Consider the following 56,791-nt stretch of genomic DNA (forward strand, 5'->3'; position numbering starts at 1 on the left):
TTTCACCAGAACTCAAGGACGAAGCAACCTGCCGCTAGCAGCGTCGCCGCCCTCGTTGTGGCGCTATATAGGCCCCCAACTCTCAAACTGTCAACGCCTAGATCAATAAAAATCCAGTTTTCTTTTCCACAGGGATAAAGACTGAAATTTACTCCTTATTCACCAATCTGAACAGGTGATTCTGACGCGGAAGCCCATCCCATTCGCTCAGCGACATCATCCGCAAGCGCCCGCATCCGTTGGCCGATCTCTTTAATCACTTCGGGACGAGCCTCTGCCGCCATCATGGAAAGAGCAATCCCCGCGCTTGGGCGGTTCGGCTGTTCGTAGATCGCCGCGCCGATACAGAACATGCCTTCGCGCAACTGGCCGTCATCAAGGGAATAGCCCTTCTCTTTTACACCAGCCATCTCGACTTCGAGTGCTTTCAGCGAAGCGACGCTCGCCGGTGTGGCGAGATCCGGCCAATGTTCCGGAAGATGATGCGCCCGCTCCTCGTCCGGCATTGCCGCGAGCATCGCCTTGCCAGTCGCTGTAAAGACGGCCGGCACGCGCATGCCGATGCGGAATGTAATCCCGAGTGGCGCAGTCGAATTGCGGCAGGACAGATAGATGACATCCGGGCCATCCAGATGTGAAAGCGTCAGCGTATAGGCGCCAAGCCCCTCTGCCTGCGCGACCGCCTCATGAAACACCTCTACAATATCGCTGCTCGCCAGAAAGACATTGGCCCAGCGCACCGACTGCGGCCCCATGGAAAAGCTGCCGTCATTATTGAACTTGAGAAGCTTCAGATGAACCAGTGTCTGGCAAAGCCCATGCACGCTGCTTTTTGGCAGCCCGGCCTGACGAGCAATATCGGATAGTTTCAGTGCCCCGCCCATACCGTCTCCGGCCTTGGCGATAATATCCAGTATCTGTGCCGCGCGCATCACCGCTGGAACCAGTTTGAGGGAACCTGCCTCGTCGGTCATCGTTTCATTCCTATGCTGAACCGCGAACTGCCCGACAGATCATCGGCTGAGTGATTGACTTTGGTCGTCACGATCTGTTTAATTCGATATATCGAGGAGTGTTCAATATATTGAACGACCAATCAATGCAAGACTGGGACGGAACATCAGACATGATCACCTTGAAAGACCCTTCGCTGCTTCAATCAAAATGCCTGGTCGACGGTCGCTGGATCGATGCGGTTGACGGCAAGACCATCAATGTGACCAACCCGGCTGACGGTTCAGTGGTCGGCACGGTCCCGTCGCTGTCGGTGGACACGATCAAGGACGCCATCGACGCTTCCGCCAAGGCGTTCCCCGTCTGGGCGGCAAAGACCGCCAAGGAACGTGCTGGCATTCTGCGCAAGTGGTTTGACCTCATTGTCGCCAATGCCGATGATATCGCGCTGATCATGACGTCGGAACAGGGCAAGCCTCTGGCCGAAGCGCGGGGTGAAGTGCTCTATGCCGCGTCTTTCATTGAATGGTTCGCGGAAGAAGCCAAGCGCGTCTATGGCGACACCATCCCCGCCCCGCAAGTTGGACAGCGCCTGACCGTCATCCGCCAGCCTGTCGGCGTCACCGCCGCAATCACGCCCTGGAACTTCCCTGCAGCCATGATCACCCGCAAGGCTGCACCGGCACTGGCTGCTGGCTGCACGATGATCGTGCGCCCCGCCGATCTGACCCCGCTGACGGCTCTGGCGCTTGGCGTTCTGGCCGAAAAGGCTGGCATCCCTGCTGGTGTGTTGCAGATCGTGACCGGCAAGGCACGCGATATCGGTGCTGAACTCACCAGCAATGATATTGTGCGCAAGCTCTCCTTCACCGGCTCCACGGAAGTGGGCCGTCTGCTGATGGCGCAGTGCGCACCGACGATCAAAAGAGTATCGCTGGAACTCGGCGGCAATGCGCCTTTCATCGTCTTCGATGACGCCGATCTTGACGCTGCCGTGGAAGGCGCGATGATTTCCAAATATCGCAATGCCGGTCAGACCTGCGTCTGCGCTAACCGCATTTATGTTCAACGCGGTATTTACGACAAGTTCGCAGAGAAACTCGCTGAAAAGGTCAAGGCGCTGAAGGTCGGCAACGGCACTGAACCGGGCGTCGCCATTGGTCCGATGATCGAGGAAAAGGCGATCACCAAGGTCAAGGCGCATATCGAAGACGCCGTTTCGAAGGGAGCAAAGCTCATCACCGGCGGCAAGGAACTGGGCGGCCTGTTCTTCGAACCGGGCATTCTAACCGGCGTGACCTCGGATATGGCCGTCGCGCAGGAAGAAACATTCGGCCCGCTGGCGCCGCTCTTCGCCTTCGATACGGAAGAAGAAGTGCTGGCCATGGCCAATGACACAATCTTCGGTCTCGCCGCTTACTTCTATACAGAGAACTTCAGCCGTGCGATCCGCGTCGGCGAAGGCCTCGAATATGGCATGGTCGGCCACAATACCGGCCTGATCTCCAACGAAGTCGCTCCTTTCGGCGGCGTCAAGCAATCGGGTCTCGGCCGCGAAGGTTCCAAATACGGCATCGAGGAATATCTCGAAACCAAATATATCTGCAGCGCCTACAAGCGCTGATTGTTACAATGTAATGAATGAGACGGCGCAGATTGTTCGCGCCGTCTTTTTTATTTATAGACGGTGCAATCGCAACGACGGCTATCCGCCGCACATTATCCGGACAATCCATGCTGCGCCGCCTTTACGACTGGACGATCTCACTTGCCGCAAGAAAATCAGCCGAATGGTGGCTGGCCATCATCGCTTTCGTGGAAAGTTCGGTTTTCCTTGTTCCGGCAGACGTTCTGTTTCTGCCAATGGCGCTGGCCCGTCCGGAACGCGCCTGGCGCTATGCCTTTATTGCAACCGTTTCATCGGTGCTCGGCGGCATAGCGGGCTGGTATCTCGGCTATCATGCCTATGAACAGATCGCCAAGCCGGTGCTGGAAATGTATGGCAAGCTCGACACGTTCGAGCAGCTGCGCGGCACGACCAGCGCCGACGCCATTTTGCTGATGCTCATCACATCGGGCCTTGCCCATCTGCCGCCGATCAAGGTGGTGACAATCCTGTCAGGTGCGGCGGGCGTCAATATCTGGCTGTTCATCGCATCGGCAATCGTTGCACGCGGCGCGCGCTTCTATTTCCTGGCTTGGCTGCTGCGCCGCTATGGTGAGCCGATCCGCCATTTCATCGAGAAGCGTCTCGGCCTGATCGCCAGTGCCGTAGCGGTCGTGCTCATCGCCCTGTTTTTTGCTGTGAAATATCTTCACGCCTGAGCCGGCTGCCTCACGCCGGTCAAAATAAATTGCTTGGAAACAAGCCTCTATCTTAGTTTAGCTGCATATAAAGAGCTGCGTCAGGAAATTTCAGATGGCATTTGCACTCAATAATCCGGTCGGCAAGGTTCAGGCTTGGACCGCTGGCATCATGACCGTCGGTCTGGCCGCAACCGTCGGCACCGCCCTTGGCTTCGAGCACCTAGCGGGCTTCATGCCATGCAAGCTCTGTCTTGAAGAGCGTACGCCTTATTATATCGGCGTCCCGGTTCTGGCAGCAGCCTGGCTTTCTTACGGATTGAAATGGCCGCCGATCCTGACGCGCGGCCTGATCCTGATTGGCGCGCTTTTGATGACCTATGGTCTGGCGCTGGCTGCCTATCACACGGGCGTCGAGCTGAAATACTGGCCCGGCCCGACGGATTGCAGCGCGGCGACCATGAAGGTCACGCTGGATGCCGGTAATCTCTTGGGTGATCTCAATACGCATCCGCCTGCATGCGACAGCGCACCCGGCTTTTTCCTCGGTCTGTCCTTTGCCGGATGGAATGTTGTCGCAAGCCTGTTCTTTGCAGCCATCGGCTACTACGGCGCTTTTGCGAAGAGTGGGAAGTAAGGGAAGATTCTGAGGGGGCTTAGGTCTTCTTTTTTCGCATAATGTTGTCGCAAGATTGCTACGCGGTTTTGCGCAACATGCGTCAAGGCTCCAGTTCGACATCCCAATACAGAAAATCGAGCCAGCTGTCGTGCAGATGGTTGGGCGGGAAAAGACGACCGTTATTGTGCAGATCCTGCACGGTCGGCATGACCGGCTTTTGACGCGGCCACATATGCGCAGCCGCAGGCATAAGACCGCCCTTGCGCAAATTGCATGGTGAGCATGCGGCGACCACATTTTCCCACGTCGTCTCGCCGCCATGGCAACGCGGGGTGACGTGATCGAAGGTCAGGTCATGCGGCGAACCGCAATACTGGCACTCGAAAAGATCACGCAAAAAGAGATTGAAGCGCGTAAACGCCGGATAGCGCGGCGGCTTCACATAATCCTTCAGGCAGATCACACTCGGAACACGCATGGAGAAAGACGGCGAGGAAACGATCTGATCGTATTCCGCGACGATATTCACGCGTTCGAGAAAGACCGCCTTGATCGCATCCTGCCATGACCAGAGCGACAAAGGATAATAACTGAGCGGACGATAATCCGCATTGAGGACCAGAGCGGGCAAGCCACTCGTCGAGACTGTCCGGGGTGAGACTGCAATGGTCAAGGACGCACCTCCTTCAGAGCAACTCCGAGAAAGGGCGAAACGACGACTTTCCAAGCGGAATTGCGCTCTTCATCGGAGCGCCGCGCGTCCATTGTGGGCGCAACAACGACGCTCCAAGACCGCGAAGGCGGAACTGCAATCAGCAGAAAATCAAGCTTCTGCGAATCGAAATACCGTCATCAGCTGATGCAGATAATGTAAGCCCGACGTGACAGGATTGTGAAGCGGAAACGCATTTACGCCGCCGGAAACACGCAACATTTACAGAAGCATCTACAAAAGTGGGGCCGCCTCGCGCCCCTTGATCGCCGCGTAATAAGCCCAGAACAATCGCGCCGCCACGCCACGCCAGGGTGCCCAATCTTCCGCCAGTAGCCGCAACGCTTTAGCGTCCGGGCGCGTTTCATGCGCGAAGGCATGGCCAACGGCTGCTTGCAGCGCCACATCGCCCGCCGGAAACACATCCGGATGACCAGCTGCAAACAGCAGATAGACTTCCGCCGTCCACGGCCCGATGCCCTTTATCGCCGTGAGAGCAGCAATGGCTTCCTCCGCAGGCAGGTCACAAAGCCCGTGCAGATCAAGCCCATCCTCCACCAGCGCCTGCGAGACAGCCAGAAGCGTCCTTTGCTTGGGCCGCGACAGGCCGGCAAACCGCCATGCCTCCTCACCGCCATCGATATAGGCTTGCGGCGTCAGCGGATCGATCGCCTGTTTCAACCGCGCCCAGATGGCCGCAGCGCTTGCGGTCGAAACCTGCTGCGCCACGATAATGGAAGCCAGACTTTCAAAGCCGGGCTGTGAGCGGCGCAGCGGCACCGCATGGGCGCGACTGCGTATATCGGCCAGCCGTACATCGGCAAGCACCAGCGCTTCGAGGCCAGCCTCTATATCGTCCAATGTATCGATGCGCTGCATGCTGTGGCCTTTCATTTCAATCACCGACAAAGTACCAATGTGCCTCAATGACAATCAATAAGAACCGGCAATTGCCACAATCATGACCAGACCCGTCTTTCGCTTCGCACCAAGCCCCAATGGCCAATTGCACCTCGGCCATGCCTATTCAGCCCTTCTCAATGCACGCATGTCCAATGAAAACAACGGTCGTTTTCTGCTCCGTATGGAAGACATCGACACCGCGCGCTGCACGCCGGAGCTTGAACAGGGCATTTACGACGATCTGCACTGGCTTGGCCTTTCATGGGAAAAGCCCGTGCGCCGCCAGTCGGAACATTTTGGCGAATATCGCAATGCGCTGACAAAACTGGCCGACAAGGGCCTCGTCTATCCGGCCTTTCTCAGCCGTGGCGAAGTGCGCGAGCGAATCGGTGAAGCCCATGCCAAAGGCAAGGACTGGCCATCCGATCCCGACGGGACGCCGCTTTATCCAAGCGGCGAGCGCAACCTCTCCGAAAAGGAGCAGCTGGAACGGATCGTGTCGGGCGTTGCCTATGCCTGGCGTCTCGACATGGAAAAGGCTCTGGCCGCTGCGGGCGGACCACTGTTCTGGACAGAAAACGGCGCTGGGCCCGATGGCGAAACCGGGCGCATTGCCGCCGACCCCGCCAAATGGGGTGACGTGATCATCGCGCGCAAGGACACGCCGACCAGCTATCATCTTTCCGTGGTGGTGGACGATGCCCTGCAAGGCGTTACCCATGTCGTGCGCGGCAGCGATCTCTTCCACGCGACCGCCGTGCATCGTCTCCTGCAAAAGCTCCTGGACCTGCCGGAACCGCTTTATCACCACCACCATCTGGTGTTGGGCGAAGACGGGCTGAAACTGTCGAAAAGCCGCAAGGATACCGCTCTTTCAGCACTGCGCGAACAGGGTTCCACCCCTGACGATATTCGCGACATGTTGAAACTGGAGCGGTGATTTTCGCCCCAGCGTCACAAATGATGTGCCCGCGCACCGATTGACGAAAGCGCGCCAAAGCGGTTCAAAGGCAACAGGATAGCTGGCGCTAAAAGCGCTGGCGATAGTTGTGTTTATTCTGAAGGAGGCCAAGCCATGAGCAATTACGTCGAAATCGAAGGTTTGCGTGTTGCCCCTGAACTCGTTGAGTTTCTGGCCAAGGAGGCCGCGCCCGGCACTGGCGTAGATCCGGACGCGTTCTGGAAAGGCTTTGCCGCCATCGTTCGCGATCTTGCCCCGAAGAACCGCGCGCTTCTGAAAAAGCGTGACGACATGCAGGCGAAGATCGACAGCTGGTACAAGGAAAACCGCGACAAGGGCTATAGCCAGGCGGATTACCAGCAGTTCCTCAAGGATATCGGTTACCTTCTGCCGGAAGGCGGCGAGTTCACCGTTTCGACCGCCAATGTCGATCCGGAAATCACCCATATTGCCGGTCCGCAGCTCGTCGTGCCGGTCATGAACGCACGCTATGCGCTCAACGCCGCCAATGCGCGTTGGGGTTCGCTTTATGATGCGCTTTACGGCACCGATGCGATTTCCGATGCCGATGGCGCGGAAAAGGGCAAGGGCTACAATCCGAAGCGCGGTGAGAAGGTCATCGCCTGGGCAAAGAACTTCCTCGATGAAAGCGCGCCGCTTGCCTCCGGCAAATGGGCGGAAGTCGCTGGCCTTTCCATCAAGGATGGCAAGCTCGACATCAAGCGCACCGATGGATCCGCCACAGCTCTCAAAGACCCAAGCCAGTTCAAGGGCTATAATGGCGACGCCGCCAACCCGACCAATGTTCTGCTGGCCAAGAACAACATGCATGTCGACATCGTCGTCAATGCCGATCATCCGATTGGCAAGACCGATCCGGCGCATATTGCCGACATGGTTCTGGAATCGGCCATCAGCACGATTCAGGATTGCGAAGATTCGATTGCCGCCGTCGATGCCGAAGACAAGGTTGCGGTCTATCGCAACTGGCTCGGCCTGATGAACGGCAAGCTGGAAGACACGTTCGAAAAGAACGGCAAGCAGATGACGCGCCGCCTCAATGGCGACCGCAGCTATCACGGTGCCGATGGCTCCGACCTGACGCTCAAGGGCCGCTCGCTGATGCTGGTTCGCAATGTCGGCCACCTGATGACCAATCCGGCCATTCTCGACACTGACGGCAATGAAGTGCCGGAAGGCATCATGGATGCGGCCTTCACCAGCCTGATCGCCCTGCACGATATCGGCCCCAATGGCCGTCACATGAATTCGCGCGAAGGCTCGGTCTATATCGTGAAGCCGAAGATGCACGGCCCGGAAGAAGTGGCTTTCGCCAATGAAATCTTCACCCGGACCGAAGAACTGCTCGGCATGCAGCCCAACACGCTCAAGATGGGCGTGATGGACGAGGAACGCCGCACGACCATCAATCTCAAGGAAGCCATTCGCGCCGCCAAGGATCGCGTTGTGTTCATCAATACCGGCTTCCTCGACCGCACCGGCGACGAGATCCACACCTCGATGGAAGCTGGCCCGATGATCCGCAAGGGCGACATGAAGCAGGCCGCTTGGATCGGGGCTTATGAGCAGTGGAATGTCGATATCGGTCTCGAATGCGGCCTTTCCGGCCACGCGCAGATCGGCAAGGGCATGTGGGCCATGCCTGACCTCATGGCCGCAATGCTGGAACAGAAGATTGCTCATCCGAAGGCAGGCGCGAACACCGCATGGGTACCCTCGCCGACCGCCGCCACGCTGCACGCCACCCACTATCACAGGATAGACGTTGCCGCCGTTCAGGCAAAGCTCAAGAGCCGTCCACGCGCCAAGCTCGACGATATTCTGTCGGTGCCGGTCGCCAGCCGTCCGAACTGGACGCCGGAAGATATCCAGAAGGAAATCGACAACAACGCACAGGGCATTCTGGGCTATGTCGTGCGCTGGGTTGATCAGGGCGTCGGCTGCTCGAAGGTGCCGGACATCAACAATGTCGGCCTGATGGAAGACCGTGCGACGCTGCGCATTTCCGCCCAGCACCTCGCCAACTGGCTCTATCATGGCGTTGTCACGGAAGCGCAGGTCATGGAAACCATGAAGCGCATGGCCGCTGTTGTCGACAAGCAGAATGAAGGCGATGCGCTCTATCGCCCGATGGCTGCCAACTTCGACAAGTCCATCGCCTTTCAGGCTGCCTGCGATCTCGTCTTTAAGGGCCGCGAACAGCCGAACGGTTATACCGAGCCGGTCCTGCATCGCCGCCGGCTGGAGCTGAAGGCGCTCAGATAATAGCGAATTTTTGTGAACCGACATGCCTTTCATATTCTATACTATGAAAGGCATGTCTTCCTAGGGGAAGATTTAATTAATACCACATATTATTAAGATTATAATTAAACCTATGATTATCATCAGATATATATTCCAAAACTAGCACAATTTTTGGTATTTTATTACCGGAATTACATCTTAGAATTGATATTATATTATTTAGTTTATTACTAGTCGAAATGTCTTCGCGTTCAATCAGAAAATAAAATTCTCCCCCCCCTGATACGCTATATATTGTTCAATTTTACCATCTAGTGTCAAAAACCCTTCATACTTAAGATCTTCAATCACAACAGCAGCAACAGATCCAGGAACTATATTTCCGCCATTATAAAAATTCACACTACCTTTTAAAGACATAGAGATCACCATTTTAAATGTATTAATTCACAGATAGAACGTATATCAAATTCTATTCTTTTAAACTGTTAAAATTATCAAGCTTTGACAAGTATATTGCCTTCCAGACTGCCTGCGTCCTCGTCTTCAAAGGCCACGAACAGCCGAACGGCTATACCGATCCGGTCCTGCATCGCCGTCATTTGGAGCTGAAGGCACAAGGATAAAAAAGCAAGTGCTCGCCCTCGCCCTTCGACACGGTGTTTTGCACCGGCTCGGGATGAGGGGAGAGGTCATTGCCAAAGCTTTGGGCTTTGATCATGCAAAGAGGTTGATTGCGGCGGGAGAAATCCCGCCGTTTTCGTATGCGAAATCGCTTGACTCCATTATAATAGATATTATTTCTAACATAATGGAAAATGCAATCGAACAACTCGACAATGCCATTGGTGAGAACCTGCGCCGTCTGCGTCTGGCACAAGGCATGACGCTGGATGCGCTGGGCGATGCTTCCGGTGTGAGTCGGGCCATGATCTCGCGGATCGAGCGTGGAGAGACAAGCCCGACGGCGCAGCTACTGGCGCGCATTTGCGCCGCCCTTGGCACGTCACTTTCAGCCTTTTTCGGCGATGCGGAAGCGCCGCCCTCGCCCTACCTTCCGCATGATCGCCAGCCCGTGTGGCGCGATCCGGACACCGGCTATGTGCGCCGGTCTGTTTCTCCACCCGGCACTGGCTCGAATGTCGACATGATCGAGGTCGAGTTTCCGGCGGGCGGCAAGGTCACTTTCGCACCGCAGACCGCCAATGCTGGCATCACGCAGCATATGTGGCTCTTTGCCGGTGAGATGGAAATGACCGTTGGCGACACGCATTACAGCCTCAAGCCCGGCGACTGCCTTTATATGCCGATCATGGCTGGCATCACCTTTCACAATCCGGGCACGACCCTTGCACGCTACGCCATCGTGCTCGAGCGCCGCGGCAGCCTCTGAAAGACCGACCAATGATTCACGTTCTCAATGCGGAAAAAGCGAAACGAGCCATCCCCGCGCTCGCGGAAATCCTGGCGGACTGCGTCATGGGTGGCGCATCGGTCGGGTTCATGGCCCCGTGCGAGCCGGAGGATTTCACGCCTTACTGGACCCGTATCGCCCGCGAAGCCGAGAGCGGCGATACGCTGCTCATCGCTGCTGAACATGACGGCGAGATCGTCGGCACGGTTCAGCTTGGTCTTGCGCAAATGCCCAATCAGCCGCACCGCGCCGACCTGAAAAAGCTGCTCGTCCACCGCAAGGCGCGCGGCCTTGGCCTTGCCCGCAAGCTGATGGAGGCGGCGGAAACACAGGCCCGCAGCCGAGGTAAAACACTGATCTGTCTCGACACAGCAACCGGCAGCCCCGCCGAAGCGATCTATACGCATCTCGACTGGCAGCCTGTCGGCATCATTCCGAATTACGCGCTTTTCCCCGATGGTAGCCCCTGCGCCACCACGCTCTTCTACAAAGGCATCTGAAATGACCCTCTCCATCCGCCATGCGACGGCAGCCGACCTCCCGACGCTCCTCACCATCTATAATGATGCGGTCGAAAACACGCTTGCCATCTGGAACGAAACGCTCGTCGATCTGGAGAACCGGCGTCTGTGGCTGGAAGGCCGCAATCGCGACGGGTTCCCGGTGCTGGTGGCCGAGCGCGATGGCCAGGTTGTCGGCTATGCCAGCTATGGCCCGTTCCGCCCCTTTGAAGGCTTCCGCCATTCGTCCGAACTGTCGGTCTATGTAGCAAGTGATGCGCGCGGCGGCGGCATTGGCCGCGCCTTGCTGGCCGAGCTGGTGGAAGAAGCGCGCCGCCGCAAGGTGCATGTGCTGGTGGCTGGCATCGAAGCGGGCAATGCGGCGTCCATCGCGCTGCACACATCGCAGGGCTTTGAGGATTGCGGCACCTTGAAACAAGTCGGACAGAAATTCGGGCGCTGGCTTGATCTGACCTTCATGCAAAAGATTCTCTGATCTATTCAATATAGAACAATAGAAAACGCAGCGGGTTATTGCCCTGCTGCGTTCTTTTTGTTTATACAAGCGCATTCGCAAGGACCCGGTGAAAGCCCGGGTGGCTCTTCTGGCCGCCTATCCGCCAGACAACGCAACAACATCCCCCATTTTTACAATCGGCCATGTTGAATCGGACGGCTTTCAACGCCCGTCCCCTATTTGCGGAAAATTCAATGACACGTCTTGCTGCCTACCGCCGCGAGTGGTTCTCCAATATTCGCGGCGATATACTCTCCGGTATCGTCGTAGCACTTGCCCTTATTCCGGAAGCCATCGGCTTTTCGGTCATAGCCGGGGTCGACCCAAAAATCGGCCTCTTTGCCTCCTTCGCCATTGCCTGTGTCTCCGCCTTTACCGGCGGTCGCCCCGGCATGATTTCAGCCGCCACGGCTGCAACTGCCGTGGTGATGGTCTCGCTCGTCAAGGAACACGGGCTGCAATATCTCTTTGCCGCAACGATCCTGATGGGATTCCTGCAAATCCTTGCAGGTTTCCTGAAACTCGGCCGCCTGATGCGCTTCGTATCACGCTCGGTCATCACCGGCTTCGTCAATGCCTTGGCGATCCTCATTTTCATGGCGCAGTTGCCGGAACTGATCCATGTGCCGGTCCAGACCTATTGGATGATCGCGGGCGGCCTAGCCATCATCTATCTGTTCCCGCGCCTGACCAGGGCGATCCCCTCGCCGCTGGTCGCCATTGCAGTTCTCACCGCACTGGCCTGGTGGAGCGGGATGGATCTTCGCACCGTGGGCGATCTTGGTGAATTGCCATCGGCATTGCCGGTCTTTGCCCTGCCGCAGGTGCCGCTGACGCTCGAAACCTTGCAGATTATTCTGCCCTATTCGATCACGCTCGCGGCGGTCGGACTGCTCGAATCGCTGATGACGGCCCAGATCGTCGACGACATGACGGACACGACCAGCAACAAAAGCCAGGAATGTATCGGTCAGGGCACGAGTAATATTGCCTCGGCGCTAATCGGCGGCATGGGCGGCTGCGCGATGATCGGTCAATCGGTGATCAATGTTTCGTCCGGTGGACGCGGCAGGCTTTCGACCTTTGTGGCGGGCGCCTTCCTGCTGTTTTTGATTCTGGTTCTCGACGATCTCGTGCGCATCATTCCGATGGCGGCACTGGTGGCCGTGATGATCATGGTATCCATCGGCACATTCTCGTGGCGGTCGATCCTCGATCTGCGCCGCAACCCGCCTTCCTCGTCCTTCGTCATGCTGGCAACGGTCGTCACCGTCGTTTCAACGCATGATCTGGCCAAAGGCGTGCTTGTCGGCGTTCTGCTTTCCGGCGTGTTCTTCGCGGGCAAGGTCGCCAAGATGTTCCGCGTCTCCGAGACCGAAAGCAGCGACGGCAGCGAACGCATCTATACTGTTCAGGGCCAGATTTTCTTCGCTTCGGCGCAGAATTTCATCGCCGCGTTTGATTTCTCCAAGCCTGCACAAAAGGTCACCATCGATGTCAGCCATGCGCATCTGTGGGACATCACTTCGGTTGGCGCGCTGGACAAGGTTGTCCTGAAATATCGCGCCAGCGGCACCGATGTGTCGGTGATCGGCTTTAATGATGCCAGCGCTGATATGGTGGATCGCTTCGCCGTGCATGACAAGGAACTGGGTGCCGCCAAGCTGGCGGCGCACTAACGCATAAAAGAAAGGGCCGCTTATGCGGCCCTTTTGTCAGCTCCTGTGTGGAACAGCGTCCCCAACCGGCAAATCATCAAGGCCGATGGCCCCTTCCACCTGATCACTGCGTGCCATGAGATAGAGGCCGAGACCGCTGGTCAGCACTGCGATGAACACCAGATACCAGGCATGCGCCATCGGGTTGACCGCCAGAAACGATGTGACAACCACCGGCGTCAGGCCGCCGAATACCGCATAGGAAATATTATAGGAGAACGACAGGCCCGAGAACCGAACCGGGGCCGGGAACGCGCGAACCATGACATAGGGCACCGCGCCAACCATGCCGACGGAAAGTCCCATGACCGCATAAAGCGCAAACAGAACCGGCAGAGACGTACCAGCAAAGCTGTAGAAAACGAAGGTGGCGACGCCGAAGAATACACCGGCCACCGCGAAGAAGCGTCCGCTGCCGATACGATCGACAATCGATCCGGCGGTCACCGTACCGAACATCAGAAAAAGCGTGCCGAAGCTGGTCGCGGCAAGCGACTGCAAAGGGCTGTAGCCATAGAGCTTCTGTAGGAAGGTTGCCGTCATCAGCGTGGTCACGACGATACCGGCTGACAGAATCCAGGTCAGAAGCACGGAAATGATGACGCCATGCATATGCTCGCGCAGAACGGTCTTCAGCGGCAGCTTGTCTTTCAGCAAATGGCTGTTCTTCATTTCGGTAAAGATCGGCGTTTCAGCCAACCAGCGCCGCAGATAAACCGCGAGCAGGCCAAAAATACCGCCGATGAAGAACGGAATGCGCCATGCATAGGCGGATAGTTCCTCAGGCGTGAAAATCCAGTTGATGGCCGTCGCGATCAGCGAACCGATCATGATGCCGAGTGTCAGGCCGGAACAGAGGAAGCCGCAGGCCATGCCGACCCGATTGGCAGGCACATGTTCCGCCACGAAGGTCCAGGCGCCGGGAACTTCGCCGCCAATGGCCGCACCCTGCAACATGCGGAAGACGATCAGCAGGATTGGCGCGCCGACACCCAGCGTCGCATAAGTCGGCAGGCAGGCCATGGCCAATGTCGAGATCGACATCAGAAACACCGAAAAGGCGAAAACCCGCTTGCGACCGAACTTGTCACCGAAATGCGCCAGCACGATGCCGCCGACCGGGCGCACCAGATAACCGGCTGCGAAAATGCCGAAAGTCTGGATCATGATCAGCCAGTCCGGCATGTCCGGCGGAAAGAACAAATGCCCGATCACACTGGCAAAGAACACGAAGATGATGAAATCATAAAACTCCAGCGCGCCGCCAAGAGCCGAAAGGCCGAGGGTGCGGAAATCCTGTCCGGTGAGCGGACGGGGGCTATTGCCTTGCGCGTGTGTGTTCATCGATGCCATCGATCCTGTTCTTTTCCGGCTTTTTCATCATGTCATTGCTTTGCGAAACCCCGTTTTGCCGGGGCCGAAATGTAATGCGCCAAACAGGCCCGCATCGCAAGGCTTGACTTTTAGCTGACTCATTATAACTTTAGAATAATTCTAAACTAATGGATTTGATTATGCTGAGTCGATTTTTCCGCAACGGTCGCCGCCCGTTCGATTCGCTTTCCGAACAGGAAATACTGGCGCTTGCCATCTCGTCTGAAGAGGACGATGCGCGCATCTATCTTGCTTACGCCGATGGGCTTCGTGAAGAATTCCCGCAATCGGCCAAGATTTTCGAGCAGATGGCGGAAGAAGAACACGGGCACCGCGATGCGCTGATCGAGCGGCACCGGGCGCGTTTTGGCGACCATATTCCGCTCATTCGCCGCGAACATGTCAGCGGCTATTACGACCGCAAACCTGATTGGCTGGTGCGACCACTGGGCATCGACAAGGTGCGCGACGCGGCGTCTGAAATGGAAGATCAGGCCTATCGCTTCTATGTCGAGGCGGCAAAGCACGTCACCGATGCGGGCACGCGCAAGCTTCTGGGCGATCTGGCGCTTCAGGAAAAGCAGCACGAAGTCAAAGCCGAATCGCTGGAACATGAACTGACACCCGAAACCGTGCAGGACGAGGAACGCGCGCTTGAGCGCAAGCAGTTCATCCTCACCTATGTCCAGCCCGGACTTGCGGGCCTGATGGACGGTTCTGTCTCCACCCTTGCGCCAATCTTCGCTGCCGCCTTCGCTACGCAGGACACCTGGCAGACGTTTCTCGTCGGCCTGTCAGCCTCGGTCGGCGCAGGTATTTCGATGGGTTTCACGGAAGCCATTCATGATGACGGCAAGCTGTCAGGTCGCGGATCGCCGATCAAGCGCGGCCTGTCCTGCGGTATCATGACGGCGCTCGGCGGCCTTGGCCACGCCTTGCCCTATCTGATCACGGATTTCTGGACGGCTACGTCTCTGGCGGTCGTTATCGTGTTCTTTGAACTCTGGGCCATCGCCTTCATCCAGAACCGTTTCATGGAAACACCATTCTTCCGCTCGGTCCTGCAAGTGGTGTTGGGCGGCGCGCTCGTTCTCGCCGCAGGTATTCTGATCGGCAACGCCTAGGCTGTTGCAACACCCTGAGGAGGCGACATCGCCCCCTCAAAACCGTCGATGGCGATGCGGCCCTGCCGGGAGACGGTGACAAAACTGTTTGCCGGTACGGCCATCCAGTTGCCGGCTTCGCCATCCAGCGGCTCCGACACGACACAAATGCCAGATGAAGCGCCAAGCGTCGCCGTGTAAAGCGTCGGCGCAAAGGCGTCGGTGGCATAGCGGATCGCATAGAGCTGATTGCCGTCTGAGAAAGCCGCAGTCAGCCGCAGAAATGGCGGTACATCGGCCTTACCCGCCTCGTCCACAATGGTGGAGACCATACGCTTCATGGCCTGAACCGGATCGCTGTCGAGGCCGAATTCCAGCATCAGCAGAAAGATCAGTTCGGAATCGGTTGCGCCGTGCTTCTGCGCATAAACATGATCGCTCAGATGCGCTTCCAGCCTGCGACGCAGCCGGTCGAAATTGCCGATCTGCCCGTTATGCATGAAGCTCCAGCGCCCGGAAACGAACGGGTGGCAGTTGGAGCGGCTGGTCAGCCCGCCTGTCGAGGCGCGCACATGCGCAAGAAAAAGGCGCGATCTTATCTGTCGCGCCAGGCTACCCAGATTCTGATCGGACCATGCGGGCAAAATATCCCGATAGAGGCCCGGCTCGGTGCGATGCCCGTACCAGGCGACGCCGAAACCGTCGCCATTGGTGCGTGTTTTGGCTTCATGTGCGTCGTGGCTCTGCGCCACGAGCGAATGACAGGGAGACGAAATAATGTCTTCCAGATAGGTCTCAGGTCCAAGATAGGCGGCCCAACGGCACATGTGCGATCCGATATAAACGTGTCGCCCGAAAGCGGAAACCGCGTGACTCAGCGACCTCTGTTATGCGTCCGCTCATAGAGCTGACGGACGATGGTGCTTGCAGTCTTTTCGAACAAAAATGGCAAAAATGCATGGATCAAAGCAGCAAAGGCTGCTCCGAACAGCTTGAATGAGAAACGTCCGGCAAAGGCCATATGCTCGAAATAGGTCTCATCGACAGATGCGGGATGGTCGGTGAAAATGCGGGTAATACGCGTGGTCATTGCAAATGCTCCCGTTTGATTGAGAAATTCTTTCTCTTTTGCCCTGCGCTGAAGCGCCCTTCTGGAAAATCATTTTAGCAAGAAAGCAGAAGATGAAATCTCAAATTATCCTTGAAATTAGTATAGAATTGGGACAATCATCCCACCATGATAGCTTCACTTGACGAAATTGATCGCAAAATATTGGGAGAACTGCAGATTGACGGCACGCTGTCTGTTGATTCTCTGTCGGAACGCGTGAACCTTTCGCGCAATGCCTGCTGGCGGCGGGTGAGGCGCATGGAGGAAGAGGGCATCATCAAGGCGCGTGTCGCGCTGGTGGATGCCGAGATGGTGGGCTGCGGCCTGTCCGTGTTCATTCTGGTGCGCACATCCAGCCATGATCCGCAATGGCTGTCGAAATTCCGCAATGCGACCGCGCGATTTCCGGAAATCGTCGGCGTCTATCGCATGACCGGCGATCTGGATTATGTGCTGAAAGCGCGTGTCGCCGATGTGAAGGCCTATGACCGGCTTTACCAGCAGCTGATCGCCAGCGTTCCGCTGTCGGATGTTTCTGCTTCCTTCGTGATGGAGGAGATCAAGGAAACCACCTCCGTTCCACTCGACATGCGCTAAAACCTTTGCTTCTCCCGACGGCATGCCTACATGCCCCAACGAGCGCATTCTCGTTGATGGCGCATTGGCGAAAGGAAATCTCGTGAAAAGATTTGATGGAAAGCGGGTGCTCATCACGGGCGGAACGAGCGGCATGGGGCTGGCTGGCGCCCGCCGTATCATTGCTGAAGGCGGCACGACCGTCATCACGGGACTGAATGACGAACGCCTTGCATCGGTCGCGCAGGAACTGGGCGACAAGGCGCAGATGTTGAAAAATGACGCTGCCGATCCGGCCTCGGCAGAGGCACTGGCTACGGCCATCCGCTCGAAGGGCGGATTGGACGGCCTGTGGCTGAATGCAGCCTTCGCAACAATCGGCGCACCGGAACAGATCACAGCAGCAGCCTTCGATGACATGATGGCCGCCAATGTGCGGGGGCCGGTCCTTCAGCTTGCCAGCCTGTCCGATCTTCTCAATCCCGGTTGCTCGGTGGTTCTAACCTCCTCCAGTTCCACATATGAAGGCGCTGCGGCGACGAGCCTCTATGCGGCCACCAAGGGCGCTATTATCGCCATGGCGCGATCCTGGGCTTCAGCGCTGGCCCCGCGCGGCATTCGGGTCAATGTTCTGGTGCCCGGTCCAATCGAAACCAATTTTCGGCATTTTTTGCCCGAGGAAGCCCGCACCGGTTTCGAGCGTTTCGTGTTGGATCAGGTGCCGCTCGGTCGCGCTGGCACCGCCGACGAGGCAGCCGCAGTGGCGCTGTTTCTGCTGTCCGACGATGCATCCTATGTGACGGGCAGCCAATATGCTGTGGATGGCGGCCTCATCATGCACTGACGGGGAGCACTCCATCCGCTAAAAACATGATCCTGTGCCGTACTATCATTGCAAAACGCCAAATAGGCGGTACACCTTTGATCTGTTTTCACGTATGAGCGTCGCCAATTTGAATCCCCGCAGGAAAGGCTCCCTCATGACCGCAGCATCCGCTCAAGCACCAACGCTCGGTATCATTCGCCTCGAACATGCGAATGGCCTTGATCTCCCAGCCTATGAGACCCCCGGTTCTGCAGGCATGGACCTGCGTGCAGCCGTCGCCGAAGACCGGCAGATCGTGCTGTTGCCCGGCCGCCGGACGCTGGTGCCGACCGGCCTGATCTTCGAGATCCCGGAAGGCTATGAAGTGCAGATTCGTCCGCGCTCCGGCCTCGCCTTCAAAAACGGCATCACCTGCCTCAACACGCCGGGAACCATCGATTCCGATTATCGCGGCGAAGTGAAGGTTCTGCTGGTCAATCTGGGTGACGATGATTTCCGCATCGAACGCGGCATGCGCATCGCACAGGCGGTCTTTGCACCGGTGGTGCAGCCGAAGATCGAGGAACGCGCCGAAGTGACCGAAACGGCGCGCGGCGCTGGCGGCTTCGGTTCGACCGGCACAGCCTGATCGAGCCAGAAAAGACGATAGAAAAAGCCGGGCTACATGTCCGGCTTTTTTTATCTGGATTTTTACTGTGTCAGCACTGCCTGTTGGCAAATCACACCGGTAACCTGCACGTCGGCTTGGCCCAACTTCACCCCGAGGAGGTCCAGAAGACCAAACAGCAGATTGTCGAGAAGTGCGGAAACCGGCGACAACAAGGTGCCCAGCAAACTAACGATGCCGGTTGCATCTACGTTCAACACCAGAACATTGAGTTCAGCATGCATGTTACTGATGAGCGCCGATGTGAGTGAGGATACCAGTTTTGATGAAGAAACCGTCTTTACTTTTTTGCTCGCTATATCGCTGGCGCTGAACGTCAGTATCCGTTGCTGATCATCACCGAGTGGAATTTCAGCGGACGCCGTGACCCCTGCAAGATAGACCTTCAGTCCCAACAAATTGAGACCAAGGATTTGCGCAATCTGCTTTTTGCTCACTGACGGTTTTTTACTAAAGTCGTTCATATCTATATTGAGATCACCAAGATAAATACCAGCTATGCCGGTTTTAACGCCTATCCCAACAGTCGCGTTTTGAGGGCCCGCAGGGCAGCTCACACTTTTCAGTTCCCCCTCAGCCGAGGCAATATCGATGTAGATCGGCAGTTCTATATTGGCGAGTGTATTCAACCCGAGGGCACCATCTCCAATCGCTACAACGAGCTTTATCCTTATCTGGGCCGTGCGCACGAGTGACCCCAAAGCACCGACCCTGAAAAACGGCGTTTTCTGAGCCGGTTCGCCTATGGCAATTTCAAGTGTCACTTTCACCAATCCCAGGAGATTGATAGGCGTGGAGATCGTTGCCTGGTGCTTTCCACCGAGCATCACACCTGCCGAAATCATCTGCAAAACATTGGCCGTGATGCTGTAATTACCAGCAGACCCGATGCTGGCATTTGCCAGCGAACCCAGCCCCAAAAGCTTGCCAACAGGCAATTTGGTGGCAAGTGCGGCTGCGTCTTTTCCCAAAAGATTAAGTGCCGCCTTGGCCGTCGCATTGTTGGTCACGACATCAGCCATCACCTTTGCCAGTACACCCACCGACACATTTGTATTCAACAGCTGATCGTAGGTCCCAGCCGTCAGGCCAACCTGCGGAGCAAGCTTGTCGAGAAAGCCAAGCAGATTGATATCGGTAGCGGCTAGCGCGTTATAATCCACCAGTTTGAGATTGAGAGACGTGCCCAGCAAACCGCCAAGAAGGCCGTTCAACGCGCTTTCACTAGTATTGAGGCTCGCCAGTCGCGAGCCGATGGAAAAGGCGGCCTCTGCGTGTGAAGCGGCCATACCGCTCGCACTCACCGCAGGGCGGTCCATCAGCGCCTGGCCGAAATAGAGATTGCCGGGTCTCGCCAGCGTCACCCGCACAGCGTCTGGACTTATTCCGCCCGCCACGAAGCGCGAGCCCACAGCCACCGATTTATCGGCGGTGTAGTTGCCGGTCTCCACCCAGACACGTGTGAGATTATCCGTCTTGCCCTTGACCACGGACGGATCGTAGGCGCCCGTCATGATGACAGGATTAAGCCCATTGGCCAGCAATTGCTTTTTGACGGCGTCGCTGGCGGTTCCAATCGCGCTTGCACCACTGATTGCGGCCAAATCGGCCATGTTCTGCAATTGCCGCCGCTCCAGATAGAGCGAACTTGAATCGATGGTGAGTGCAGCAATTGCCAGAAATATCGGCGTGACAAGGGCCGCCATAGTGGCCAGATTGCCGTTGCGCGCTTGAAAAAAACGTAAGGCCCCCGCCCACATGTCATGTTCCTCCGAGCCGGATCGTCGAAGCACGCGTGATCGTCTTGCCGGGTAGCGGCAATCCGGTCAGCAAATTCCAGATCGGCAGATTGGCCGCGTTATAGCTGATCGTGACTGTAAACTGGCTTGGATCCGACGATGCATTATCAATCGTGGCTTTCACCTGTGTCGGATTGATCAGCGTGTATTTGGCCGCGTTTTTCTGAATGTAAGTCGTGGCAAGCGTCTGCCGTTCCGTCGCGTCGATGCCCGCAAGCGCCGTGCGCGTCGCGTCCGCAGCAAGTTGCTGCACCGCATTTGCCGCCCCCAGATAGATGCCGAAGGCGATGACGCCCATCAGCAGCAACAGAAAAACCGGTGCCAATATCGCAAATTCTACTGCCGCAGTTCCAGATTTATTGCTGGAGAAAAGAACAGTCGATTTTAAACTTTCAGGAAGCCGTATTCTTCTCTTCAATAGGGGAAAGTTAATCGTTTTAAATGCGCTCCCGCAGTCCATATGCCCTCCCGTCCAAGAGCAGATAAACTAGATTGTATATACATTACGAATGAACGTGCTTCATGCACGCGCATTCAACTGTTAACCAGAAGAAATGCGTTCGATTTTATTACAATAATTACCCATGATATCACCGTCGACATCATATCAACATACAATAATTTAATAAAAGCTAAAGAGATAGAAGCAGCATCGCCTTATTCAACTCAAGGTAAATTATAACCAGCAGTTGCATAAGAAGATAATTAAATAATCAGAAATCCTTGTCTTCCCGCACCTGCCCACAACGCTTGCCCCTCCCCTTCGGCCAGCTCGAACACCACCAACAATGGCTGGTTGCATGACAAATATTTAAGGTGAAATCTTGAGTGCGAGAGTTTAGATACCCCGAAGCACCAACTTGTTGGGAGCAACGCCGGTGCATAGCGGTTATCGAGCGCGGCGGTTCCAGGGACAAATAAGTGACTTCCCGCGTGAGTGGGACTTCAGGAATTCAGGGGGTTATCGTTGCGCACATCTTCCGCTTCATCCGGTTCTGGCCAGAAGGCTGCATCGTCACAAAAACGCGCATCCGTGAGACGTCGCCGCTGGTGGCTTTGGCTGCCCGCTGCAGCAATTGCCGCAGGCGCTGGCTGGTATTTCTACGATGCACGGGCCGCTGTGAACGATAAGGGCAGCTATCTCGCTGAAACGGTGATGCGCGGCGATATCGAAAACGCGATCACTGCCGTAGGCACGCTCAGCGCCTTGCGCAGCATCAATGTCGGCGCGCAGGTCTCAGGCCAGCTCAAGGCCGTGAAGGTGGAAATCGGCGATCAGGTCAAGGAAGGTCAGTTCATCGCCGAAATCGACCCCTCTCCCTTTGAGAAGAAAGTCGAAATTGCCAGCGCACAGCTCGACAACCTCAGGGCCCAGCTTCTCAGCAAGGAAGCGCAGCTCACGCTGAAAAAGCTCAGTGCGGCACGGCAGAAATCCCTGCTTGCCACGCAAGGCGTGTCCCAATCGACGGTCGATCAGGCCGAAGCAGACCTTTCCATAGCCGATGCCGATGTGAAGGCGCTTGGCGCGCAGATTCGCCAGCAGCAGTCGCAATTGGCCAGCGACACGGTTGATCTCGGCTATACCAAGATCAACAGCCCCATGGAGGGCACGGTCGTCGACCAGTCCGCCAAGGAAGGCGAAACGCTGAACGCGTCGCAGACCGCCCCGACCGTCGTGACAGTCGCAGACCTCAAGGTCATGACGGTTGAAGCGCAGGTGTCCGAAGCCGATATTTCCAAGCTGACGCCCGGCATGGAGGTCTATTTCACCTTGCTCGGCCAGCCGGAAAAGCGATTCGCGGGCAAGCTGCGCCAGATCAAGCCGACACCGGCCACCGAAAACAATGTCGTGCTTTATTATGCACTGTTCGATGTGCCGAACCCGACCGGCGAACTCATGATCAATATGAGCGCGCAGGTCTATTTCGTGATCGATTCGGCCAAGGATGTGCTGCTCGTTCCGACCTCGGCGCTGAGCTTCAAGCGACGCGATCCATCCGGTAGCCCGGAAGGCCAGCAGGCCGAACGCCCGCAGGGGCAGCGCAACGGACCACGCAATGGCGACCGCCCGCGTGATGGACAGCATCGTGGAAAGCCGCAACTCATCGTCAAGGTCGTTGATGCAAGCGGCGCGCTCACCGAACGCACGGTTGAAATTGGCGTGCGCAACCGTGTGCAGGCCGAAGTGAAAAGCGGCTTGGAAGAAGGCGACAAGGTGGTCGTTACCAGCGCTTCCGGCGCCGCACCGGGTGGAAACGCCAACGCACGTGGCGGTCGTCGCCCCGGCGGCATGTCCTTCTTCTGATGGCTGCGCCCATACAAGACGCGCCCCTCATCCGGCTTGAAAGTATCAGCAAGACCTATCACAACGGCGACCTCGCCGTTGAGGTACTGCATGGTATCAGCCTCGACATTCATGCAGGCGAATTCGTCGCCATCATGGGTGCATCGGGCTCAGGCAAATCCACCCTCATGAATATTCTGGGCTGCCTCGATAGCCCGACCGGCGGGCAATACCGGCTCGACGGCGAGGATGTCTCGACACTCGATGCCGATGCGCTGGCCGCCTTGCGCCGCCGCACATTCGGCTTCGTTTTCCAGAGCTATAATCTGATCTCGACTTCAACCGCACAGGAAAATGTCGAGGTTCCGGCAATCTATGCCGGAATGCCCGCTGCCGAGCGTCAGGAGCGCGCCGCCGAACTGTTGAACTCGCTGAAGCTCGGTGACCGTATCGACCATCGCCCCAACCAGCTGTCAGGCGGCCAGCAGCAGCGTGTTTCCATTGCGCGGGCACTTATGAATGGCGGGCGCATTATTCTCGCGGACGAGCCGACAGGCGCGCTCGACAGCCAGAGCGGTGAGGATGTGATGGAACTGCTGCGCTCCATGCACAAGCAGGGCCACACCATCATCGTCATCACCCATGCCCGCGAAGTGGCGGAGCGCGCAGACCGGCTGATCGAGATCAAGGATGGCGAAATCCTTTCCGATACGACCAAGCGCGATATTCCGGACCGGCAGGCCCCGCGGCGCTTGCAGCAGGCGGGCGACGGACATGCGGCGCGCATTGCCGATATTTCCGAAGCCGTGAAAATGGCCATGCGGGCCTTGCGGGCCAATATTTTCCGCACAGTGCTAACACTTCTCGGCATCATCATCGGTGTCAGTTCGGTGGTGACGATGCTGGCCATTGGCACCGGGGCGCAGAACTCGATCCTCGACCGCATCAATGCCATGGGCACCGATCTGGTGCTCGTGCGCCCCTCCATGCCGGGCTTTCGCGGGGGCAGTATTGCAACGCTTGTACCAGCCGATGCGGACGCGATTCTTGAACTGCCGAATATCAAATCGGCGGTGCCGGAGGTGACAGGCACGGTCACGCTCAGGCGCGGCAATGTCGACTATCAGTCACAGGCCAACGGCACGGTTCCGGCTTTCTCGGAAGCCAAATCCTGGAAGCTCGCGACGGGCGACTTCATCACGCAAAACGATATAACATCCTATGCGCCGGTTGCCGTTCTCGGAGCCACAGTGGTCAAGACGCTGTTTCCGGATGGCAGCAATCCGATCGGGCAACATATTCTGATCCAGAAAATCCCGTTCCAGGTCATCGGTACGCTGGAGCCGAAAGGTGCGGGCTTCGGCGGCACCGATCAGGACGATGTGGTTATCGTTCCGCTTTCGACCGGCAATCTGCGCTTGTTCGGCCAGAAATACGTCCGCACCATCACCGTGCAGGTGAAGGATTCGGATCTGATCAACACAACACAGGAGCAGATTCAGGATCTGCTCGACCAGCGCCACAAGCAGCGCGACACGATGATCACCAACATGTCGTCGGTGCGTGACGATGCGGCGGCCATGGGCAGCACCATGACGCTGTTTCTCGGATCCGTCGCCGCCATCTCGCTTCTGGTCGGCGGTATCGGCGTGATGAATATCATGCTGGTTAGCGTGACGGAGCGCACACGTGAAATCGGCGTGCGCATGGCAACTGGCGCACGCCGACGCGATATTCTCCTGCAATTCATCACGGAAGCGCTCACCGTCTCGGCTATTGGCGGCGCTTTCGGCGTGGTCATCGGCCTTGGAGCTGCCGCCATTGCTGGCTGGGCAGGACTTTCCGTCGGCTATAGTATCGGCCCGGTTCTGCTCGCTTTCGCCTGCGCCTTCGCAACCGGTCTGGTCTTCGGCTTTTTACCAGCCCGCAAGGCATCGCGGCTGCTTCCCGCCGTGGCGCTGTCGTCGGAATAGGACAAACAAAAAAGCCGGTCTGGAGAGAACCAGACCGGCTTTTCTATTATCGATAATCTTGGCTGTTTTACTTGAACAGCAGAGGCAGCGTGATCGGCATCCGCGCCTTGGCCATGGCCGCCGGAGGTGCAGGCACAGGCGAAGCGCGACGTGCAGCTTCCAGCGCCAGCTGGTCAACCGCCGGATCGCCCGACGAACCAGCCAGACGTGCAGAAATAACATTGCCCGACGGATCGATCACAAATGTCACCTGCACCAGCCCCTTGGCATTGCGAGCCTTGCGTTGCAGGAAGCGTACATTACGGGCCATGTGAGCCTGCAATTTCGATGTCCACTTGGCCGAGCTTACGCCAGCCGAGGCTGAGTTTTCACCACGACGATTTGCAGCAGCCCGTTCGCCATTATCGGCATCCATGCGCGGTGCGCTCGCCTGCCGGGTTTCCTGAGCCTTTTCTGCCTTCTTGGGCTTCGGCTTCTCAACCTTTTGCGGCTTCGGCTTTTCGACCTTTTTGGGTTCCGGCTTTGGCTCTGGCTTCGGCTCAGGCTTTGGTTCCGGCTTTTCAACCGGCAAAGGCACGGCCACTTCCGGCTTTTCAGCCTCAACCACATCCGGAATGATCTCTTCCGGCTTCTCCTGAACTTCCGGTTCCGGCTGTGGCTCGGGTTCCGGCGGTGTCACCTGTTCCGGCTCCGGGGGTGTCGGTTCTTCAGGCTGCGGTTCCGGCTGAACAACCGGCTCAGGCTCGACTTCCTTGGGAGCTTCCGCCGTTTCCGGCTGTGCTTCGTCGGCAACCTGCTCTTCCATCGGAGCCATAGGCTCTGGTGCAAGCTCGACCACCATGGCCGCGACCTGTCCGCCATCCGGCTGATCTTCTTCCTGCGCCAGATGAATGGCGTAGGCTCCAGCTGCATGCACAGTCAGCACAAGAATGCCCGCGCCGATCCAGCGTCCCGCATCATGCCAGAAGGAATGATGATGGGCGTCGGCAGAAGCCACCTTCACGGGAGGATGATCGGGCGGAAGTGCATTCATTGGGCAGCTCCGGGTGCGGTTCCCGCCGGGGCGGGAGTCTGAGCTGGCGCTTGCGCAGGGGCTGACGCCGGTGCCGATGCACCAACGGTTTCAAGGCCGACCAGCGCAATCTTGAGATAGCCCGCTTCACGCAACGAATTCATGATGCGCATCAGTTCTTCATAAGGAACAGCTTTGTCAGCCCGCAGGAAAATGCGCGTTTCCTTGTTCTTCTCGGACAGGCCGTCCAGCGCAGCGCCCAGACGCTCGCGGGCAACGACATCATTGCCCACGCTGATGCTCAGATCATCCTTCAACGTCACATAAAGCGGCTTGTCGGGACGCGGCGCAGCAGCGGCGGTCGACGCAGGCAGGTCAACCTTCACATCCACGGTCGCAAGCGGTGCAGCCACCATGAAGATGATCAGCAGAACCAGCATGACGTCGATGAAGGGCGTTACGTTAATCTCGTGATTGAGCTCGAGATCGTCACCGCCACCTTCGCGAATTTTACTCGCCATGACGCCTACTCCGCTGCGTACAGCGTGCCTTCACGCACGCCGGCTGTCCTGAAATCCAGATCGCGGCTGACCAGACGTTCGACGCCTGCCGACGCATCGGCCAGAAGCGAACGATAGCCGGTGATCGCACGGGCAAAGACGTTGTAGATCACAACCGCCGGAATAGCGGCCACAAGGCCAATTGCGGTGGCGAGCAGAGCTTCAGCAATACCGGGAGCCACAACGGCCAGATTGGTGGTCTGCGCTTCACTGATATTGATGAACGAATTCATGATGCCCCAGACCGTGCCGAACAGACCGACAAACGGTCCGATGGAACCAATGGTGGCCAGAATGCCCGTACCCTTGGACAGGCGGCGGCCAGCCTTGGCTTCAATGCGTGACAGGCGCGACGAAACGCGTTCCTTCAGGCCCTCGCCTCCCGCGCGTGCCAGTGCAGGGGTGGAGAGACGAACCTCATCTTCGGCGGCGCGCACCATGATGGCGCCCGGGCCCTTGACGCCATCAAGCGCACGGACAGCATCGGAAAGCGTTGCGGAATGACCGATGGTCTTCAGCGCCTTGTTGGCGCGGCGGCGCGCACCCGCCAGTTCGAGCGACTTGGCGACCCAGATGGTCCATGTTGCGAGCGAGGCAAGACCGAGACCGATCATCACCGCCTTCACAATCCAGTCGGCAGCCATGAACATGCCCCATGGCGACAGGTCATGCGGAAGGCTGGCATCTCTTTCTTCGGCTGCTGGCTGACCAGCAATGACGGGCTGCGGCTCGGCCTGCGGGGCCTGAGTTGAGGCGGGAGCCTGCGGCTGCTGATCTACAGGAGCCGGCTGCGCTGCCGGGGCGGATGGCGCAGATGCAGCCGGTGCGGGCTGAGTGGTCGGCTGAGCGGCAGCAGGAGCCGCTGAAGGATTGGGCTGCGTCGCCTCTTGAGCCAATGCCGGACCAACGCCCAGCAAGACAATGCCCATCGCCGCAGCCATGAAGCCCTTCCGACAGAAACCAGTCATCTTGATCGCCTTTTGATTGTTCAACTCGGGCGCCAAGGACGACCCATCACGCAGGCCGTGGCGCTGCTTGTTAGCCTCTTTTTAACCCCCAATAATATGATGATGCAAGTCATGTTTTGTTGTGGCCGCCTTTTTCTGCAACCTTTTGGGTAAGCGCGGCCTGTCAAACCCCTTATAAATAGCTGTTGCATAATGCGGGCAAATCAGACCTGATGATCGCGTCGGAAGCGTTCATCTCCCTCAGGAGACGTATGGACCGGCAGGAGGAGCATGCACATGATGCACAAAGACATTCAGGCACTCGAACATGCGGCTAGAACCGCCATGGCGGGCAATGATGATCCGCTGCCGGCTCCGCAGCGCGCGCTGAAACCAGCCCATGTTGGCCTTGCCTTTCTCATGATCGCTGGCGCGGCCTATCTGTTTCTCGTCTGATACTGTCTGACCAAGCGTCACCGCGACAGCCCACGCCTTGTTTTAACCAGCGCCTTCCACGGCCCTGCCTGTTTACCATGACGCATAAGAAGTGGCGCGCGGCGTTGCCGCGATTGGCTATTGCGTGCAACCATTGGTGACGAAAAGCGTTGTTACAACGACAATCCGTTATGACAGGAGGCCAGACATGGCGCGTGCATCCGCGAAGACGAGCAAGATCGAAGAAAAGATCGAGGAAGCGTTGACCGATTCGACGACCGATGACCTGCAGACGCAGGTTGAGCAGTTGAAGGAAGACATCGCAGCCATCGCAGCGACACTCGCCAATCTTGGCAACCAGACCGTCCGCGATGCCAAGCGCAGCGCGAAGGAAACCTATAAGAGCGCCTATCTGCAAGGCGGCGATGTTGTCGATGAGTTGTGCAACAAGGCGCAGGATCTGGAAGCGCAATTGACGTCCACCGTGCGTGAACGTCCGATCACGTCGCTCGCGACCGCGCTCGGCATTGGCTATCTGCTCGCTCTTCTTTCCCGCCGCTGAGGCGTCCCATGCTTAAAGCTTTGGCCCCCATACTGACCGCGCTGGCTGGCGAGGAAGTGAAATTCGCCGTCAGTCAGACGCGACGTGCAGCAATTTTCGGTGTGGCGATTGCCATCTTTGGCATCATCACAGTCACATTTCTCTGTGTCGCCGCCTTCCTTGCGCTCGCGCAGGCCTATGGCGGTCCGCTCGCCGCGCTGATTCTCGCCGCGATTTCGTTGATTCTGGCGCTGCTCGTTCTCGCTGTTCTGAAAATTCAGGCGGCAGCAGAGGCCAAAAAGCGCAAGCAGCGGATCGAAGCCGACAAGTCGGCCATGATGGCGACAGCCGCACTGGCGACGGTCCCTTCGATCCTGAAGCGCCCCATATTGGCAGCAGCCCTGCCGCTGGCAGGCATCGCATTGGTATCGCTGCTTTCGGACAAGAAGAAGCGCCCGCCAAAGGCCTGATAAAAGCGCGATGAATTATAAAAAACACCGGACCCCGTTCCGGTGTTTTTCTGTTTTCGACAGGAGTTCTTTTTACTGCGCGGCCGCGTCCGTGCTATCCACCAGCGAGGCCAGACGTACCGATACGCGTGACCCACGCCGACCCTCCGCCTCACCATAGACCGGCTTTTCACCAAACTGCATGCAAAGCTGCTCGACCACCAGCGTGCCGAGACCATTCTTGTCGCCTGGCTTGGCAGCGCCTTCCGCGCCCCAGCCGACACCATCATCTTCCACCGCCAGAACAGGCACACCATCCGTATCCGCCTGGAAACTGACGGAAATCTGTCCACCCGGTCGGCCCTTGAAAGCATGTTTGATGGCGTTGGTAACCAGCTCGCCGACAATGATCCCGATGGTCGTCACATCGCGAGCCTTCAGATCGAGCTGCGCAAAATTCGTCACGATCTCTATCTGGCGATCCTGACCGATGGCATTGCGGATATCATTGACCACCGTGGTCAGAAACTCGTCAACGCGGGCGGTTTCCATGTCTTCGCCCAATCGCAAGCGCCGGTGAGCCGTCGAAACTGTCTGAACCCGGTCACGCGCTGCCGAAAGCGCCTCGCGCGCATCTTCGCTGCGCGCTTGCCGCATCTGCAAACCCAGCAGTGACGAAACCGTGGCCAGAGAATTGCCGATACGATGGTTGGTGTCCTGAAGCAGAAGCTCGACGCGATAACGCTCTCGCTCCGCGATCCGACGCTCTTCCTCTAGCTCGGCCGTGCGTTCGCGTACCCGCTGTTCGAGAATCTCGTTTTCAGACCGAAGCGCCGTCTGACCTTCGAACATAGTGCGCGCATAACGCTGCACGCGGCTGAAAAGAAGCCAGCCCAGCACTGCCGCCGAAGCCAGCGCCACGATGGATGTCGCCGTCATCCAGTAGCGCATGCGGTTGATGCGCTCATTGCGCTCGGCAAGCTGCTTTTCTTCCACATCGATGAAGTCGGACACCGTGGTGGACAGTTGGTCCATCAGGGCCTTGCCTTCGTCGCTGCGCACCCGCTCCATCGCGGCTGCGATATTGCCCGACGACGCCAGCTCCACCGTTTCACGGACATCCGCCTCTTCCCGCTCGATCAGGGCACGAATCTGCTTCACCCGCGCATCCTGCAACGGATTGGGACCCGACAAGGCCTCCAGATCGGTCAAGGTCTGATCGACGGACAGGATCGAATTGCGGTAGAGGTCGAGATGCGCCTCATCCAGGGTCAGAAGATAGCCGCGACGGCTCATCTCAATGTTGTTGGCCAGCCGCGCAACCTTGTCCACCTGCTGGCGCAGGGCATAATTGCGGGAAATATCAATAACCTGATGTGTAACGCTTGATGAAAGAAACAGCGTCATCACAGCCGAGAGCAGCACAAGTCCGAGTGAGACGATAACCGCAATCGGTTTCGGCGAAGATTGAAGCAATCTCTGCAACAAGGGTGATGGCAAAACGCGCCCCAATACAAATTGATGACCCACCTCTGATAGCAAATATCAGTGGCGGCTAACCTTCAAGTGGTTGGAGCAAAAAACTGTCATTGCGAGCAAAAATAAATGTCGCGGGATGGCGGCATCGGGGCTTTAAAGCCAAAATGGCACACAAATAAGTGCGTGTCTTCAATGACCTCGGTCCCCCGAGGGGGACCAGGCTCTAAGCTCTTGTTCGAACCGCATTTTTGTACTGCCGGATCAAATCGTCCGGCAGCAAGATGCGCTAGGCAAAACTTCTCAGGGTGACGCGAGACGAATCCGCATCGGGGCCATAATCGCCTTCACCCTCGATCTTGAGGATTTCCTGAAGGCGGGTCCGCGCACGGCTGACACGGCTTTTGATTGTGCCGACAGCGCAACCGCAAATCTCCGCCGCTTCTTCATAAGCAAAGCCTGAAGCGCCGATCAGAATGATCGCTTCGCGCTGATCATCCGGCAATTGCTCCAGAGCCGCACGGAAATCCTGAAGGTCGAGCATACCATATTGCGACGGATGCACGGCGAGCTGTTCGCTGAATACGCCGTCCGTATCCTGCACTTCGCGTCCGCGCTTGCGCATCTGGGTGTAGAATTCATTGCGCAGGATGGTGAAGAGCCAGGCCTTCATATTGGTACCCATCTCGAAGGTTTCCTGTTTGGCCCAGGCCTTCATGATGGTGTCCTGCACCAGATCGTCCGCCTTGTCATGCTGACCAATCAGCGACACGGCAAACGCACGCAGGCTTGGCAACGAAGCCAAAAGCTCGCGCTTGAACTGCGCCCCCTGCGGACCCTCATGCTGGGGCCCCTGCGGGGCATTGCCATCAACCGACGGACCGGGTGCTCTGTCCACGCATACTCTCCTGTTCAGCCTGATCGAGTTTTTCGAGAAGATCGAGAAAACGGTCCGGGATCGTCTCATCTTGAATCGAGGCGTATAACGCCTTGAGTTTCAATCCGACTTCACAATTGGGTCCTAATATGTCCTTCGGGACGCGCCGCGATACTGTGGCGCCATTCGTATGAAGGTTATCTTTTTCTGTCATATTCTATCGTTCTAGGCGGTGAGCCCTGTCCTGTTTGTTACAAAGCTTCTGTTGGACGGGGAATGCACCAGCCCCAGGAAAGTTCCCAAAATTATGCCGTCACTTCGGAACTTTTTTCAAGCGGCATCGTTGTTGTCCGTAATGCCGCGCCCGATTGCGTGATGATCGCGCTTGACCAAACGCTGGTTTAAGCCGGTTATTCCAGCCGGATTCATACGAATGTAAAACAAGGCGGCAGATGAGGAGTTCCATTATCATGACGTTATCGACGCGTATCGCGCCGCACCTTCCCTATCTTCGTCGTTTCTCCCGTGCCCTCACCGGTTCGCAGGCATCAGGCGATGCCTATGTGGCTGCGGCGCTCGAAGCCCTGATCGCGGATGTGAGCATTTTTCCGGATACATCGTCGGACCGCATCGGGCTCTACCGCCTGTTTAGCGACCTTTATAAGACCGCATCGATTCGTGTACCGGAACAATCATCGGAGATCGGCTGGGAACAGCGGGCAAACCGCAATCTCGCCCATATCGCACCTCTCCCGCGCCAGGCTTTCCTGCTGGTTGCCGTGGAAGGCTTCAACGACAAGGAAGCCGCGGAGGTTCTCAATGTCGACGATGCCGAACTGGGTCGTCTTCTTTCCTCTGCATCGACGGATATCTCGCGTCAGGTCGCAACCCGCCTGATGATCATCGAGGATGAACCGCTGATCGCCATGGACATCGAGCAGATGGTCGAAAGCCTCGGCCACGAGGTCGTTGGCATCGCCCGCACAAAGGATGAGGCGGTTGCGCTTTATGAAAAAGAAAAGCCGCGCATGGTTCTGGCCGATATCCAGCTTGCCGATGGCAGCTCGGGCATCGACGCTGTGAACGAGATTTTGAAGGATGATACGATCCCTGTCATCTTTATCACTGCCTTTCCGGAACGCCTGCTCACCGGCGAACGCCCTGAGCCGACCTTCCTCGTTACCAAGCCGTTCAATCCTGACATGGTGAAGGCGCTAATCAGTCAGGCACTGTTTTTCGAAGAGGCCTCTCAAGTCGCGGCCTGATATCGGTCGGCAATCAACAAGTTCGGTGAATTTGACCGTCTCCGGGAGAAGGAAAATCCCCTCTCCCCGGAGCGGATTTTATTTCCCAACTTGCAACCTTAAGGCAAAACCGCCTTCAACCTTAGATTATTCCTTTTTAAACGCTGGCAGGAACCGAATGCATAGCAAAGACGTTTATTCCTCACATACAGAAGAGGAGATTGGATATGCTTTACTACGCGCTCGTATTTCTCGTCGTGGCTCTGGTCGCAGGTGCGCTGGGCTTTGGCGGCATTGCCGGGGCATCGGCGGGTATCGCTCAGATTCTATTCTTCGTGTTCCTCGCCCTGCTCGTGGTGTCGCTGATCGCTTCGGCAATCCGCAAGGCTTGATGAACCGACGAAAGGTCCAGCTGAAAACTGGTCCGTTTCTGGCCGCAAACCGGCCGTACCGATATGATCAACAGCATACCGTCGCGCGAAATTGCGCGGCGGTTTGTTTTCTGAAGCGAAATGAGCCCCGCCGCACAGATCTTCAGTCAAGACACGCCATCCGGGCCAATCGACAGTCATCGAGACTATAATGAGCGCATCAGACCTGCCATTACGCGAAGCCGAACCGGATGCAGCCCGTCTGCGCGCGCTCCTTCGGGCTGTTCGTAACAGCAATGTCTGCGTACTCTATCAACGCCCCGATCTGGCCTATGCGTGGGGCGAAAATCTTCCATCCTATTGGCAAAAAACCTGGAAAGCCGGCGGCACCGATGAGGATTTCATCGTTTCCACGTCATTGGCCAAATTGAAAGCTGCCAAGCAAACTGCGCTTGAAACCATGACAGCGCAAAATGTCGAACTTTCCATCATGGATGGCAACAAGATCCACTGGATCGAATTGCATATCGATTGTGACCGCGATACAGACGGCAATCTGCTCGGTCTGGTAACAACGGCGCTTGAAATCAGCGAGCTGAAACGTCGCGAGCAGGTGTTGAAAACCCTGTTGCGCGAAGTCAGCCACCGGTCCAAGAACATGCTGGCCATCGTGCAGAGCATCGCCAGCCAGACGGCACGTTTCACCGATACGATCGATGATTTTCTGCTGAAATTCCGCGGACGCATCCAGTCACTGTCCTATTCGCAGGATCTGGTGACCGATTCCAACTGGCGCGGCGCGCTCTTCCGCGAGCTTGTCCATTCCCAAGTGGAAAAATATATCGATGTCACAGATGAACGCCTGAGTCTCGAGGGCGACAATCCGTATCTGTTCCCCGGTGCAGCACTTCATGTGGGCCTCGCGCTCCATGAACTCGTGGTCAACGCCACATCGTTTGGCGGGCTTTCCATACCTTACGGCCGTGTGGCGATCTCCGCGCATGTTATCCGGGCTGAAAACGAAGAAGAGAAGCTGGTTTTTCGGTGGGAAGAAACCAATCCGGCCATGCCGGAAGTCTACCAGCACGACCCGCGATTCGGCAGCGCGGTCCTGCAGCGTATTGTCCCCGCCTCGGTCAACGGGCAAGCACAATACCGAATCGATGGCACCGGCGCAGTCTATTCACTGACCATCCCTGCCGAACAATTCGATTCCTGAATTTCCAATCCGCCGTTTCGACCAAATAAAAGCCGCCATGGGCGAACCATGACGGCTTATTAAAATGAGCGAGACGCCTGCTGGCACAACGGTTCACCGTTTGCGCGGCGTTCACGCCGTCCACCCTTTGGGGGAGTTGGGGCGAACTGTGAAGACCGTGTTGGGGGGCGGGGTCACGACCTTCATGCATCAAGAACGCGACCACCGAAAATTGGTTCCGTCAGGATTTTATTTTTTTGCAATAAAGTTCAAGACGGTGATGAACGATCTCATAGCCGAGCGACCGGGCGATTTCTTCCTGCAATTTTTCAATCTTGTCGGAGCGAAATTCGACCACGTCGCCCGAATCCATATCGATGATATGGTCGTGATGCGCGGCGCTTGCCTGTTCGAAACGCGAAGGACCTCCGGCGAAAGCGTGACGGTGGATCGCGCCGCGCTCTTCCAGAAGTTTCATGGTGCGATAAACGGTCGACAGCGAAATGCTGCTATCGATCTCGACCGCCCTGCGGAAAATCTCCAGCGCATCCGGATGGTCTTCCGTTTCGGTCAGAATGTTCAGGATAATCCTGCGCGGGCGCGTTATGCGCACACCGGCCTGTCGCAGTTCCTGTTCGTAATCGGGCTTCTTATATCGTTCGCTCATGCCCCGATTATGCACCTTCACGCCGCCAGTTGCAAATTTTCGCAACTGGAATAAAACCGATCTCCCCAACCCATTTTACCCCTACTCTTTGGCACCCCACGCAGAAACAACTTACTGAGCACCTTGCAATTTAAACTTGAGTATGAGAGACAACTTTTCGCATTTCGGGCGCGAAGGGGCTACCATGTACTGGTTCAATGTTGGGCTGACGTCATTTTTCGTCATGGTCATTCTGCCAGCTGTCATATTGCTGGTTGTTGAAGAATTGCGCGGCAAGGAATAGCTCCACCAGAGCGCGTTCACATTCAGACGGACCTGCGTCGAACCGCTGCTGTTGCTGCAGTTTGAGCCCATCGGAAAACTATGTCGGAAATGACTGGTACGCCCAAGGGGAATCGAACCCCTGTTTGCGCCGTGAGAGGGCGCCGTCCTAACCGCTAGACGATGGGCGCATAGGGTCTGTTGTTGGCTGATATAATCGCCCTTACAGAAAAGCGCAATCCGGGAATGTAAAAAGGCGGCCACTGGCCGCCTGTTTAAATGTGCAATGCACCCCGATCTTACTCGACGCTGCCAAGCTTGATGCGGCCGATCACGCGGGATTCGCGATAATCGTAAATGATGAGTTCAGTGCCGCCGTCGGGCAAAAGCGTTTCCAGCGAAAGCTGATCGCCGGACAAGCTCTGCGACAGGAGGCGCGTGCCCGGAACGAGGTTGATCTGCGACTCGATCAGCTTCGGCGGTTCCGGCTTCACAGGCTGCGCTGCGGCCTGACCTGGAATATCCGAGCGCGCTTCCTGCGTGGCAGGGGTTTCGGGCGCGCGATTGATCTTGTAGACAACGGCGGCGAGCACGGCCATAAGACCGATCAGCATAACGCCGATGGAAACGGCCAGAAGCCGGATCATCTTGCGGCGCACACGTTCCATAGCCGGATCAAGCACTGGCTCGGACGGTTGTTCGTCCTGATAATAGCCCTGCTGATAGTCCTGATATCCTGAATCCTGCTGATTCTGGTATCGCGGATAGTGTGGATCCTGCATTAAATGACTCCGGTTCATGCACCCGTGGCGCGTGATAACGAAGGGAAGAGACAATTGAAAGAACTAATTGCCGACACTGATGCTGCGGGCAAAAGATTGGACCAGTGGCTGGCCGCAGCATTAGGGCCGGAACTCTCCCGCAGTCGCGTTCAGTCCCTGATTGCCGAAGGTCATGTGACCATCGACGGTGAACCTGCTCGTGAAACCAAGCAGAAGCTGCGCGAAGGCATGAAGATCGCCATCGTGCTGCCCGAGCCTGAACCTGCCGAACCGCAAGGCGAGAACATTCCCCTCGATATTCTTTACGAGGACGATGATCTCATCGTGATCAACAAGCCTGCTGGTCTTGTCGTTCACCCCGGCAACGGCAATTGGACGGGAACGCTTGTCAATGCCCTTATATATCATTGTGGCGATAGCTTGTCCGGCATAGGCGGAATCCGCCGTCCGGGCATTGTTCACCGTCTCGACAAGGATACGAGCGGCGTCATGGTCGTGGCGAAGAATGACCGTTCGCATCGGCATTTGAGCGAGCAATTTGCCGACCATGGCCGCACCGGCGATCTGGAGCGCGCTTATCTCGCCCTCGTCTGGGGCATGACCGAACGCCCGCAGGGCGTCATCGATGCGCACCTCGGACGCTCGCATCGCGACCGCACAAAGCAGGCCGTGGTGAATGAAGAGCGCGAAGACGCGCGCCACGCCGTCACCCATTACACGACGATGGAGAAATTCGGCCCTCGAGAGGATGCCACTGCGCTGGCTTCTCTGGTGGAGTGCCGTCTTGAAACCGGCCGCACGCACCAGATTCGCGTCCATATGGCCCATATTGGCCATCCGCTGGTCGGCGACATGGATTATGGCAGCGCCTACAAGACCAAGGCGAACAAACTACCGGAACCGCTGAAGGAGGCGGTAAACGGCTTTCACAGGCAGGCGCTTCACGCCTGGCTTCTCGCCTTCACGCATCCCGCAACCGATGAATTGATGCGATTTGAAGCGCCGGTGCCCGAAGATATGGAGCACCTACTGGAAAATTTCCGCGCGCACTCCATATAATACTGTCAGGTCTCCCGGTTCTTCCTCGCATCGCAGTGCGTGTAAACATGGACTTTGAAGCGAACTGGAAAACCGGCCAACACCAATCCGGGTGCAGTTGATGTCAAAACTGCGCCTGGATCGTCAGAAACAGTCAAATCCAGCGCGCTTTACAAAATGCGTCTGCAACTTTTCACGCAGACCAGCGTTCACATTGCAGTGACAGATTGTTTCATGAGTTAAAGGATCGTGTTTTCGCCAAAATCATGCCTATATATGGAGGCTCGCGTGAGGGAAGTGCAGGAGGCAGCCCCCGCGACAGGTTCGCCAAATGGGAACCTGAAATTATAAAGGAGGGTGCTCTATGGCCCAGATGAATCTCCCGAGCATTACGTCCGGCGACGGTGGCCTTACCCGTTATCTGGAAGAAATTCGCCGTTTTCCGATGCTTGAGCCGCAAGAAGAATATATGCTGGCCAAGCGTTATCATGAACATGCCGATCCGAAAGCCGCCCACAAGCTGGTGACGAGCCATCTGCGTCTCGTGGCGAAGATCGCCATGGGGTATCGCGGCTATGGCCTGCCCATTGGCGAGGTCATTTCCGAGGGCAATGTCGGCCTGATGCAGGCCGTCAAGCGTTTCGAACCGGAACGCGGTTTCCGTCTTGCCACCTATGCCATGTGGTGGATCAAGGCTTCGATCCAGGAATATATCCTGCGCTCGTGGAGCCTTGTGAAGATGGGCACGACCGCCAACCAGAAGCGCCTGTTCTTCAATCTGCGCAAGATGAAGAGCAAGATCCAGGCGCTCGATGATGGCGATCTCCGCCCGGATCAGGTCAAGCAGATCGCGACGAAGCTGAATGTCAGCGAAGACGAAGTGGTTTCCATGAACCGCCGTCTGTCGGGTGACGCCTCGCTCAATGCGCCCCTGCGTGCGAGCGAAGGTGAATCCGGCGAATGGCAGGACTGGCTGGTCGATGACAGCAACAGCCAGGAACAGGTTCTGATCGAACAGGACGAGCTGGAAAACCGCCGCTCGATGCTTGAACAGGCCATGGACACGCTGAATGATCGCGAGCGTCGTATCTTCGAAGCCCGCCGCCTTTCCGACGATCCGATGACGCTGGAAGACCTTTCCAGTGAATTCGGCATCAGCCGCGAACGCGTGCGTCAGATCGAAGTTCGTGCCTTTGAAAAAGTGCAGGCTGCCGTCAAGGCTGCCGCATTCAAGCAGCAAAAGGCACTGAACCACGTCGAACCTGCTCACGCTTAAAGCCTGAACAAACTGAACTTTTTTCTGCCGCAGGTTGCCTGAAGCACCCTGCGGCAGACTTGTTTCTGGACGAGGCTATTCCCCCGCCTCCCCGGTCTCGAGCGCAAATCCCTCATCGATCCAGCCGGTTATCCCGCCAGCCATGACCTTGACCGGTCTGCCAAGGTTGGCAAGCCGTACCGCACCACGCGCCGCGCCATTGCAATGCGGCCCCGCGCAATAGGTGACAAACACCGTCTCTTGCGGCCATTCCGCCATTTTCGAACCGATAATCTTGCCATGCGGCAGGTTGATCGCGCCCGGAATATGCCCTTTTGCAAACAGGCTCGGGCCGCGCACGTCGAGCAGCACGAAATCTGCACTCTTTGAAAGCGCATCATGCACATCCCAGCAATCCGTCTCGAAGGCGAATTGCGCGGCAAAATGTTCACGCGCCACCGCACTTGGTGCAGCTTCTATGGCAGTAACGGCGGATTTGGCCGCAGTCTTCCTAGCAATGGTCATGGCGATCTCCTGTTGTATTCGCCGTACTTTTCGCTCGAATAACCTCGCACTTGCAATTGGCGCGATTGACAATATACGTAAAGATCATGACAAACCTGAAACCTCATCTCACCGGCCCGCTGGTCGTAGCTCTTCTCTACGACGGCCTCTGCACATTCGAATTCGGCATCGTCGCCGAAATCTTCGGCTTGTCGCGCCCGGAAATGGGACCGGACTGGTACCGTTTTGCCAGCTGCCCGATTGAGGACGGCCCCCTGCGCGCGCATGGCGGCTTCGTCATCACGCCGGACCATGGGCCGGAACTGATCGACGAGGCCGACATCATTATCGTGCCAGGCTGGAAAGGCGCGGATATTCCCGTGCCCGAAGCGATCTGCGAAAGACTGCGGCGCGCGCATCAACGTGGCGCGCGACTGGCTTCGATCTGTTCCGGCGCATTCGTGCTGACAGCGACAGGTCTGCTCGATGGAGGGGAAGCCACGACCCATTGGCGCTATGCGCAAGCCTTGCGCGACAGGCACCCGAGTGTCGCGGTCGATGATGCATCGCTCTATCGCGAGCATGATCGCATTTTGACTTCTGCCGGAAGTGCCGCCGGGATGGACCTGCTGATCGAAATCGTGCGGCAGGACTTTGGACCTGTGGCTGCCAATTCCGTCGCCCGCCGTCTGGTCATGCCAGCCCATCGCACGGGCGGACAGGCACAGTTTCTCGAAAGACCCGTGGCCAAACGCGAAGGCACCGAAATCAGTCCCCTCCTCGACCGGATCCGAAGCAACCTCGCCTCGGAATGGACCATCGAACGGATGGCCAGCGAATGCCGTATGAGCGCCCGCACTTTTCTGCGGCGTTTTGCGGAGGCGACCGCCACCACACCCGGCGACTGGCTGGTTGCCGAACGGGTGACGACCGCCAAGCAACTGCTCTGCCAGAGCCCGGCCAATGTGGACGATATCGCCGCTTCCGTGGGCTTTGGCAGCGCATACACGCTGCGCCATCATTTCCGGCAGAAGATCGGCATCAGCCCCGTGGAATATCGCAGGCGGTTTCTCGCGGAACCGTCATCCAACCGCAACAAAAGCTTCAAATAACTGCAATGGAAGGCCTTTAGGCACAAAGCGTGTTTCACCGATGCCTAAAGGACATCCCATGAAAAAGCTCCTGCTTGCCGCAGCCCTCGCCTTGACCGCTGCCACTGCCGCATCTGCTTCCGACTATGTTTCCTATCTCGACTATCCGCAGAAGGAACAGGACGGGAAGGAATTCTTCACGGCCATCGAAATCCCACAGGGCAGCTTCACCAAATACGAAATCGACGACAAGACCGGCCATATCGTTGTTGACCGTTATCAGTCGATGCCTGTTGTCTATCCGGCCAATTACGGCTCGATCACCAGCACGTTTGCAGGCGACGGCGATCCGCTTGATGCGCTCGTTTACACGCGTGAGCCGATCGTACCGGGCGCCATCATCAAGGTTCGTCCGATTGGCGTACTGAAGATGATCGACGGCGGCGAACAGGATGACAAGATCGTAGCCGTACCGACTTCGGATATCGATCCGACCTACGATAATATCAAGGAAATCGGCGACCTGCCGCAGATCGAGCAGCAGCGTCTGCAGGCTTTCTTCCGCGTCTACAAGCAGCTCCCAGAAGGGCGCAAAACTGTGGAGTTGAATGGTTTCGATAAAGCTGAAGCCGCACAGAATGAAGTTGCCGGAGCCATCAAGGCTTTCGCGGAAAAGAACAAGAAATAAGCAGTTATTTTCTAGGAAGCATCGCGAGAACTTCGGGATGTCCCCATCTGCAAACAAAAAGGCCGCTCACGCGGCCTTTTTTCATTGTAATAACGGTACTTTAGTTGGCGCCCAGAACGTCGGTGAAGGCTTTCTCGCCCGGAACACCCTTTTCAAGGCTGATGAGCGCGCGGCGACCATTGCGATAGGATACCGGAATATCGATCCATTGCAGACGGCGCATCAGCGACAAATTTGTGTCCTGCGCCGTGCGGGCATCGTTGAGCCAGATGATGAAGAAATTATCCGCGATCTTGGATGGAACCGCGATCAACGGATTGCCCGCCGCCTGCTCCGTATCCTTGAAGGTGATGCGCTGGACATTGTCGATCACGCCGCCCGAGAAGCCTTCCGGTACGGTGAATACCATTTCTATCAGATGGCTGGCCGGAATAGACTGATCCGTATTCTTGCGGATCGTCATTTTCAGCTCAACATTGCTTGTCGGCATCGTCACCGTGCCGCGCACCGCCGGTTCTTCCGGCTGACCGTCACCCGGGCTTTCCTGAATGACCGACCAGACAACGTTACCCTTTTCTACCGAACCGGATTCCGTGCCGCCGCGCTCTTCATAAAGCAACGCCTGCTGGCCGACAGCCACAGCCTGCTGCGAAGCCGGCGTCTGTTCGCCCGGCGTCGCCGGAGCGCCAGATTGCGAGCCAGCTTGAGAACCGGAAGGCGTAGACGCAGCCGTGGACTTGCCTTCGCCGAGACCAGCCGCACCGCCAGCCGGACCTTCATCGGTCTCGCTGCCATCCGGCATCAAACGCTGGGTAAGTTTCTGCTCGCCAGCCGGTTGCTGCGTCTGCTGTTCAGCAGGTGGGGTGGCGTCATTGTCTGCCGCATGGCTATCAGCCGGAGGCGGTGTCTGGGCTTGCGGTGTCGCATTGCTGTCGCCGCCGCTCGCAGCCGGGGTCGACGGCGCATCGTTGCGCCCGAGGCTCGATGCGAGTTCCTGAATCTTGTCCTTGTTGGCCCAGACGCCATAACCAGCGCCGCCCAGAACAAGCAGAGCAACAAGACCGGCGATCAGGCCTTTATAGGAGCGTTTTTCCTTGACGGTGCTGCGCTCGATATACTCACTGCGGCGCGCTTGCGCCTTTTCCTTGGCACGGTCGATTTTCCAGTCGCCGCTGCGTTCTGCGCTGAACGAGGCATTTTCATCATGCTCGGACGCGCGCGCCAGACGCTCTGCCGCTGGTGCAGCCGTAAAAGTGCTGTCGTCATCGTCCTCGTGATGAGCACGCGACGCGCTTACACCCTGATTCGCTTCCTGCAGAAAATCTTCCAGCGCATCATTGACCGGATCAGGGGCTGCTGCTGCAGCAGCGGGAGGCGCATAAAAGGCTTCGACTTCGGCAATCGCGTCTTCGAGAATATTGCGCTGGCGTACCGCCACAGCTTGCGAGGCATTTGCCGTCACAAGCTTCTGCTCGATCGTTGCGCGCGCCTTCGCGTAAACGCGCTGGCGCAATTCAGGCGATTTGTCCGCCTGCGCATCGATCGTCTTTTTCAGTACAGCTACAAAATCCGCCATTCCGTCTTACCCGGTTTATCGCCCGTTCAGATACCACAAGCACTGGATGCAATTAAATGTCCCAATAATCACAATAATCAAGGGAAAGCAAAGTGTCTGGCAGTAATTAAGCGAAGCTTTTCAAAACGATGAGGCGAAATAGCGGCAGATTTGACAAAGCTTGGAGCATTTTCTGGCCAATCTGAACCACCGGACACCACTGCAACGCTCAAAAACTGAAAACCCGAAGCAGTTTATGCAAAACTGCTTCGGGTTGATCAATAGCGCGATCTTGAAACGATCAATCCTGGAACGGATCGGTGACGAGGATGGTATCCTCGCGTTCCGGGCTGGTGGACAGCATGGCCACCGGAGCGCCGATCAGTTCTTCGATGTGGCGAACATATTTGACAGCCTGCGCCGGAAGATCGTTCCACGAACGTGCACCTGCAGTCGTTTCTGACCAGCCCGGCAGCGTTTCATAGATCGGCTTGACGCGAGCCTGCGCGCCCATGGAGGACGGCAGATAGTCGATGCGCTTGCCATCGAGTTCATAGGCAACGCAGATCTTGATTTCATCCAGACCATCGAGAACATCGAGTTTGGTCAGCGCGATGCCGGTGATGCCGGAAGTGCGAACCGTCTGGCGCACGATCACGGCATCGAACCAGCCGCAGCGGCGCTTGCGGCCCGTCACGACGCCGAATTCATGGCCCTTGGTGCCAAGGAATTCGCCGATTTCATCGTGGAGTTCCGTCGGGAACGGACCTTCGCCAACGCGGGTGGTGTAAGCCTTGGTGATGCCCAGCACATAGCCGATCGCCGTCGGTCCAAGGCCCGAACCGGCAGCAGCCTGACCGGCGACGGTGTTGGACGAGGTCACGAACGGATAGGTGCCGTGGTCGTTGTCGAGCAGAGCGCCCTGTGCACCTTCGAACAGGATGCGGTCGCCAGCCTTGCGGCGCTCGTCGAGCACGCGCCAGACCTGATCGATATAAGGCAGGATTTCATGGGCAACCGAGGTCAGTTCCTTGAGGATCGTCTCAACGGCGATTTCCTCGAGGCCCATACCGCGACGCAGTAGATTGTGGTGCGACAGCAGACGCTCGACCTTTGGCTCCAGCGTTTCCGGCTCAGCCAGATCGATGACGCGGATAGCGCGACGCCCGACCTTGTCTTCGTAAGCAGGACCAATGCCGCGCTTGGTGGTGCCGATCTTCAGGCCCGAATTGGAACCTTCGCGCATGGCGTCGAGATCGCGGTGGATCGACAGAATGAGCGGTGCATTTTCCGCAATGCGCAAAACGTCCGGAGAAATCTCGATGCCCTGTGCGCGCAGCTTCGCGACTTCAGAGACGAAATGATGCGGATCGACAACAACGCCATTGCCGATGACGCTGAGTTTGCCGCGCACCAGACCGGACGGAAGCAGCGAAAGCTTGTAGCTGACGCCATCGATAACAAGCGTATGACCGGCATTATGACCGCCCTGATAGCGCACGATGACATCGGCGCGTTCGGACAGCCAGTCCACGATCTTACCCTTGCCCTCGTCGCCCCATTGCGACCCGACGACAACCACATTTGCCATTTAAGAAAACTCCTCGGTCGGCATGAAGCATTTCCAGCAAAAGTGCGAAGCGGTTTTGCGTTCGGAAATGCGTAAAACTAACTATTGGCCGTTGATAGCCCAAGGATCGCAAGCTTCCCCGAAAGGTTCACGGGGTGCTGATCCCTCGTCTCTATACAGAGAGAATCTTTGCTGCGCGACTCTTTCGTGCAAAAAAATCACGATTTTTGAGAACACCGTGGACAGAAGAGGCGCTTCGGTCGCTTGAGATTCCGTTTGTGACGAGGCGAAAATGGTGCCATTTGAGAACCGGAGCGGAATGTACTTTTGGGTACATGAGCACCGGAAGTGAAAAATCACGCCATTTGCAGACCGTCAGAAGCGGAATATCTACGAGCTACCCTGCTCTCACCATATAAACGGCATCATCCGAATAGCTTTTCAGCTTTTCTTCCAGTGCTGGCAGGTCGCGGGAGACGAAGCCCTTCTTTTCCCAGAAACCTTCGGAATTATTCACTGCCACAAGCGACATGGTGAAAAAGCCGTCGGTCTCGGCCTGGGCGGCCATCAGTTCCAGCACGCGCGTGGCAGCACCTGCAGAGCGGGCAGCGGGCAAAAGCGCGATGTCGTGGATATAATAGGTGCTGGTATCTTCCGGCAATTCGCCGAGAACGGAATTCAGCGCGGGAACCGTATCGAGTTTCCAGGGATGGCTGATGCCATAGCCCAGAATGTCGGTGTCACGGGCATAGACGAAACATCCCGCCGGGTAGAGCTTGAAGCGGTCCCTGAAGACCGCCTCATCCTCGAAAAAGTCGAGATGGACCACATTGGCTACCACAGTCACGCGCTCGATATCCTGCTCGTGCATGCGCCGCCATTCCGGCTGTGCCATCTCTTCAGTCATGTTTTCAAACTTCTCCGACGTTGAACTCAAGCGGTGTTGCCGCCTTGATTGCCTCCTGAGCTATCACTTCGTCAAGTGCCGCATGCGGAATCTGTTCATCCACATAGAGCATGGCAATGGCGTCACCACCGGGATGGTCGCGTCCAAGCGAGAAATTTGCGATGTTGATATTGTGCTTGCCGCAGATCGTGCCCAGCAGGCCGATCATGCCTGGAACGTCCTTGTTGGTGACGTAGAGCATGTGCGGACCGACCTCGGCATCGAGATTGATTCCCTTGATCTGGATGAAACGCGGCTTGCCGTCCGAGAAGCAGGTTCCGGCGATGGAGCGCTCGCGCAGCGTCGTGCGGACGGTCAGCTTGATATAGCCGTCAAATATGCCGGACTTGTCGCGCCTTACTTCCGAAACGATGATGCCGCGTTCCTTCACCATGATTGGTGCCGAAACCATGTTGACGTCGGCAACCTGTGGACGAATGAGACCCGCCAGAGCGGCACTCAAAAGCGCGCGCGTGTTCATGCCGGAGGTCGAGCCGTCGAACAGCACTTCCACTTCCTCGATCGGCTCATCGGTCACCTGACCGACAAAAGCGCCGAGAACTTCCGCGAGCTTCACAAACGGGCGCAAACGCGGCGCTTCTTCAGCAGTGATCGACGGCATGTTGATGGCGTTGGAAACCGCACCCTTGACCAGATAGTCCGACATTTGCTCGGCCACCTGAAGGGCGACATTTTCCTGCGCTTCCGAGGTCGATGCGCCCAGATGCGGCGTGCAAACGACATTTGGCAGGGAGAAAAGTTCATTCTCCGTCGCAGGCTCGACTTCGTAGACGTCGATACCGGCCCCAGCCACATGGCCTGATTTCAGCGCGGCAATGAGGTCCTTTTCGACGATCAAACCGCCGCGGGCGCAATTGACGATGCGAACGCCCGGCTTGGTCTTCGCAAGGCTTTCCGCATTGATGAGATTGCGGGTCTTGTCGGTCAGCGGCGTGTGCAGCGTGATGAAATCGGCGCGGGCGAGCAGCTCGTCCAGCTCCACTTTCTCCACGCCCAGCTCCTGAGCGCGTGCTTCCGACAGGAACGGATCGAAAGCAACAACATGCATCTTGAGGCCGATGCCGCGCGTGGCGACAATCGAACCGATATTGCCGCAACCGACGACACCGAGCGTCTTGCCGGTGATTTCCACACCCATGAAGCGGTTCTTTTCCCACTTGCCTGCGCGGGTGGAAGCATCGGCTTCCGGCAACTGCCGCGCTACGGCGAACATCAGCGCAATGGCATGTTCTGCCGTGGTGATCGAATTGCCGAACGGCGTGTTCATCACGATGATACCGCGACGCGATGCAGCCGGGATATCGACATTGTCCACACCGATACCGGCGCGACCGACAACCTTGAGATTTTTGGCAGCAGCGATCAGCTTTTCCGTGACCTTGGTGGCCGAACGAATTGCCAGACCATCATACTGACCGATGACTTCGAGAAGCTTTTCCTTATCCTTGCCGAGATCGGGCAAGTAATCGACTTCAACACCGCGATCCTTGAAAATCTGGACGGCAGTGGGTGAAAGCTTATCGGATACGAGAACGCGAGGTGCCATTTGGGCCTCCTTTTGTTTTACGCACATCTTGTCCGAAAATCGTTTCACACTTTTCGGGATGTGCTCGAACATGTCCTGACCAAGCATTTCAAGCAATGAGCTTGCCGATGCGCAACGCATTTGGCTCATTCTGGCTCATGCGAAATGCTGCAAATATTGGGTAATGCGAGCCGTGGCCTAACCGATGGCCAGCCACGGCCTAAGCAGGAGCGCGCCTCAGGCAGCAGCCTTGAGTGCAGCTTTCTGCGCTTCAAAAGCCCAGTCGAGCCAATGGGTCAGCGCTTCCAGATCGGACGTTTCAACCGTCGCACCGGCCCAGATACGCAGGCCCGAAGGCGCATCACGATAAGCACCAATGTCATAGGCGACGCCCTCTTTTTCCAGCGCCGTGACGATGCCCTTGGCAAAAGCCGCCTGAGCTTCGGCAGGAAGCGCCGTCACTTCGGGATCGACGATGGTGAGGCACACGGAGGTGTTGGAGCGATTTTCTGGTTTGGCGGCCAGATTGGCGATCCATGGCGTCTTGGCCACGAAGGCGTCCAGAACGGCAAAGTTGCTGTCGGCACGTCCGACAAGCCCGTCAAGACCGCCAATCGACTTCGCCCAGTTGAGCGCGTCGAGATAGTCTTCCACGCAGAGCATGGATGGCGTGTTGATGGTTTCGCCGACGAAGATGCCTTCGATCAACTTGCCGCCGGAAGTCATGCGGAAAATCTTGGGCAGCGGCCATGCAGGCTTGTAGCTTTCCAGACGCTCGACCGCACGTGGGCTGAGGATCAGCATGCCATGCGCGCCTTCGCCGCCCAGAACCTTCTGCCAGGAGAAGGTGACGACATCGAGCTTCGTGAAATCCAGACGCTGCGCAAAAGCCGCAGAGGTTGCATCGCAGAAGGTCAGGCCCTTGCGATCAGCCGGGATGAAATCGGCGTTCGGAACGCGCGCGCCAGACGTGGTGCCGTTCCAGGTGAAGACCACATCGCGGTCGAAATCGACCTGCGAAAAATCGACAATCTCGCCGTAAGGTGCTGTGAAGGTGCGCACATCTTCGAGCTTGAGCTGCTTGGTCACATCCGTCACCCAGCCCGAACCGAAGCTTTCCCACGCGACCATATCGACGCCACGCGCGCCGAGCATGGACCACAGCGCCATTTCCACAGCGCCGGTATCGGATGCCGGAACGATGCCGATACGGTAATCGGCAGGCACCTGCAGGATTTCGCGGGTAAGGTCGATGGCGTCCTTCAGCTTGGTCTTGCCGATTTTCGCGCGATGCGAACGGCCAAGAGCGGCATCGACCAGCGCATTGAGCGACCAGCCGGGACGTTTTGCACAGGGACCGGATGAAAAATTAGGGTTAGCCGGGCGAACTGCCGGCTTCGCAATCGTCGTCATGTTGTTTCTATCCTCTCAGATAGCACGCGTCTCGGTGGGGAGACGTGGCCCACTCATGGGAATAGCGGAAAGCGCATTTTTCCACAACATGGCTTTTCGGGAATATTTTACCCGGAAATCTAGCAAGAAGGCGCAAGCCGTAGAACCGTCTTGCAAGAACAGAAAAAGGGCCCGTAAGGGCCCATCTTCAATTATTCTCCGGCGCGATGGTTTACCAGGTCGTGAAGCGGATACCGGCGCGCAGCTGATGCGACTTGATATCCTTGTCGCTGATCGTAATGCCGTTGCCGCTGACAACATCGCCACTGCTGATGACACCATAACGATAGCCGAGATCGAGCTTGATGTTCGACGCAACGTCGATGCCGACACCTGCCATCAGCGCCCAGGCAAAGCGATAGTCGTCGTCGGACTTGAAGTCGCCAGCGCCCGTGTCGAAGCTGTAGCGCACATTGGCAAAGCCAAGACCGCCGCCGAGATAAGGCGTGAATCCGGCGAAATTGCCGAGGTCCACATAGCCGTTCGCCATCATGTCCCAGATACGGGCTTCGGCAGGGAAACCATCCAGATCCTGCTTGGAATAGCTGCCGGTCACGTCGGCGCGCAGATAATCGGTGAACTGATAACCGATACCGACCGAAGGCACGAAATTCTTGTCCAGATCGAAGCTTTCCGAGACGCCGTTCCCAAACTGGTCTCTGGCCGTAAGTCCGGTTTTCGAAGAAGCATTGTAGCCAAGATCGCCGCGCAGATACCAGCCGGAGCCGACTTCGACTGGCTGTGCTTCGACCACAGGTTCGTAACCAACGGCATCGAGATCGGCCGCAGAGGCAACGGATGCAACGCTGAAACCCGCCAGAGCAACAACCGACAGGTTGAGAGCACGCCACTTCGCAAACATGATGAGATCCCCGCTCATAAGAATAGTCTCAATTATGAACGCCTATGGTTAATGCCTGATAAAAATCGGGAGATATTTAAGAAATGTCGCAAAGAAAAAGGCCCGGAAAACCGGGCCTTTGACGATCAGATAACGGAGGTGTCTTACTTGTAGACGGGGCCGTCTACAATGGTCGAAACCTGCTGCGGCGCGTAAGGCGCGCTCGATCCGCCGAACATATAACGCAGGCCGACGCGGACGTCGTGGACGTCCATGCCCTTGTCGTAACCGTCGCCGAGATACTGACCGCCCTCGAACATCTTGCCGCCATTGATATGGCGATAGCGATAACCCGCATCGAGCTTGAGGTTCTGCGTCAGATCGACGGAAGCACCAGCCATGAGGGCGTAGGTGAAGCGCCAGTTGGCTGTGCCTTCCACGGAGCCGCCGTAACGTGCGTCCTCGATATCGTTCCAGCGCACGCGCGTTCCACCGATACCGGCGCCGACATAAGGCGTGAAGCCAGCGAAATTGCCGAGATCGACATAGGCGTTGGCCAGGATCGAAAGGGCCGAGAAATGGCTGCGTTCGTCGGAGGCGCAAGAAATATCGTTACAAGCCGAACCGTAGGTATGACCCTCGAACTTCGAGCGGGTCATGTAGTCAACCGTCAGATCGGTGCGGAAGTAATCCGTCAGCTGATAGCCGACACCGCCGCCGATCAGGAAGGAACCTTTCAGGTCGCCCGACAGCGTGTTGCTGCCGAATGTCGAGGGGCCGCATTCGCAGTTGTCGATCGTGGCATAGTCCGCATCCTTGAATTTCGGCTTCGAATAGCCGAGATCACCGCGCAGATACCAGCCGCCAACAGCAGGCGGCGCTACAACCACTTCCGGAACCACTGGCGGTTCGATCATATCCGCCGCCAGCGCGCCCGTGGCCATCAAGGCGACAGATGCAGCCAAGCCGCCGAAAAAAGTTTTCACAAGACCGTTCATCATCTGCCCCATTGAAATATCATGACGCCACAGCGCCATCCTCGCTTTCTGTAGGGAACATAATTTTGAAAGGTTAATTACAACTTAACCTTGTTTTTTAACGATCCTTTTTAATAAATCTTAGACCTCGCTAAAATGAAAACGGCGCGTCGGAGACACGCCGTTCCAATCATTCGAAATGGTTACTGGGTTAAGCCGCGTTGCCGACCGACGAGATGACATCGACGATATCGTTGACCACCTTCTCAACCAGAACGCGATCATCGCCTTCAGCCATCACGCGGATCAAAGGCTCGGTTCCGGATGGGCGAATAACAAGGCGGCCCTGCACGCCAAGGCGCTCGCGCGCTTCATCGATGGCGTTCTTGACGTTCTTGTTTTCCAACGGCTTGCCGCCTGTGGTGCGCACATTCTTGAGCAATTGCGGCACCGGCTCGAACTTGCGGCAAATGTCGCTGAGCGGCTTTTCGGCTTCCTGCATGACAGCAAGGATTTGCAGGGCAGAGATCAGGCCGTCACCCGTCGTGGCGAAATCCGACAGAACGATGTGGCCGGACTGTTCGCCGCCCACATTGAAACCATGTTCGCGCATATGTTCGACCACGTAGCGGTCGCCCACCTTGGTGCGGGCGAGCGTCAGATTGTGATCGGTCAGGAAGCGCTCCAGTCCAAGATTGGACATGATGGTCGCGACAATGCCACCACCAGTAAGCCGATCGCTATTGGCCCATGATTCGGCAATCACCGCCATCAGTTGGTCACCGTCGATCACCGATCCGGTTTCATCGACCAGAAGCACACGATCCGCGTCGCCGTCGAGCGCAATGCCGACATCGGCGCGCAGTTCCTGAACCTTCTTCATCAGGCCAATCGGATGGGTCGAACCGCAATCCTCATTGATGTTGATGCCGTTTGGCTCGTTATTGATGGTGATGACTTCAGCGCCAAGTTCCCAGAGCGCAGCCGGAGCCACCTTGTAACCAGCACCATTGGCGCAATCGATCACCACACGCAGACCATTGAGCGCGATGTTGCGCGGCATGGTGCGCTTGGCAAACTCGATATAGCGGTAAATATCGCCGTCCACGCGCTTGGCCTTGCCGATAGCGCCATGGCTTGCCAGCAGCGACGACAGATCACCCTCGATCAGCTTCTCGATCTGCATCTCGATCTCGTCCGATAGCTTGAAGCCATCAGGGCCGAACAGCTTGATCCCGTTGTCATAATACGGATTGTGCGAAGCCGAAATCATCACGCCGATATCTGCGCGCAGCGAACGGCAGAGCATGGCAACAGCAGGCGTCGGAATCGGTCCGAGCAGAAACACATCCATGCCCGCCGCTGTAAAACCAGCAACCAGCGCGTTTTCCAGCATATAGCCTGAACGGCGCGTATCCTTGCCGATCACCACCCGCGAAACATGACCCGAACGACGGAAAATATGACCCACTGCCATACCAACTTTCATGGCAATATCCGGCGTCATGGGGAAACTGTTCGCCTGTCCGCGAATACCGTCAGTTCCGAAGTATTTCCGTGTCATATATTTAGCCTTGCGTTGAGCCACGTCGCCATCCCGGTGCCGTCGATATATGCCGCTCATTTCAACCAGAGCGCAAGAGTCGCGCAGGCCCGCAACTTTGACAGCGAATTTCGAGTGTTAATATCCTAAAATGCCTGTTCTATGCAATTTCGTCTTTGGCAGGGTCTGAAGCGATCCCGGCTTCTAAAGTTGTAACCTTCAACAGATCATGCACCGAAATCGTTAACCGAGCCTTTGCGGCTGTTTGAAGCCCAACCGCGACATAGTCAAAAAGAAAGCCGGGCGAAACCCGGCTTTCGTCGTCTCTTTAAAACAAGCAGCTTATTGCGGCTGCGGTTCCATACCAGGCTCGCTGCCTGGTTCGCCGCTGCTCTTGCGCTTGCGCGGGCTACCGGCCTTCGGAACACCCGAACCACGCGACGGCGTATCATTGCCCTGATCGCGCGACGGCTTGTTGCCTGCGATCAGCGCCTTGATTTCTTCGCCGCTCAGCGTTTCATATTCCAGAAGACCTTCAGCGAGCGCAATCCAGTCCTTCTTCTTCTTGGTCAGGATGCGGGTCGCTTCGGCATAGGCCTCGTCGATCAGGCGACGCACTTCGGCATCAATGATCTGCGCGGTTTCTTCCGAAATATTCTGCGTGCGCGACACCGAATGACCGAGGAAGACTTCTTCCTGATTGTCACCGTAAGCCACACGACCGAGCTTGTCGGAATAACCCCACTGGGTGACCATGGACCGGGCAAGCTTGGTTGCCTGCTGGATGTCCGAAGATGCACCGGAAGTGATGTTTTCCTTGCCGAATTTCAGCTCTTCAGCCACACGACCGCCCATCATGATGGCAAGACGCGACACCATCCAGGTATAGGTGGCCGAATAACGATCGCCTTCCGGAAGCTGCATCACCATGCCAAGCGCACGACCACGCGGAATGATCGTCGCCTTATGGACCGGATCGGATGCAGGCACATTGAGCGCAACAATGGCGTGACCTGCCTCGTGATAGGCCGTATTGGCCTTTTCTTCCGGCGTCATGGCGGAGCGGCGTTCCGCACCCATCATGATCTTGTCCTTGGCGTCCTCGAATTCCTGCATGGTCACAAGGCGCTTGTTACGGCGCGCTGCCATGAGAGCGGCTTCGTTGACGAGGTTGGCGAGATCGGCACCAGAGAAGCCCGGCGTGCCGCGTGCGACAACCTTGAGATCGACATTCGGTGCGAGCGGCACGTTGCGCACATGCACTTTCAGGATCTGTTCGCGACCGACGATATCCGGGTTCGGCACAACGACCTGACGGTCGAAACGACCCGGACGCAGAAGTGCCGGATCAAGAACGTCCGGACGATTGGTCGCGGCGATCAGAATGATCGATTCGTTGGCTTCGAAACCATCCATCTCGACAAGAAGCTGGTTGAGGGTCTGTTCGCGTTCGTCATTGCCACCGCCAAGACCGGCGCCACGATGACGACCGACAGCGTCGATTTCGTCGATGAAGATGATGCAAGGTGCGTTCTTCTTCGCCTGCTCGAACATGTCGCGGACACGGCTTGCGCCGACACCGACAAACATTTCAACGAAGTCCGAACCGGAAATGGTGAAGAACGGCACATTGGCTTCACCCGCAACCGAGCGCGCCAAAAGGGTCTTACCGGTACCGGGAGGGCCAACGAGCAGCACACCGCGCGGAATTTTGCCGCCGAGACGCTGGAACTTCTGCGGATCGCGCAGGAATTCGACGATTTCTTCGAGATCCTGCTTGGCTTCGTCAACGCCTGCAACGTCCTGGAAAGTGACGCGGCCATGCGCTTCGGTCAAAAGCTTCGCTTTCGACTTGCCAAAGCCCATCGCACCGCGCGAGCCGCCCTGCATCTGGCGCATGAAGAAAATCCACACGCCAAGGATCAGGATCATCGGCAGCCACGACAGAAGAATGCCGATCAACGAACTGGAGCCGTCGCTTTCAGGACGGGCAGTAATTGCGACACCCTTCTCTTCAAGACGGGAAACCAGTCCTGTATCGCCAGGTGAATAGGTCTGGAACGTCGAGCCATTGTCGGCAAAGGTGCCGGTGATGCGCTCGCCGGTAATCGTGACCGATTTCACGCGACCATTGGATACGTCGTCAATAAATTGCGAATAGGAAACTTCACGAGAATTCGTGCGCTGACCAGGGCTCTGGAACAGGTTGAACAGCGCGATCAAAAGAAGAGCAATGATCGCCCAGAGGGCGAAGTTGCGATAGTTCGGATTCATATCGGGTCCAATCGATACCACGGCCATTCCGCAATCGCGGAACGATGTTTCGATCTAACATAGGATCGAAGGAAGGCGTTGCCAAGGCGCGTATCACGCCGCATGGGAGATTCTTCCCACTCTGGTTTATAAAAATTAGGAGTTTGGTGAAGATTGGCGACCAATTCGCTTCTCGATCGCCTCGGCAAGAGCGAAATCATATCCCGGCAGAACATGGTCAAACAGCGCAAAATGCCGCTCCATGCGGATATGCGCCGGGAGATTCTCTCCGGGAAGGAATGGCAAAGAGACAATTTTTCCATCCGCATAGATTGCGGGCAATACCAGAAGTGTTTCGCGCCAGCGCGCATTGGTTTCAGAAGCATTTTCTGGAAAAGACGTGGGAGAATCAGCCAGAAAATCGATCAATGCCTGTCTTCCCGGCGCGGCGATTTCAAAATCGCGCTCACCTGAATTGAAAAAGCGGAAGCGTCCATCCCAGATACAACTGCCTCCAGCAGGCAACGGCATCGACGGCAAATTGCGCCGCTCCCGCCGGAAACGATGTGGCAGACCCTTGGCTCCACGCTCGATCAGCGCGCCAAAAATAGTCAATCTTTCGTGTTTTCGGCTTTCGTGTTTCTGGCTTTCCTGCTCCGCATCACCCGACAGAATGCGTTCGATGCGCAAGCGCTCGGCATCGCCGGGCAGGAATCGACGTCCGCCTGCCAGCGAAGCCACGAGGCCGGAAAAGAGTCGCCGGACCGTTTCCGGCAAAGCGGCGTAAATGGCCGGATCGATTTCCATCCGGTCGCAATCATCCACTTGCAGACTTACGGGATCGGCCAAGGCCGCAACAAGAGCAGCATTGTCACGCTTGCGTGCCGCACTCGCCAGAGCCACCTGCGCCAGAACGATCTGCGGATCGGCATCGGCGGCAGCGCCTTGCCGGACACGGGGACGTTCATAGTCTGTATTGGCGTTGCTCGGATCATCAACCCAGCGAAGACCTTTCGCCGTCAGTTCATCCCGCAAGGCCTGCCGTGAAACCGAAAGCAGCGGGCGGATCAGTTGCACTGAGCCTTCCAGCCATGATTGCGGCGCCATGGCGGCAAGCCCCCTCGCCTCGGCGTGGTGGCTGCGCTCCTTGCGCATCAGGAAAGTCTCGATCTGGTCATCCTGCGTATGGCCCGTCACGATCACAGCCGCATCCGCTTCATGCGCAGCCTGAACCAGAAGCCGGTAGCGCGCGCTGCGCGCCGCTGCGGCCAGCCCCTGCGACGGCTTGGGATCGTCCCACGCCAGAATGCGGTGCGCGATACCGTGCTCACGGCACAGCGCGCCGACATTTTCAGCCTCGTCGGCTGATTCGGCACGCAAGCGATGATCGATGGTCACTGCGAGAAGTGCAGGACGAGGATCGAGTGTCGCCAAATGATCCTTGAGCAGGAAGAGCATTGCCAGCGAATCGCTGCCGCCGGAAACGGCCGCAATAACGGCCTTTGCTTGATCCAGTTGAAAAGGTTTAAAAATATCAGTCGGGGAAAGCCCCACGAAATAACTCCGCAATCAGCACTTTACTCGTGTGCGTTCTTCGGCAACACGCTTCAGAATGGCGGGAGCCGCTTTGGGATAACGTTGCGGGATCTGCTCGAAGGTCGCGCAGGCAACGTCGTGATTGTCCATCTTCTCAAGCGTCATGCCGAGCTTGAACATGTTTTCCGGCGCACGGCGGGAATCGGGATAGTCGCGCTGCGTGTCGATGAACACGGTTGCAGCTTCCGGATAGCGACCCTGACCGTAAAGCGATTCGCCCAGCCAGAAGCGGGCTTCCGCGGTCTGCGGATCAGCCGGATAGCGCTTCACATGCTGGCGGAAACCCGATTCAGCCGCCTTGTAATCACCCGACATCAGATACTGATACGACGCCTGATAAAGCGTGTTCGGATTATCGCCCATTGGCAGCGAGGCAACAGCCGTGCCGTTCTGCGAGTTGCCCTGTCCAGAGGGGCCCTGTCCAGCGGAACCTTGACCGCCGGGCTGACCGCCCTGTTCGACCGGGCGCGGTGCGGTATTGAGCGATTCGCCGATTACATTGCCACTGGAATCAAACCGGATGGAGCCCAGTGTCTGCGGCGGCTCGCCGCGCTGGGGCCCACCCTGCGTCAAGACGCCAGAACCAGTGGCAAGAGAATCGGCGCCAACTGCGCCCGATTGTGCACTCTGCGGTGCTTCCTGTGCCGGCGTCCGGTCCGAGATGGAACCGTCCTGACCGATATCTGCGGAAACCCCGGCATCGGGATTACCAGTAGCGCCACCATCATAGGTGTTCTGGCCCATGGTGTCCGGTGAACCGGCGCTGGCGAGAGCACTGCCATCGCCTGCACCACCACCGTTGCGGTCGCTCGTGTCGGCACGCTTGCCGGTTTCCAGGAACTGGAAGCGCTGCTCATACTCTTCCTGCATTTTCTGCATCTGATCCTGCATTTCGAGGATCTGGAAGTTCATGGCCTCGGCACGCATGCCAAGCGTATCGGCCATGCTGGCAGCATCGCCTGCACCCTGTGCGCAAAGATCAGCACCCGGAGCCGGAGCAGCGGCAGGCTGGCCAGCCTTGTTTGCAGCCGGTGATGCGACACCATTCTTCTTTTCGAGTTCCTCGAAGCGGAATTCGTTGTCTTCCTGCGATTTTTGCAGCTGATTGTCGGTAAATGCGATCTGGGCGTCCACATCCTCGATCTTGCCGGTGAGGTTGCGCACCAGCTCCTGCATCATGCCGGCGCTCTGGTAGCCGCCATTCTGCGCTGAAGCGCCGCCACCACGCATGGCGTCATCAAGAATTGCGGTCGAGCCGACGCTGACGCGATTCTGTCCGCCGCCCTTACCCTTTTCGAGAGCCTGAAAACGAGCTTCGTTATCGCGATGGATTTTCACCATCTTGTCGCGGAGCTGCAAAATCTTGCTGTAAGACTGCGCGTTCTGATGTGCGAGATTGCACACCTGTTGCGAATACTGGTTTGCACCCGGATCGCCAGTCTGCGCCAAAACCGGAGCACTCGCCAAAAGCGGCAGCATGGCAATTGCCAGTGTCACTTTCCTCATTGTTGTCCTCATTCCCTATTGCCCCTGCGAGTTTACAATGAACAGGATGATCGAGTGCCGCGCCTGAATGCTTGCTGAACATGCCATACCGCACGGCCAGTTCCGCTTTTAGAGCAAATCCGTGAAAAGCAAAGATGCTTTCCCTTAATCGTTCCCACTATGACAGGGGCGACTTCGGCCAAAGTTTGTCGAAATGCCTGATCAACAGACATGAAAACGAAAAAAGCGGCCCGAAGGCCGCTTTTCCTGCAACGCTGTTGTGCGTTTGCAAATACAATAGCCAGCTATTAGCTGCCTGCGCCGTTGAGAACGGTGACTGCACGGCGGTTCTGCGACCAGCACGAGTCGGCATCGCAAACTGCAACCGGACGTTCGTTACCATACGAGATGGTGCGCATACGGTTGGTCGGCACGCCACGCGAAGCAAGGAAGTCGCGGGTGGCGGCAGCGCGACGCTGGCCAAGAGCGAGGTTGTATTCCCGCGTACCGCGTTCGTCAGCATGACCTTCGACGGTGATCGAATACTGCGGGTAACGCTGCAGCCACTGGGCCTGCTTCGAAAGCGTCTGCTGTGCGTCTCCGCGGATCAGCGACGAGTCGAGATCGAAGAAGATGCGGTCGCCGACATTGACCGTGAAGTCCTGCGCCGAGCCGGGCGTTGCCGCGCCTGCACCGCCGAGGCCGAGATCACCGGCATTGTTCGGGAGATTCTTCTTGGATGCGCAACCGGCGACGGCGAGCGACATGAAAAGGGCAATAGCGATCGGGCTACGTGCAATCGACTGGATGCGGCGCATGGGCCGAGGCTCCTTAAGATTTGATGTTCCTGCGTAACCAACCAATAATCATATCGAGGTTAATGCAGGCTCAAGAAGTATGGTTAATATTGTCTTGAGACCAAATGCAACCGGCGTTTTCCGGCTGCCATTCTGTTTTTAGGCCTTGATGGCAAAATACGGCAGAAACACGGCTATAGAGGTCGATTGTGGCAAACGCCGCAAAGACAGGCCAAAAACATCGCATAACG

General features: G+C 57.1%; 55 protein-coding genes, 1 tRNA gene and 1 other annotated feature. Of the genes, 25 read left to right on the forward strand and 31 right to left on the reverse strand.

The genetic code is table 11. The features are described 5' to 3' along the window. Positions 1-155: 155 nt before the first annotated feature. Positions 156-974 (reverse strand): IclR family transcriptional regulator, encoded by an 819-nt coding sequence (locus tag FHW03_RS16380; protein ID WP_182521621.1) that lies wholly within the window; start codon positions 972-974, stop codon positions 156-158. A 152-nt stretch (positions 975-1,126) separates the two neighbouring features. Here FHW03_RS16380 and FHW03_RS16385 point away from each other — a divergent pair, with 152 nt between their 5' ends. The 3 genes from FHW03_RS16385 to FHW03_RS16395 all read left to right on the forward strand — a co-directional run bounded on the left by FHW03_RS16385 (position 1,127) and on the right by FHW03_RS16395 (position 3,895). Then, positions 1,127-2,578, forward strand: coding sequence for an NAD-dependent succinate-semialdehyde dehydrogenase (locus FHW03_RS16385; RefSeq protein ID WP_182521622.1), 1,452 nt, complete (start codon positions 1,127-1,129; stop codon positions 2,576-2,578). 110 nt (positions 2,579-2,688) lie between these two features. Beyond that, on the forward strand, positions 2,689-3,279 hold the full coding sequence (locus FHW03_RS16390) for a YqaA family protein (protein ID WP_182521623.1): 591 nt from the start codon (positions 2,689-2,691) through the stop codon (positions 3,277-3,279). Between the two features lie 94 nt (positions 3,280-3,373). Continuing rightward, positions 3,374-3,895, forward strand: a complete 522-nt coding sequence (locus FHW03_RS16395) for a disulfide bond formation protein B (RefSeq protein WP_078339433.1) — start codon at positions 3,374-3,376, stop codon at positions 3,893-3,895. Between the two features lie 82 nt (positions 3,896-3,977). Here the strand turns inward: FHW03_RS16395 and FHW03_RS16400 are convergent, their stop codons facing one another. Next, entirely contained in the window at positions 3,978-4,550 is a 573-nt protein-coding gene (locus FHW03_RS16400) for an HNH endonuclease (RefSeq protein WP_182521624.1), read from the reverse strand. Between the two features lie 273 nt (positions 4,551-4,823). Beyond that, positions 4,824-5,468 (reverse strand): DNA-3-methyladenine glycosylase, encoded by a 645-nt coding sequence (locus FHW03_RS16405; RefSeq protein ID WP_182521771.1) that lies wholly within the window; start codon positions 5,466-5,468, stop codon positions 4,824-4,826. Positions 5,469-5,550: 82 nt separating this feature from the next. On the opposite strand from FHW03_RS16405, the gene gluQRS reads away from it, so the two are divergent. Beyond that, on the forward strand, positions 5,551-6,432 hold the full coding sequence (gluQRS, locus tag FHW03_RS16410) for a tRNA glutamyl-Q(34) synthetase GluQRS (protein WP_182521625.1): 882 nt from the start codon (positions 5,551-5,553) through the stop codon (positions 6,430-6,432). Positions 6,433-6,567: 135 nt separating this feature from the next. After that, the gene (locus FHW03_RS16415) at positions 6,568-8,739 is read left to right on the forward strand and encodes a malate synthase G (RefSeq protein WP_182521626.1); all 2,172 of its coding nucleotides are present in this window, start codon (positions 6,568-6,570) and stop codon (positions 8,737-8,739) included. Between the two features lie 237 nt (positions 8,740-8,976). On the opposite strand, the gene FHW03_RS16420 is transcribed toward FHW03_RS16415, so the two are convergent. Beyond that, a complete protein-coding gene (locus FHW03_RS16420) occupies positions 8,977-9,141 on the reverse strand; it encodes a hypothetical protein (RefSeq protein ID WP_182521627.1) in 165 nt (54 codons plus the stop codon). 391 nt (positions 9,142-9,532) lie between these two features. On the opposite strand from FHW03_RS16420, the gene FHW03_RS16425 reads away from it, so the two are divergent. The 4 genes from FHW03_RS16425 (at position 9,533) to FHW03_RS16440 (ending at position 12,831) form a co-directional block, all read left to right on the forward strand. Beyond that, positions 9,533-10,114, forward strand: a complete 582-nt coding sequence (locus tag FHW03_RS16425) for a helix-turn-helix domain-containing protein (protein WP_182521628.1) — start codon at positions 9,533-9,535, stop codon at positions 10,112-10,114. Positions 10,115-10,125: 11 nt separating this feature from the next. Continuing rightward, a complete protein-coding gene (locus FHW03_RS16430; RefSeq protein ID WP_182521629.1) occupies positions 10,126-10,635 on the forward strand; it encodes a GNAT family N-acetyltransferase in 510 nt (169 codons plus the stop codon). Position 10,636: 1 nt separating this feature from the next. Next, on the forward strand, positions 10,637-11,131 hold the full coding sequence (locus FHW03_RS16435; protein ID WP_182521630.1) for a GNAT family N-acetyltransferase: 495 nt from the start codon (positions 10,637-10,639) through the stop codon (positions 11,129-11,131). Between the two features lie 78 nt (positions 11,132-11,209). Continuing rightward, positions 11,210-11,265: a sequence feature (sul1 is cis-regulatory element that is thought to sense ions involved in sulfur or methionine metabolism; They are found in Alphaproteobacteria), on the forward strand. Between the two features lie 81 nt (positions 11,266-11,346). After that, positions 11,347-12,831 carry a SulP family inorganic anion transporter gene (locus tag FHW03_RS16440; protein WP_182521631.1) on the forward strand — a complete coding sequence of 495 codons (1,485 nt, stop codon included), beginning with the start codon at positions 11,347-11,349 and terminating at the stop codon, positions 12,829-12,831. A 36-nt stretch (positions 12,832-12,867) separates the two neighbouring features. Here the strand turns inward: FHW03_RS16440 and FHW03_RS16445 are convergent, their stop codons facing one another. Continuing rightward, a complete protein-coding gene (locus FHW03_RS16445; protein WP_182521632.1) occupies positions 12,868-14,223 on the reverse strand; it encodes an MFS transporter in 1,356 nt (451 codons plus the stop codon). Between the two features lie 161 nt (positions 14,224-14,384). Here FHW03_RS16445 and mbfA point away from each other — a divergent pair, with 161 nt between their 5' ends. Beyond that, positions 14,385-15,368 carry an iron exporter MbfA gene (gene mbfA, locus FHW03_RS16450; RefSeq protein ID WP_182521633.1) on the forward strand — a complete coding sequence of 328 codons (984 nt, stop codon included), beginning with the start codon at positions 14,385-14,387 and terminating at the stop codon, positions 15,366-15,368. Here the strand turns inward: mbfA and FHW03_RS16455 are convergent. Continuing rightward, entirely contained in the window at positions 15,365-16,174 is an 810-nt protein-coding gene (locus tag FHW03_RS16455; protein WP_182521634.1) for a class II glutamine amidotransferase, read from the reverse strand. The genes mbfA and FHW03_RS16455 overlap by 4 nt on opposite strands. Positions 16,175-16,221: 47 nt before the next feature. Next, complete coding sequence (locus FHW03_RS16460) at positions 16,222-16,437, reverse strand: DUF6356 family protein (protein WP_182521635.1); 216 nt, start codon at positions 16,435-16,437, stop codon at positions 16,222-16,224. Positions 16,438-16,584: 147 nt separating this feature from the next. Between FHW03_RS16460 and FHW03_RS16465 the strand changes: the two genes are divergently transcribed. The 3 genes from FHW03_RS16465 to dut all read left to right on the forward strand — a co-directional run bounded on the left by FHW03_RS16465 (position 16,585) and on the right by dut (position 18,488). After that, positions 16,585-17,055, forward strand: coding sequence for an Lrp/AsnC family transcriptional regulator (locus FHW03_RS16465; RefSeq protein WP_182521636.1), 471 nt, complete (start codon positions 16,585-16,587; stop codon positions 17,053-17,055). 82 nt (positions 17,056-17,137) lie between these two features. Then, entirely contained in the window at positions 17,138-17,878 is a 741-nt protein-coding gene (locus FHW03_RS16470; protein ID WP_182521637.1) for an SDR family oxidoreductase, read from the forward strand. 136 nt (positions 17,879-18,014) lie between these two features. Next, on the forward strand, positions 18,015-18,488 hold the full coding sequence (gene dut, locus FHW03_RS16475; protein ID WP_182521638.1) for a dUTP diphosphatase: 474 nt from the start codon (positions 18,015-18,017) through the stop codon (positions 18,486-18,488). 62 nt (positions 18,489-18,550) lie between these two features. On the opposite strand, the gene FHW03_RS16480 is transcribed toward dut, so the two are convergent. Together FHW03_RS16480 and FHW03_RS16485 are read right to left on the reverse strand one after the other, a co-directional pair. Further along, complete coding sequence (locus tag FHW03_RS16480; protein ID WP_182521639.1) at positions 18,551-20,287, reverse strand: pilus assembly protein TadG-related protein; 1,737 nt, start codon at positions 20,285-20,287, stop codon at positions 18,551-18,553. A gap of 1 nt (position 20,288) precedes the next feature. Continuing rightward, complete coding sequence (locus FHW03_RS16485; RefSeq protein WP_182521640.1) at positions 20,289-20,786, reverse strand: TadE/TadG family type IV pilus assembly protein; 498 nt, start codon at positions 20,784-20,786, stop codon at positions 20,289-20,291. Positions 20,787-21,293: 507 nt separating this feature from the next. Between FHW03_RS16485 and FHW03_RS16490 the strand changes: the two genes are divergently transcribed. After that, entirely contained in the window at positions 21,294-22,631 is a 1,338-nt protein-coding gene (locus tag FHW03_RS16490; RefSeq protein ID WP_182521641.1) for an efflux RND transporter periplasmic adaptor subunit, read from the forward strand. Beyond that, entirely contained in the window at positions 22,631-24,583 is a 1,953-nt protein-coding gene (locus FHW03_RS16495; protein WP_182521642.1) for a MacB family efflux pump subunit, read from the forward strand. Before FHW03_RS16490 ends, FHW03_RS16495 begins: the two co-directional genes overlap by 1 nt. A gap of 67 nt (positions 24,584-24,650) precedes the next feature. Here FHW03_RS16495 and FHW03_RS16500 read toward each other — a convergent pair whose 3' ends face one another. From FHW03_RS16500 to exbB, 3 genes are read right to left on the reverse strand one after another with little or no spacing between them, the layout of a single operon-like run. Further along, positions 24,651-25,616, reverse strand: coding sequence for an energy transducer TonB (locus FHW03_RS16500; RefSeq protein WP_182521643.1), 966 nt, complete (start codon positions 25,614-25,616; stop codon positions 24,651-24,653). Then, the gene (gene exbD, locus FHW03_RS16505) at positions 25,613-26,116 is read right to left on the reverse strand and encodes a TonB system transport protein ExbD (RefSeq protein ID WP_182521644.1); all 504 of its coding nucleotides are present in this window, start codon (positions 26,114-26,116) and stop codon (positions 25,613-25,615) included. The genes FHW03_RS16500 and exbD overlap by 4 nt, the downstream gene beginning before the upstream one ends. A gap of 5 nt (positions 26,117-26,121) precedes the next feature. Beyond that, entirely contained in the window at positions 26,122-27,159 is a 1,038-nt protein-coding gene (gene exbB, locus FHW03_RS16510) for a tonB-system energizer ExbB (protein WP_182521645.1), read from the reverse strand. Positions 27,160-27,399: 240 nt separating this feature from the next. Here exbB and FHW03_RS16515 point away from each other — a divergent pair, with 240 nt between their 5' ends. From FHW03_RS16515 to FHW03_RS16525, 3 genes are all read left to right on the forward strand, one after another. After that, the gene (locus FHW03_RS16515) at positions 27,400-27,558 is read left to right on the forward strand and encodes a hypothetical protein (protein WP_167836095.1); all 159 of its coding nucleotides are present in this window, start codon (positions 27,400-27,402) and stop codon (positions 27,556-27,558) included. Positions 27,559-27,745: 187 nt separating this feature from the next. Further along, positions 27,746-28,099 carry a DUF883 family protein gene (locus tag FHW03_RS16520; protein WP_182521646.1) on the forward strand — a complete coding sequence of 118 codons (354 nt, stop codon included), beginning with the start codon at positions 27,746-27,748 and terminating at the stop codon, positions 28,097-28,099. Between the two features lie 8 nt (positions 28,100-28,107). Further along, entirely contained in the window at positions 28,108-28,548 is a 441-nt protein-coding gene (locus FHW03_RS16525; RefSeq protein ID WP_182521647.1) for a phage holin family protein, read from the forward strand. A gap of 72 nt (positions 28,549-28,620) precedes the next feature. Here the strand turns inward: FHW03_RS16525 and FHW03_RS16530 are convergent, their stop codons facing one another. From FHW03_RS16530 to FHW03_RS16540, 3 genes are all read right to left on the reverse strand, one after another. After that, a complete protein-coding gene (locus FHW03_RS16530; RefSeq protein ID WP_182521648.1) occupies positions 28,621-30,027 on the reverse strand; it encodes a CHASE3 domain-containing protein in 1,407 nt (468 codons plus the stop codon). 265 nt (positions 30,028-30,292) lie between these two features. Next, positions 30,293-30,901, reverse strand: coding sequence for an RNA polymerase sigma factor (locus FHW03_RS16535; protein ID WP_377515037.1), 609 nt, complete (start codon positions 30,899-30,901; stop codon positions 30,293-30,295). After that, positions 30,873-31,094 carry a NepR family anti-sigma factor gene (locus tag FHW03_RS16540; protein ID WP_182521649.1) on the reverse strand — a complete coding sequence of 74 codons (222 nt, stop codon included), beginning with the start codon at positions 31,092-31,094 and terminating at the stop codon, positions 30,873-30,875. Before FHW03_RS16540 ends, FHW03_RS16535 begins: the two co-directional genes overlap by 29 nt. A 256-nt stretch (positions 31,095-31,350) precedes the next feature. Here FHW03_RS16540 and FHW03_RS16545 point away from each other — a divergent pair, with 256 nt between their 5' ends. From FHW03_RS16545 to FHW03_RS16555, 3 genes are all read left to right on the forward strand, one after another. Continuing rightward, entirely contained in the window at positions 31,351-32,145 is a 795-nt protein-coding gene (locus tag FHW03_RS16545; RefSeq protein ID WP_182521650.1) for a response regulator, read from the forward strand. A gap of 206 nt (positions 32,146-32,351) precedes the next feature. Further along, entirely contained in the window at positions 32,352-32,516 is a 165-nt protein-coding gene (locus FHW03_RS16550) for a DUF1328 domain-containing protein (protein WP_007876538.1), read from the forward strand. A 190-nt stretch (positions 32,517-32,706) separates the two neighbouring features. Beyond that, positions 32,707-33,714: a sensor histidine kinase gene (locus FHW03_RS16555; protein ID WP_182521651.1), complete on the forward strand. Its 1,008-nt coding sequence runs from the start codon at positions 32,707-32,709 to the stop codon at positions 33,712-33,714. A 220-nt stretch (positions 33,715-33,934) separates the two neighbouring features. Here the strand turns inward: FHW03_RS16555 and FHW03_RS16560 are convergent, their stop codons facing one another. The 3 genes from FHW03_RS16560 to FHW03_RS16570 form a co-directional block, all read right to left on the reverse strand. Beyond that, positions 33,935-34,360 carry a Fur family transcriptional regulator gene (locus tag FHW03_RS16560; RefSeq protein ID WP_182521652.1) on the reverse strand — a complete coding sequence of 142 codons (426 nt, stop codon included), beginning with the start codon at positions 34,358-34,360 and terminating at the stop codon, positions 33,935-33,937. A 377-nt stretch (positions 34,361-34,737) separates the two neighbouring features. Next, a tRNA-Glu gene (locus FHW03_RS16565) sits at positions 34,738-34,812 on the reverse strand. Positions 34,813-34,920: 108 nt separating this feature from the next. After that, the gene (locus FHW03_RS16570) at positions 34,921-35,403 is read right to left on the reverse strand and encodes a hypothetical protein (RefSeq protein ID WP_078339460.1); all 483 of its coding nucleotides are present in this window, start codon (positions 35,401-35,403) and stop codon (positions 34,921-34,923) included. A gap of 3 nt (positions 35,404-35,406) precedes the next feature. Here FHW03_RS16570 and FHW03_RS16575 point away from each other — a divergent pair, with 3 nt between their 5' ends. Then, positions 35,407-36,462 (forward strand): RluA family pseudouridine synthase, encoded by a 1,056-nt coding sequence (locus FHW03_RS16575; protein ID WP_182521653.1) that lies wholly within the window; start codon positions 35,407-35,409, stop codon positions 36,460-36,462. Between the two features lie 343 nt (positions 36,463-36,805). Then, on the forward strand, positions 36,806-37,717 hold the full coding sequence (gene rpoH / locus FHW03_RS16580; protein ID WP_182521654.1) for an RNA polymerase sigma factor RpoH: 912 nt from the start codon (positions 36,806-36,808) through the stop codon (positions 37,715-37,717). 75 nt (positions 37,718-37,792) lie between these two features. On the opposite strand, the gene FHW03_RS16585 is transcribed toward rpoH, so the two are convergent. Next, on the reverse strand, positions 37,793-38,221 hold the full coding sequence (locus FHW03_RS16585) for a rhodanese-like domain-containing protein (protein WP_182521655.1): 429 nt from the start codon (positions 38,219-38,221) through the stop codon (positions 37,793-37,795). An 86-nt stretch (positions 38,222-38,307) separates the two neighbouring features. Between FHW03_RS16585 and ftrA the strand changes: the two genes are divergently transcribed. Continuing rightward, positions 38,308-39,312: a transcriptional regulator FtrA gene (gene ftrA, locus FHW03_RS16590; protein WP_182521656.1), complete on the forward strand. Its 1,005-nt coding sequence runs from the start codon at positions 38,308-38,310 to the stop codon at positions 39,310-39,312. A 58-nt stretch (positions 39,313-39,370) separates the two neighbouring features. Beyond that, positions 39,371-39,979, forward strand: a complete 609-nt coding sequence (locus FHW03_RS16595) for an inorganic diphosphatase (protein ID WP_182521657.1) — start codon at positions 39,371-39,373, stop codon at positions 39,977-39,979. Positions 39,980-40,079: 100 nt separating this feature from the next. Here the strand turns inward: FHW03_RS16595 and FHW03_RS16600 are convergent, their stop codons facing one another. The 12 genes from FHW03_RS16600 to pal all read right to left on the reverse strand — a co-directional run bounded on the left by FHW03_RS16600 (position 40,080) and on the right by pal (position 56,561). Then, on the reverse strand, positions 40,080-41,555 hold the full coding sequence (locus FHW03_RS16600) for a transcriptional regulator (RefSeq protein ID WP_182521658.1): 1,476 nt from the start codon (positions 41,553-41,555) through the stop codon (positions 40,080-40,082). Between the two features lie 280 nt (positions 41,556-41,835). Further along, positions 41,836-43,125 carry an adenylosuccinate synthase gene (locus tag FHW03_RS16605; RefSeq protein WP_078339467.1) on the reverse strand — a complete coding sequence of 430 codons (1,290 nt, stop codon included), beginning with the start codon at positions 43,123-43,125 and terminating at the stop codon, positions 41,836-41,838. Between the two features lie 376 nt (positions 43,126-43,501). Beyond that, positions 43,502-44,011 (reverse strand): GNAT family N-acetyltransferase, encoded by a 510-nt coding sequence (locus FHW03_RS16610; RefSeq protein ID WP_182521659.1) that lies wholly within the window; start codon positions 44,009-44,011, stop codon positions 43,502-43,504. Between the two features lie 4 nt (positions 44,012-44,015). Then, on the reverse strand, positions 44,016-45,617 hold the full coding sequence (gene serA, locus FHW03_RS16615; RefSeq protein WP_182521660.1) for a phosphoglycerate dehydrogenase: 1,602 nt from the start codon (positions 45,615-45,617) through the stop codon (positions 44,016-44,018). 216 nt (positions 45,618-45,833) lie between these two features. Next, the gene (locus FHW03_RS16620) at positions 45,834-47,009 is read right to left on the reverse strand and encodes a phosphoserine transaminase (protein ID WP_182521661.1); all 1,176 of its coding nucleotides are present in this window, start codon (positions 47,007-47,009) and stop codon (positions 45,834-45,836) included. Between the two features lie 211 nt (positions 47,010-47,220). Beyond that, positions 47,221-47,910 (reverse strand): outer membrane protein, encoded by a 690-nt coding sequence (locus FHW03_RS16625; RefSeq protein WP_182521662.1) that lies wholly within the window; start codon positions 47,908-47,910, stop codon positions 47,221-47,223. A gap of 143 nt (positions 47,911-48,053) precedes the next feature. After that, entirely contained in the window at positions 48,054-48,887 is an 834-nt protein-coding gene (locus FHW03_RS16630) for an outer membrane protein (protein WP_182521773.1), read from the reverse strand. 190 nt (positions 48,888-49,077) lie between these two features. Further along, positions 49,078-50,430: a phosphoglucosamine mutase gene (gene glmM / locus FHW03_RS16635; RefSeq protein ID WP_182521663.1), complete on the reverse strand. Its 1,353-nt coding sequence runs from the start codon at positions 50,428-50,430 to the stop codon at positions 49,078-49,080. Positions 50,431-50,751: 321 nt separating this feature from the next. Then, the gene (gene ftsH, locus FHW03_RS16640; RefSeq protein WP_182521774.1) at positions 50,752-52,683 is read right to left on the reverse strand and encodes an ATP-dependent zinc metalloprotease FtsH; all 1,932 of its coding nucleotides are present in this window, start codon (positions 52,681-52,683) and stop codon (positions 50,752-50,754) included. Between the two features lie 135 nt (positions 52,684-52,818). Continuing rightward, on the reverse strand, positions 52,819-54,216 hold the full coding sequence (tilS, locus tag FHW03_RS16645; RefSeq protein WP_182521664.1) for a tRNA lysidine(34) synthetase TilS: 1,398 nt from the start codon (positions 54,214-54,216) through the stop codon (positions 52,819-52,821). Positions 54,217-54,231: 15 nt separating this feature from the next. Further along, positions 54,232-55,776 carry a tol-pal system protein YbgF gene (gene ybgF, locus FHW03_RS16650; RefSeq protein WP_182521665.1) on the reverse strand — a complete coding sequence of 515 codons (1,545 nt, stop codon included), beginning with the start codon at positions 55,774-55,776 and terminating at the stop codon, positions 54,232-54,234. 275 nt (positions 55,777-56,051) lie between these two features. Continuing rightward, on the reverse strand, positions 56,052-56,561 hold the full coding sequence (gene pal / locus FHW03_RS16655) for a peptidoglycan-associated lipoprotein Pal (protein ID WP_078339475.1): 510 nt from the start codon (positions 56,559-56,561) through the stop codon (positions 56,052-56,054). Positions 56,562-56,791 lie beyond the last annotated feature (230 nt).

The organism is Ochrobactrum sp. RH2CCR150, from assembly GCA_014138095.1.
Classification (GTDB): Bacteria; Pseudomonadota; Alphaproteobacteria; order Rhizobiales; family Rhizobiaceae; genus Brucella; species Brucella gambitense.

What these genes read in the sequence shown, in the direction of transcription:
- FHW03_RS16380 (WP_182521621.1), bottom strand. Translation starts at nt 974, where the DNA reads ATGACCGACGAGGCAGGTTCCCTCAAACTGGTTCCAGCGGTGATGCGC.
- FHW03_RS16385 (WP_182521622.1), top strand. Translation starts at nt 1,127, where the DNA reads ATGATCACCTTGAAAGACCCTTCGCTGCTTCAATCAAAATGCCTGGTC.
- FHW03_RS16390 (WP_182521623.1), top strand. Translation starts at nt 2,689, where the DNA reads ATGCTGCGCCGCCTTTACGACTGGACGATCTCACTTGCCGCAAGAAAA.
- FHW03_RS16395 (WP_078339433.1), top strand. Translation starts at nt 3,374, where the DNA reads ATGGCATTTGCACTCAATAATCCGGTCGGCAAGGTTCAGGCTTGGACC.
- FHW03_RS16405 (WP_182521771.1), bottom strand. Translation starts at nt 5,468, where the DNA reads ATGCAGCGCATCGATACATTGGACGATATAGAGGCTGGCCTCGAAGCG.
- gluQRS (WP_182521625.1), top strand. Translation starts at nt 5,551, where the DNA reads ATGACCAGACCCGTCTTTCGCTTCGCACCAAGCCCCAATGGCCAATTG.
- FHW03_RS16415 (WP_182521626.1), top strand. Translation starts at nt 6,568, where the DNA reads ATGAGCAATTACGTCGAAATCGAAGGTTTGCGTGTTGCCCCTGAACTC.
- FHW03_RS16420 (WP_182521627.1), bottom strand. Translation starts at nt 9,141, where the DNA reads ATGTCTTTAAAAGGTAGTGTGAATTTTTATAATGGCGGAAATATAGTT.
- FHW03_RS16425 (WP_182521628.1), top strand. Translation starts at nt 9,533, where the DNA reads ATGGAAAATGCAATCGAACAACTCGACAATGCCATTGGTGAGAACCTG.
- FHW03_RS16430 (WP_182521629.1), top strand. Translation starts at nt 10,126, where the DNA reads ATGATTCACGTTCTCAATGCGGAAAAAGCGAAACGAGCCATCCCCGCG.
- FHW03_RS16435 (WP_182521630.1), top strand. Translation starts at nt 10,637, where the DNA reads ATGACCCTCTCCATCCGCCATGCGACGGCAGCCGACCTCCCGACGCTC.
- FHW03_RS16440 (WP_182521631.1), top strand. Translation starts at nt 11,347, where the DNA reads ATGACACGTCTTGCTGCCTACCGCCGCGAGTGGTTCTCCAATATTCGC.
- FHW03_RS16445 (WP_182521632.1), bottom strand. Translation starts at nt 14,223, where the DNA reads ATGGCATCGATGAACACACACGCGCAAGGCAATAGCCCCCGTCCGCTC.
- mbfA (WP_182521633.1), top strand. Translation starts at nt 14,385, where the DNA reads ATGCTGAGTCGATTTTTCCGCAACGGTCGCCGCCCGTTCGATTCGCTT.
- FHW03_RS16455 (WP_182521634.1), bottom strand. Translation starts at nt 16,174, where the DNA reads ATGTGCCGTTGGGCCGCCTATCTTGGACCTGAGACCTATCTGGAAGAC.
- FHW03_RS16460 (WP_182521635.1), bottom strand. Translation starts at nt 16,437, where the DNA reads ATGACCACGCGTATTACCCGCATTTTCACCGACCATCCCGCATCTGTC.
- FHW03_RS16465 (WP_182521636.1), top strand. Translation starts at nt 16,585, where the DNA reads ATGATAGCTTCACTTGACGAAATTGATCGCAAAATATTGGGAGAACTG.
- dut (WP_182521638.1), top strand. Translation starts at nt 18,015, where the DNA reads ATGACCGCAGCATCCGCTCAAGCACCAACGCTCGGTATCATTCGCCTC.
- FHW03_RS16480 (WP_182521639.1), bottom strand. Translation starts at nt 20,287, where the DNA reads ATGTGGGCGGGGGCCTTACGTTTTTTTCAAGCGCGCAACGGCAATCTG.
- FHW03_RS16485 (WP_182521640.1), bottom strand. Translation starts at nt 20,786, where the DNA reads ATGGACTGCGGGAGCGCATTTAAAACGATTAACTTTCCCCTATTGAAG.
- FHW03_RS16495 (WP_182521642.1), top strand. Translation starts at nt 22,631, where the DNA reads ATGGCTGCGCCCATACAAGACGCGCCCCTCATCCGGCTTGAAAGTATC.
- FHW03_RS16500 (WP_182521643.1), bottom strand. Translation starts at nt 25,616, where the DNA reads ATGAATGCACTTCCGCCCGATCATCCTCCCGTGAAGGTGGCTTCTGCC.
- exbD (WP_182521644.1), bottom strand. Translation starts at nt 26,116, where the DNA reads ATGGCGAGTAAAATTCGCGAAGGTGGCGGTGACGATCTCGAGCTCAAT.
- FHW03_RS16515 (WP_167836095.1), top strand. Translation starts at nt 27,400, where the DNA reads ATGATGCACAAAGACATTCAGGCACTCGAACATGCGGCTAGAACCGCC.
- FHW03_RS16520 (WP_182521646.1), top strand. Translation starts at nt 27,746, where the DNA reads ATGGCGCGTGCATCCGCGAAGACGAGCAAGATCGAAGAAAAGATCGAG.
- FHW03_RS16525 (WP_182521647.1), top strand. Translation starts at nt 28,108, where the DNA reads ATGCTTAAAGCTTTGGCCCCCATACTGACCGCGCTGGCTGGCGAGGAA.
- FHW03_RS16540 (WP_182521649.1), bottom strand. Translation starts at nt 31,094, where the DNA reads ATGACAGAAAAAGATAACCTTCATACGAATGGCGCCACAGTATCGCGG.
- FHW03_RS16545 (WP_182521650.1), top strand. Translation starts at nt 31,351, where the DNA reads ATGACGTTATCGACGCGTATCGCGCCGCACCTTCCCTATCTTCGTCGT.
- FHW03_RS16550 (WP_007876538.1), top strand. Translation starts at nt 32,352, where the DNA reads ATGCTTTACTACGCGCTCGTATTTCTCGTCGTGGCTCTGGTCGCAGGT.
- FHW03_RS16555 (WP_182521651.1), top strand. Translation starts at nt 32,707, where the DNA reads ATGAGCGCATCAGACCTGCCATTACGCGAAGCCGAACCGGATGCAGCC.
- FHW03_RS16560 (WP_182521652.1), bottom strand. Translation starts at nt 34,360, where the DNA reads ATGAGCGAACGATATAAGAAGCCCGATTACGAACAGGAACTGCGACAG.
- FHW03_RS16570 (WP_078339460.1), bottom strand. Translation starts at nt 35,403, where the DNA reads ATGCAGGATCCACACTATCCGCGATACCAGAATCAGCAGGATTCAGGA.
- FHW03_RS16575 (WP_182521653.1), top strand. Translation starts at nt 35,407, where the DNA reads ATGACTCCGGTTCATGCACCCGTGGCGCGTGATAACGAAGGGAAGAGA.
- rpoH (WP_182521654.1), top strand. Translation starts at nt 36,806, where the DNA reads ATGGCCCAGATGAATCTCCCGAGCATTACGTCCGGCGACGGTGGCCTT.
- FHW03_RS16585 (WP_182521655.1), bottom strand. Translation starts at nt 38,221, where the DNA reads ATGACCATTGCTAGGAAGACTGCGGCCAAATCCGCCGTTACTGCCATA.
- ftrA (WP_182521656.1), top strand. Translation starts at nt 38,308, where the DNA reads ATGACAAACCTGAAACCTCATCTCACCGGCCCGCTGGTCGTAGCTCTT.
- FHW03_RS16595 (WP_182521657.1), top strand. Translation starts at nt 39,371, where the DNA reads ATGAAAAAGCTCCTGCTTGCCGCAGCCCTCGCCTTGACCGCTGCCACT.
- FHW03_RS16600 (WP_182521658.1), bottom strand. Translation starts at nt 41,555, where the DNA reads ATGGCGGATTTTGTAGCTGTACTGAAAAAGACGATCGATGCGCAGGCG.
- FHW03_RS16605 (WP_078339467.1), bottom strand. Translation starts at nt 43,125, where the DNA reads ATGGCAAATGTGGTTGTCGTCGGGTCGCAATGGGGCGACGAGGGCAAG.
- FHW03_RS16610 (WP_182521659.1), bottom strand. Translation starts at nt 44,011, where the DNA reads ATGACTGAAGAGATGGCACAGCCGGAATGGCGGCGCATGCACGAGCAG.
- serA (WP_182521660.1), bottom strand. Translation starts at nt 45,617, where the DNA reads ATGGCACCTCGCGTTCTCGTATCCGATAAGCTTTCACCCACTGCCGTC.
- FHW03_RS16620 (WP_182521661.1), bottom strand. Translation starts at nt 47,009, where the DNA reads ATGACGACGATTGCGAAGCCGGCAGTTCGCCCGGCTAACCCTAATTTT.
- FHW03_RS16625 (WP_182521662.1), bottom strand. Translation starts at nt 47,910, where the DNA reads ATGTTTGCGAAGTGGCGTGCTCTCAACCTGTCGGTTGTTGCTCTGGCG.
- FHW03_RS16630 (WP_182521773.1), bottom strand. Translation starts at nt 48,887, where the DNA reads ATGAACGGTCTTGTGAAAACTTTTTTCGGCGGCTTGGCTGCATCTGTC.
- glmM (WP_182521663.1), bottom strand. Translation starts at nt 50,430, where the DNA reads ATGACACGGAAATACTTCGGAACTGACGGTATTCGCGGACAGGCGAAC.
- ftsH (WP_182521774.1), bottom strand. Translation starts at nt 52,683, where the DNA reads ATGAATCCGAACTATCGCAACTTCGCCCTCTGGGCGATCATTGCTCTT.
- ybgF (WP_182521665.1), bottom strand. Translation starts at nt 55,776, where the DNA reads ATGAGGACAACAATGAGGAAAGTGACACTGGCAATTGCCATGCTGCCG.
- pal (WP_078339475.1), bottom strand. Translation starts at nt 56,561, where the DNA reads ATGCGCCGCATCCAGTCGATTGCACGTAGCCCGATCGCTATTGCCCTT.